48 protein-coding genes (1 of these 48 running past the window's edge) are annotated in these 57671 nt (G+C 61.4%); 27 read left to right on the top strand and 21 right to left on the bottom strand.

Features of this window, described 5'->3' with window-relative positions:
* The 5 genes from FHK92_RS08095 to FHK92_RS08075 form a co-directional block, all read left to right on the top strand.
* Nucleotides 1–1008 carry the 3' portion of an RNA polymerase factor sigma-54 gene (locus FHK92_RS08095; RefSeq protein ID WP_181287595.1) on the top strand. 486 nt of this gene lie to the left of the window's left edge, so only the last 1008 of its 1494 coding nucleotides appear in the window; its start codon lies beyond the left edge, outside the window; it ends in the stop codon at nucleotides 1006–1008.
* A gap of 76 nt (nucleotides 1009–1084) precedes the next feature.
* On the top strand, nucleotides 1085–1393 hold the full coding sequence (gene hpf, locus FHK92_RS08090; RefSeq protein ID WP_039592236.1) for a ribosome hibernation-promoting factor, HPF/YfiA family: 309 nt from the start codon (nucleotides 1085–1087) through the stop codon (nucleotides 1391–1393).
* 12 nt (nucleotides 1394–1405) lie between these two features.
* The gene (gene ptsN / locus FHK92_RS08085; protein ID WP_030139851.1) at nucleotides 1406–1870 is read left to right on the top strand and encodes a PTS IIA-like nitrogen regulatory protein PtsN; all 465 of its coding nucleotides are present in this window, start codon (nucleotides 1406–1408) and stop codon (nucleotides 1868–1870) included.
* 2 nt (nucleotides 1871–1872) lie between these two features.
* Entirely contained in the window at nucleotides 1873–2730 is an 858-nt protein-coding gene (rapZ, locus tag FHK92_RS08080) for an RNase adapter RapZ (RefSeq protein WP_181287594.1), read from the top strand.
* A 15-nt stretch (nucleotides 2731–2745) separates the two neighbouring features.
* Complete coding sequence (locus tag FHK92_RS08075; RefSeq protein WP_181287593.1) at nucleotides 2746–3021, top strand: HPr family phosphocarrier protein; 276 nt, start codon at nucleotides 2746–2748, stop codon at nucleotides 3019–3021.
* 200 nt (nucleotides 3022–3221) lie between these two features.
* On the opposite strand, the gene pmbA is transcribed toward FHK92_RS08075, so the two are convergent.
* The gene (gene pmbA, locus FHK92_RS08070) at nucleotides 3222–4568 is read right to left on the bottom strand and encodes a metalloprotease PmbA (protein ID WP_181287592.1); all 1347 of its coding nucleotides are present in this window, start codon (nucleotides 4566–4568) and stop codon (nucleotides 3222–3224) included.
* Nucleotides 4569–4721: 153 nt separating this feature from the next.
* Between pmbA and yjgA the strand changes: the two genes are divergently transcribed.
* Nucleotides 4722–5246 carry a ribosome biogenesis factor YjgA gene (gene yjgA / locus FHK92_RS08065; protein ID WP_014336624.1) on the top strand — a complete coding sequence of 175 codons (525 nt, stop codon included), beginning with the start codon at nucleotides 4722–4724 and terminating at the stop codon, nucleotides 5244–5246.
* 156 nt (nucleotides 5247–5402) lie between these two features.
* On the opposite strand, the gene tldD is transcribed toward yjgA, so the two are convergent.
* The 8 genes from tldD to mreB form a co-directional block, all read right to left on the bottom strand.
* The gene (tldD, locus tag FHK92_RS08060; RefSeq protein WP_003197828.1) at nucleotides 5403–6845 is read right to left on the bottom strand and encodes a metalloprotease TldD; all 1443 of its coding nucleotides are present in this window, start codon (nucleotides 6843–6845) and stop codon (nucleotides 5403–5405) included.
* Between the two features lie 5 nt (nucleotides 6846–6850).
* A complete protein-coding gene (locus FHK92_RS08055; protein WP_181287591.1) occupies nucleotides 6851–7714 on the bottom strand; it encodes a carbon-nitrogen hydrolase family protein in 864 nt (287 codons plus the stop codon).
* A 138-nt stretch (nucleotides 7715–7852) separates the two neighbouring features.
* Nucleotides 7853–11656, bottom strand: coding sequence for a YhdP family protein (locus tag FHK92_RS08050; RefSeq protein WP_181287590.1), 3804 nt, complete (start codon nucleotides 11654–11656; stop codon nucleotides 7853–7855).
* A 61-nt stretch (nucleotides 11657–11717) separates the two neighbouring features.
* Nucleotides 11718–13175 (bottom strand): ribonuclease G, encoded by a 1458-nt coding sequence (gene rng / locus FHK92_RS08045; RefSeq protein WP_030139844.1) that lies wholly within the window; start codon nucleotides 13173–13175, stop codon nucleotides 11718–11720.
* A gap of 56 nt (nucleotides 13176–13231) precedes the next feature.
* Nucleotides 13232–13828 carry a Maf family protein gene (locus FHK92_RS08040; RefSeq protein WP_181287589.1) on the bottom strand — a complete coding sequence of 199 codons (597 nt, stop codon included), beginning with the start codon at nucleotides 13826–13828 and terminating at the stop codon, nucleotides 13232–13234.
* A 43-nt stretch (nucleotides 13829–13871) separates the two neighbouring features.
* Nucleotides 13872–14360, bottom strand: a complete 489-nt coding sequence (gene mreD, locus FHK92_RS08035; RefSeq protein ID WP_030139842.1) for a rod shape-determining protein MreD — start codon at nucleotides 14358–14360, stop codon at nucleotides 13872–13874.
* A complete protein-coding gene (gene mreC / locus FHK92_RS08030; RefSeq protein ID WP_181287705.1) occupies nucleotides 14357–15487 on the bottom strand; it encodes a rod shape-determining protein MreC in 1131 nt (376 codons plus the stop codon). The genes mreD and mreC overlap by 4 nt, the downstream gene beginning before the upstream one ends.
* Nucleotides 15488–15628: 141 nt before the next feature.
* On the bottom strand, nucleotides 15629–16666 hold the full coding sequence (gene mreB, locus FHK92_RS08025; protein ID WP_002555108.1) for a rod shape-determining protein MreB: 1038 nt from the start codon (nucleotides 16664–16666) through the stop codon (nucleotides 15629–15631).
* Nucleotides 16667–16880: 214 nt separating this feature from the next.
* Between mreB and gatC the strand changes: the two genes are divergently transcribed.
* The 6 genes from gatC (at nucleotide 16881) to FHK92_RS07995 (ending at nucleotide 22140) form a co-directional block, all read left to right on the top strand.
* Nucleotides 16881–17168 carry an Asp-tRNA(Asn)/Glu-tRNA(Gln) amidotransferase subunit GatC gene (gatC, locus tag FHK92_RS08020; RefSeq protein ID WP_003197816.1) on the top strand — a complete coding sequence of 96 codons (288 nt, stop codon included), beginning with the start codon at nucleotides 16881–16883 and terminating at the stop codon, nucleotides 17166–17168.
* A 16-nt stretch (nucleotides 17169–17184) separates the two neighbouring features.
* Nucleotides 17185–18636 carry an Asp-tRNA(Asn)/Glu-tRNA(Gln) amidotransferase subunit GatA gene (gatA, locus tag FHK92_RS08015; RefSeq protein WP_181287588.1) on the top strand — a complete coding sequence of 484 codons (1452 nt, stop codon included), beginning with the start codon at nucleotides 17185–17187 and terminating at the stop codon, nucleotides 18634–18636.
* Nucleotides 18637–18646: 10 nt separating this feature from the next.
* Nucleotides 18647–20092 carry an Asp-tRNA(Asn)/Glu-tRNA(Gln) amidotransferase subunit GatB gene (gene gatB, locus FHK92_RS08010; RefSeq protein WP_181287587.1) on the top strand — a complete coding sequence of 482 codons (1446 nt, stop codon included), beginning with the start codon at nucleotides 18647–18649 and terminating at the stop codon, nucleotides 20090–20092.
* Nucleotides 20093–20277: 185 nt separating this feature from the next.
* Nucleotides 20278–20655, top strand: a complete 378-nt coding sequence (locus tag FHK92_RS08005; RefSeq protein WP_181287586.1) for a septal ring lytic transglycosylase RlpA family protein — start codon at nucleotides 20278–20280, stop codon at nucleotides 20653–20655.
* Between the two features lie 49 nt (nucleotides 20656–20704).
* Nucleotides 20705–21766 carry a calcium/sodium antiporter gene (locus FHK92_RS08000; RefSeq protein ID WP_181287704.1) on the top strand — a complete coding sequence of 354 codons (1062 nt, stop codon included), beginning with the start codon at nucleotides 20705–20707 and terminating at the stop codon, nucleotides 21764–21766.
* Nucleotides 21763–22140, top strand: a complete 378-nt coding sequence (locus tag FHK92_RS07995) for a carboxymuconolactone decarboxylase family protein (RefSeq protein ID WP_181287585.1) — start codon at nucleotides 21763–21765, stop codon at nucleotides 22138–22140. Before FHK92_RS08000 ends, FHK92_RS07995 begins: the two co-directional genes overlap by 4 nt.
* Nucleotides 22141–22258: 118 nt before the next feature.
* Here FHK92_RS07995 and FHK92_RS07990 read toward each other — a convergent pair whose 3' ends face one another.
* From FHK92_RS07990 to FHK92_RS07950, 9 genes are all read right to left on the bottom strand, one after another.
* The gene (locus tag FHK92_RS07990) at nucleotides 22259–23200 is read right to left on the bottom strand and encodes an AEC family transporter (RefSeq protein WP_181287584.1); all 942 of its coding nucleotides are present in this window, start codon (nucleotides 23198–23200) and stop codon (nucleotides 22259–22261) included.
* Between the two features lie 262 nt (nucleotides 23201–23462).
* The gene (garD, locus tag FHK92_RS07985) at nucleotides 23463–25016 is read right to left on the bottom strand and encodes a galactarate dehydratase (protein ID WP_030139835.1); all 1554 of its coding nucleotides are present in this window, start codon (nucleotides 25014–25016) and stop codon (nucleotides 23463–23465) included.
* A gap of 12 nt (nucleotides 25017–25028) precedes the next feature.
* Complete coding sequence (locus FHK92_RS07980; protein WP_181287583.1) at nucleotides 25029–26393, bottom strand: MFS transporter; 1365 nt, start codon at nucleotides 26391–26393, stop codon at nucleotides 25029–25031.
* Between the two features lie 85 nt (nucleotides 26394–26478).
* Entirely contained in the window at nucleotides 26479–27924 is a 1446-nt protein-coding gene (locus FHK92_RS07975; protein ID WP_181287582.1) for an aldehyde dehydrogenase family protein, read from the bottom strand.
* A 124-nt stretch (nucleotides 27925–28048) separates the two neighbouring features.
* Nucleotides 28049–28960 carry a 5-dehydro-4-deoxyglucarate dehydratase gene (kdgD, locus tag FHK92_RS07970; protein WP_030139832.1) on the bottom strand — a complete coding sequence of 304 codons (912 nt, stop codon included), beginning with the start codon at nucleotides 28958–28960 and terminating at the stop codon, nucleotides 28049–28051.
* A 475-nt stretch (nucleotides 28961–29435) separates the two neighbouring features.
* Nucleotides 29436–30182, bottom strand: a complete 747-nt coding sequence (locus FHK92_RS07965; protein WP_181287581.1) for a FadR/GntR family transcriptional regulator — start codon at nucleotides 30180–30182, stop codon at nucleotides 29436–29438.
* A 278-nt stretch (nucleotides 30183–30460) separates the two neighbouring features.
* A complete protein-coding gene (locus FHK92_RS07960) occupies nucleotides 30461–32188 on the bottom strand; it encodes an ABC transporter ATP-binding protein/permease (protein WP_181287580.1) in 1728 nt (575 codons plus the stop codon).
* A gap of 115 nt (nucleotides 32189–32303) precedes the next feature.
* Nucleotides 32304–32864 (bottom strand): response regulator transcription factor, encoded by a 561-nt coding sequence (locus FHK92_RS07955; RefSeq protein ID WP_003177957.1) that lies wholly within the window; start codon nucleotides 32862–32864, stop codon nucleotides 32304–32306.
* Nucleotides 32857–34119 carry an ATP-binding protein gene (locus FHK92_RS07950; protein WP_030139829.1) on the bottom strand — a complete coding sequence of 421 codons (1263 nt, stop codon included), beginning with the start codon at nucleotides 34117–34119 and terminating at the stop codon, nucleotides 32857–32859. The genes FHK92_RS07955 and FHK92_RS07950 overlap by 8 nt, the downstream gene beginning before the upstream one ends.
* Before the next feature lie 346 nt (nucleotides 34120–34465).
* Here FHK92_RS07950 and FHK92_RS07945 point away from each other — a divergent pair, with 346 nt between their 5' ends.
* Nucleotides 34466–35182 carry an SIMPL domain-containing protein gene (locus tag FHK92_RS07945; protein WP_181287579.1) on the top strand — a complete coding sequence of 239 codons (717 nt, stop codon included), beginning with the start codon at nucleotides 34466–34468 and terminating at the stop codon, nucleotides 35180–35182.
* Between the two features lie 198 nt (nucleotides 35183–35380).
* On the opposite strand, the gene FHK92_RS07940 is transcribed toward FHK92_RS07945, so the two are convergent.
* Nucleotides 35381–35773, bottom strand: a complete 393-nt coding sequence (locus FHK92_RS07940) for a DUF6124 family protein (RefSeq protein WP_219915982.1) — start codon at nucleotides 35771–35773, stop codon at nucleotides 35381–35383.
* Between the two features lie 1525 nt (nucleotides 35774–37298).
* On the opposite strand from FHK92_RS07940, the gene FHK92_RS07935 reads away from it, so the two are divergent.
* From FHK92_RS07935 to FHK92_RS07895, 9 genes are all read left to right on the top strand, one after another.
* A complete protein-coding gene (locus tag FHK92_RS07935; protein ID WP_181287578.1) occupies nucleotides 37299–38900 on the top strand; it encodes an ABC transporter substrate-binding protein in 1602 nt (533 codons plus the stop codon).
* 255 nt (nucleotides 38901–39155) lie between these two features.
* The gene (locus FHK92_RS07930) at nucleotides 39156–40781 is read left to right on the top strand and encodes an ABC transporter substrate-binding protein (protein WP_181287577.1); all 1626 of its coding nucleotides are present in this window, start codon (nucleotides 39156–39158) and stop codon (nucleotides 40779–40781) included.
* 393 nt (nucleotides 40782–41174) lie between these two features.
* Nucleotides 41175–42776: an ABC transporter substrate-binding protein gene (locus FHK92_RS07925; protein ID WP_181287576.1), complete on the top strand. Its 1602-nt coding sequence runs from the start codon at nucleotides 41175–41177 to the stop codon at nucleotides 42774–42776.
* A gap of 169 nt (nucleotides 42777–42945) precedes the next feature.
* A complete protein-coding gene (locus FHK92_RS07920) occupies nucleotides 42946–44319 on the top strand; it encodes an OprD family porin (protein WP_181287575.1) in 1374 nt (457 codons plus the stop codon).
* 75 nt (nucleotides 44320–44394) lie between these two features.
* Complete coding sequence (locus FHK92_RS07915) at nucleotides 44395–45990, top strand: ABC transporter substrate-binding protein (RefSeq protein ID WP_181287574.1); 1596 nt, start codon at nucleotides 44395–44397, stop codon at nucleotides 45988–45990.
* A gap of 74 nt (nucleotides 45991–46064) precedes the next feature.
* Complete coding sequence (locus tag FHK92_RS07910; protein ID WP_053145585.1) at nucleotides 46065–47075, top strand: ABC transporter permease subunit; 1011 nt, start codon at nucleotides 46065–46067, stop codon at nucleotides 47073–47075.
* A gap of 10 nt (nucleotides 47076–47085) precedes the next feature.
* Nucleotides 47086–47997, top strand: coding sequence for an ABC transporter permease subunit (locus FHK92_RS07905; RefSeq protein ID WP_030139821.1), 912 nt, complete (start codon nucleotides 47086–47088; stop codon nucleotides 47995–47997).
* Between the two features lie 10 nt (nucleotides 47998–48007).
* Nucleotides 48008–48976: an ABC transporter ATP-binding protein gene (locus tag FHK92_RS07900; protein WP_053118412.1), complete on the top strand. Its 969-nt coding sequence runs from the start codon at nucleotides 48008–48010 to the stop codon at nucleotides 48974–48976.
* On the top strand, nucleotides 48976–49956 hold the full coding sequence (locus FHK92_RS07895; RefSeq protein WP_072341153.1) for a peptide ABC transporter ATP-binding protein: 981 nt from the start codon (nucleotides 48976–48978) through the stop codon (nucleotides 49954–49956). The genes FHK92_RS07900 and FHK92_RS07895 overlap by 1 nt, the downstream gene beginning before the upstream one ends.
* Nucleotides 49957–50218: 262 nt before the next feature.
* Here FHK92_RS07895 and FHK92_RS07890 read toward each other — a convergent pair whose 3' ends face one another.
* Nucleotides 50219–50470 carry a hypothetical protein gene (locus tag FHK92_RS07890; RefSeq protein WP_181287573.1) on the bottom strand — a complete coding sequence of 84 codons (252 nt, stop codon included), beginning with the start codon at nucleotides 50468–50470 and terminating at the stop codon, nucleotides 50219–50221.
* Nucleotides 50471–51262: 792 nt separating this feature from the next.
* On the opposite strand from FHK92_RS07890, the gene FHK92_RS07885 reads away from it, so the two are divergent.
* Entirely contained in the window at nucleotides 51263–51622 is a 360-nt protein-coding gene (locus tag FHK92_RS07885) for a DUF6124 family protein (RefSeq protein WP_181287572.1), read from the top strand.
* A 385-nt stretch (nucleotides 51623–52007) separates the two neighbouring features.
* Here the strand turns inward: FHK92_RS07885 and FHK92_RS07880 are convergent, their stop codons facing one another.
* Nucleotides 52008–53591, bottom strand: coding sequence for a peptide chain release factor 3 (locus FHK92_RS07880; RefSeq protein WP_181287571.1), 1584 nt, complete (start codon nucleotides 53589–53591; stop codon nucleotides 52008–52010).
* Between the two features lie 358 nt (nucleotides 53592–53949).
* On the opposite strand from FHK92_RS07880, the gene FHK92_RS07875 reads away from it, so the two are divergent.
* Genes FHK92_RS07875 through FHK92_RS07860 form a run of 4 tightly spaced genes read left to right on the top strand, consistent with a single transcriptional unit; the run spans nucleotide 53950 to nucleotide 57389 of the window.
* Nucleotides 53950–54639, top strand: a complete 690-nt coding sequence (locus FHK92_RS07875; protein WP_181287702.1) for an ABC transporter permease — start codon at nucleotides 53950–53952, stop codon at nucleotides 54637–54639.
* Between the two features lie 24 nt (nucleotides 54640–54663).
* On the top strand, nucleotides 54664–55566 hold the full coding sequence (locus tag FHK92_RS07870; RefSeq protein ID WP_181287570.1) for a glycine betaine ABC transporter substrate-binding protein: 903 nt from the start codon (nucleotides 54664–54666) through the stop codon (nucleotides 55564–55566).
* Between the two features lie 15 nt (nucleotides 55567–55581).
* On the top strand, nucleotides 55582–56235 hold the full coding sequence (locus tag FHK92_RS07865) for an ABC transporter permease (protein ID WP_053181972.1): 654 nt from the start codon (nucleotides 55582–55584) through the stop codon (nucleotides 56233–56235).
* A complete protein-coding gene (locus FHK92_RS07860) occupies nucleotides 56232–57389 on the top strand; it encodes an osmoprotectant ABC transporter ATP-binding protein OsmV (RefSeq protein ID WP_181287569.1) in 1158 nt (385 codons plus the stop codon). Before FHK92_RS07865 ends, FHK92_RS07860 begins: the two co-directional genes overlap by 4 nt.
* The last annotated feature ends 282 nt before the right edge of the window (nucleotides 57390–57671 follow it).

Below are 57671 nucleotides of genomic sequence, written 5' to 3'. Positions count from 1 at the left end.
CTGATCGATTGCATCAACAATCAGGGCTACCTGGACGAGACACTCGAAGAAATTCTCGAAGCGTTCGACCCCGAGCTCGACATCGAGCTGGATGAGGTCGAGGCAGTCCTGCATCGCATCCAGCAGTTTGAACCCGCAGGCATCGGCGCCCGCAGCCTGGGTGAATGCCTCTTGCTGCAATTGCGCCAATTGCCCGCCAAGACACCGTGGCTGGCCGAAGCCAAGCGACTGGTCACTGACTACATCGACTTGCTGGGCGGTCGCGACTACAGCCAACTGATGCGGCGCATGAAGCTCAAGGAAGACGAGCTGCGCCAGGTCATCGAACTGGTACAAAGCCTCAATCCGCGGCCCGGCTCGCAGATTGAATCCACGGAACCCGAATACGTGGTCCCGGATGTGATCGTGCGCAAGCACAACGATCGCTGGCTGGTAGAGCTCAACCAGGAATCGGTGCCCAAACTGCGGGTCAACGCCCAGTACGCAGGATTCGTGAAACGCGCCGACACCAGCGCCGACAACACCTTCATGCGCAACCAGTTGCAGGAAGCACGCTGGTTCATCAAGAGCCTGCAGAGCCGCAACGAAACCCTGATGAAAGTGGCCACCCAGATCGTCGAGCATCAGCGCGGCTTCCTGGAATATGGCGATGAAGCAATGAAGCCGTTGGTCCTGCATGACATTGCAGAGGCAGTGGGCATGCACGAATCGACGATTTCCCGGGTGACCACCCAGAAATTCATGCATACCCCGCGGGGAATCTATGAATTGAAATATTTTTTCTCCAGCCATGTCAGCACCTCCGAAGGCGGCGAATGCTCGTCCACGGCCATCCGCGCGATCATCAAGAAACTGGTCGCCGCGGAAAATCAGAAAAAGCCGTTGAGTGACAGCAAGATCGCTGGTTTACTGGAGGCACAAGGCATTCAGGTGGCCCGCCGTACCGTCGCCAAATACCGCGAATCCCTCGGGATCGCACCTTCGAGCGAACGCAAGCGGTTGATGTAACAGGCCACGCCACAGCGTTCCAGTGGCAGGCAACCCAGCCTGCCGCTTTATGCACTGGCAACGAAGGAGAAGCTGTATGCAAGTCAACATCAGTGGACACCAACTGGAAGTGACCGAACCCCTGCGCACCTACATCGGCGAAAAACTCGACCGATTGGAAAGGCATTTCGACAAGATCACCAATGTGCAAGTCACGATGAACGTCGAGAAGCTGTTGCAGAAAATCGAAGCCACGCTGCATATCCCCGGCGGAGAAGTGGTTGCCAACGCAGAGCATTCAGACATGTATGCCGCGATTGACCTGCTGACCGACAAGCTGGATCGCCAACTCAAAAAGCATAAGGAAAAGACCCAGAGCCTCCTCCAGGGCGCAACCGGTCGTTAACCCCCCCAATCCATGATCCGACTAGAAACCATCCTGACCCCCGGCCGTTCCCAAGTGAACGCGCCGGGCGGCAGTAAAAAGAAAGCCCTCGAACAAATCGCCAACCTGATCCACCGCGAGGTACCGGATCTGGAAATGCAGGATGTCTTCGAGGCACTGGTTGCCCGTGAAAAACTCGGTTCCACCGGTTTTGGCAACGGCATTGCCATCCCCCATTGCCGCCTCAAGGGCTGCGCCTCGCCCATCAGCGCGCTGCTGCACCTTGAAGCCCCCATAGATTTCGACGCCATCGATGGCGCCCCGGTCGACCTGCTGTTCGTCTTGCTGGTCCCGGAGGCCGCGACCGATGCGCACCTGGAGCTGCTTCGCCAGATCGCCAGCATGCTGGATCGCAAGGAAGTACGCGAAAAACTGCGCAGCGCCCCGAGCAACGAAGCCTTGTATCAGGTAGTCCTGGACGAGCAGAACGGCCATTAAACATGCGCATGATCATCGTCAGCGGCCGCTCCGGCTCAGGTAAAAGCACGGCCCTCAATGTACTTGAGGACAGCGGTTACTATTGCATCGACAACCTGCCGGCAGGCCTGCTTCCGGAATTGGCCGAGCGCGCCCTGATCCACACCGAACTTGCGCAACCGCTGGTCGCCGTGTCCATCGACGCCCGCAACCTGCCCAGCCACCTGTCGCGATTTCCGGAACTGCTTGAAGAAGTTCGCAACCGGCATATCCAATGCGATGTGCTGTACCTGGATGCCGATGAAGAGACACTGCTCAAGCGTTTTTCGGAAACCCGTCGACGCCACCCGCTGAGCAACGCCAGCCGCTCCCTGGCTGAAGCGATCCATGACGAGAGCCAACTGCTCGGACCCATTGCCGATTTGGCCGACCTCAAGGTCAACACCACGAACCTCAATCTCTATCAGTTGCGCGACACCATCAAGTTGCGCCTGCTGAACCAGCCTGAACCGGGAACGGCATTTCTCGTCGAGTCGTTCGGTTTCAAGCGCGGCATGCCGGTCGATGCCGACCTGGTGTTTGATGTTCGCTGCCTGCCCAACCCTTATTGGAAACCGGAGCTGCGCGAGCAGTCCGGGCTGGACCAGCCAGTAATCGACTACCTCGCCGCCCAACCGGACGTCGAGGAAATGTTCCAGGACATTTCCAGTTACCTGCTCAAATGGCTGCCCCGCTTCGCAGCGAGCAACCGAGCCTATGTCACGATCGCCATTGGCTGTACCGGTGGTCATCACCGTTCCGTCTACCTGACCGAGCGCCTGGGTCAACTCCTGCAACAATCCCTGAAGAACGTCCAGGTTCGCCACCGCGACCTCAGCTAAAGGATTCACACCGCGATGCCTGCTCGGGAAATTGAAATCATCAACAAGCTGGGTTTGCATGCCCGGGCATCGGCGAAATTCGTGGGTGTGGCGGGTCAGTTTCCTGATACCACCATCCGTGTCGGGCGCACGCCCGAGAGCACCGTCGACGGTAAAAGCATCATGGCAATGATGATGCTCGCCGCGGGCAAGGGCACCAAGATCCACCTGAGCACCGAAGGCGAACAGGCGCAGGAAGCGATGGATGCCTTGGTGGCGCTGATCAACAATTATTTCGACGAGGGGGAATAACTCCTCTGGGCCCAAGGTCATTCTGTGGCGAGGGAGCTTGCTCCCGCTCGGCTGCGCAGCGGCCGCAAGATGTTGGGGTCGCTTCGCGGCCCAGCGGGAGCAAGCTCCCTCGCCACAGAAACGGTCTTGCCATGGTTCTAATCGACACAAAAAAGGCGCGTCACCCAAATGGGTGACACGCCTTTTTTGTGTCCTGAATATCAGCTACCCGCGACCGTCATACGCTCGATCAACACCGAGCCGGTGCGGATGTTGCTGCGCAGTTCCAAGTCGTTCCCCACCGCCACGATCTGCTTGAACATGTCACGCATGTTCCCCGCGATAGTGACTTCCTGGACCGGGAATTGGATTTCGCCATTCTCAACCCAGAAACCCGCCGCGCCACGGGAATAATCCCCGGTGACCATGTTCAGGCCATGGCCCATCAATTCGGTGACCAGCAGGCCACGCCCCATGCGCCGCAACAATGCCGCCTGGTCTTCTTCACCGTGAGTGACGAACAGGTTGTGCACGCCGCCCGCATTGGCGGTGCTCGGCATGCCGAGTTTGCGGCCCGAATACGTACCCAGGATGTATGAAACCAGTTCGCCGTTTTCCACGAACGGCTTGGCGTAGGTCGCCAGCCCATCACCGTCGAACGCCGAACTGCCCATGGCTTGCATCAGGTGTGGGCGCTCGTCGATGGTCATCCATTCAGGGAAAAGTTTCTGGCCCAACGCGCCTTCGAGGAACGACGACTTGCGATACAGATTGCCGCCGGACACCGCCGACAGGAAGCTGCCAAACAGGCCTCCGGCTAACTCCGCGGAAAACAGCACTGGCACCTCGCAGGTCGGTACCGGTCGAGCGCCCAGTCGACTAGCTGCCCGTTGCGCGGCTTTCTGGCCGATGCTGACCGGGTCCGCCAGCAACGAACCCTGGCGGTTCACGTCATACCAGTAATCGCGCTGCATCTGGCCGTCGGCCTCGGCGATCATCACGCAACTCAGGCTGTGGCGGGTCGATGCGTAACCGCCAATAAACCCATGGCTGTTGCCATAGACTCGGCAGCCCTGGTGGGTGTTAAGCGTCGTGCCGTCGGCATTCTTGATCCGGCTATCGGCGTCGAATGCCGCGGCTTCGCAGCGCAGCGCTTGCTCAATGGCTTGCTCGGGCGTGATATCCCAAGCATGGAATAGATCGAAGTCCTTCAGATCCTTGCACATCAGCGCAGCATCGGCCAAACCCGAGGCCTCGTCTTCGGAAGTGTGCTTGGCTATCGCCAGTGCCGCGGCGACGGTTTCACGAATCGCGTCAGGACCGCTGGCCGAGGTGCTGGCCGAGCCCTTGCGCTGGCCTACATACAAGGTAATGCCGAAACCCTGGTCACGGTTGAATTCGACGGTTTCCACCTCGCGCTGGCGCACCGAAGTCGACAGTCCCTGCTCCAGCGATACCGCCACTTCACAGGCGCTGGCGCCTTGTCGCTTGGCCTCGGCGAGAATCTGCTCGACTTGTTCCTGCAGTGCCGGCAATGCCTGCGGGCCGACGCTTTGAACTGCACTCATGGTGTTCTCCACTCAAATTCTGCTTTCGGTAACGGTTTTGTACGCAAAGCGCCTGGACGTTTTTTCATACAATCCCTTGGCCTTCGAGCGACCGGGCCGGACAACCGGCCCCCGACTGGTTATCATGGCGGCGTTTCTTTGCGGACTGCCACCATGGTTGATTCTTACGACGACTCCCTCTACGAGGGTGAAAAAAGCAAATCCCAGGTCAAACGCGAGCTGCATGCTCTGGTTGACCTCGGCGAGCGCCTGACAACACTCAAGCCTGACTTGCTGGCCAAGCTGCCCCTGACCGACGCCTTGCGCCGGGCTTTGGCCGATGCGCCCAAGCACACCGCGAATATCGCGCGTAAACGGCACCTGCAATTCATCGGCAAACTGATGCGCGACCAAGACACTGACGCCATCCTCGTTCTGCTCGACCAGCTCGATGCCTCCACCCGGCAGTACAACGAACGTTTCCACAACCTGGAACGCTGGCGCGATCGCTTGATCGCAGGCGACGACGGCACCTTGGAAAAATTCGTCATTGACTACCCGGAGGCCGATCGCCAGCAGTTGCGCTCCCTGATTCGTCAGGCCCAGCACGAACTGGCACAGAACAAGCCACCGGCGTCGAGCCGTAAAATCTTCAAATACATCCGTGAGCTGGACGAGACTCAGCGCGGTCTGCGCTGATCGCCATCCGCTTCACTTCCCCTCATGGGGTGATTGTCATCGTGGCGAGGGAGCCTGCTCCCGCTCGGTTGCGTAGCAACCGCATCGGGGCTACTGCGTAGCCCAGCGGGAGCAAGCTCCCTCGCCACGATGATTCATCCAAGTCCTTGGATATTTTCATGCACCCGTGCCACCCACGGTAATCGCATCGATCTTCAGGGTCGGCTGGCCGACGCCCACCGGCACCGATTGCCCGTCCTTTCCGCACGTGCCCACGCCGCTGTCCAGCGCCAGGTCGTTACCGACCATCGACACCTTGCTCATCGCCTCCGGCCCGTTGCCGATCAGGGTTGCACCCTTGACTGGCGCAGTGATCTTGCCATCTTCGATCAGGTAGGCCTCGCTGGTGGAAAACACAAACTTGCCGCTGGTGATGTCCACCTGGCCGCCGCCGAGGTTGGCGCAATAGATGCCCTTCTTCACCGACGCGATGATTTCCGCCGGATCGCTCTGGCCGCCCAGCATGTAGGTATTGGTCATGCGCGGCATCGGCAAGTGTGCGTAGGACTCGCGACGACCGTTGCCGGTGCGGGCCACGCCCATGAGGCGGGCGTTGAGCTTGTCTTGCATGTAGCCTTTGAGCACGCCGTTCTCGATCAATGTTGTGCACTCGGTCGGCGTGCCCTCGTCATCGACGCTCAGGGAGCCACGACGGCCGGCCAGCGTACCGTCATCGACAATGGTGCAGAGTTTCGAGGCCACCATCTCGCCCATGCGTCCGCTGTAGGCCGAGCTACCCTTGCGATTGAAGTCACCTTCCAGGCCGTGGCCGACGGCTTCGTGCAGCAACACGCCGGACCAGCCGGACCCGAGTACGACTGGCAAGGTGCCGGCCGGGGCCGGGATCGCTTCCAGGTTGACCAGCGCCTGGCGCAGCGCTTCGCGGGCGTAGCCCATGGCGCGGTCTTCGCTGAGGAAATAACGGTAGTCGGTACGCCCGCCGCCGCCATGACCGCCGCGCTCGCGCCGGCCGTTCTGCTCGACGATCACGCTGACGTTGAAGCGCACCAGCGGCCGCACATCCGCCGCCAGGCCGCCGTCGGTGGAAGCCACCAGGATCCGCTCCCAGACCCCGGCCATGCTCACCGAAACCTGCTGGATACGCGGGTCGAGGGCGCGGGTGGCGACGTCGATGCGCTTGAGCAACTCGACTTTCTCGGCACGGCTCATGACTTCCAACGGATTGTCCGGTGCGTACAACTGGGCCACGTCCTGGCTGCTGAACGCCTGGACCGTGCCGTTCTGCCCGGCCCGGGAGATCGAGCGAGCCGCACGGGCCGCTGCGCCGAGGGCTTCGAGGGTGATGGCATTGCTGTAGGCGAAACCGGTTTTTTCCCCGGACTGGGCCCGCACGCCCACGCCTTGGTCGAGGTTGAAACTGCCTTCCTTGACGATGCCGTCTTCCAGCGACCATGACTCGGAGATCTGGCCCTGGAAATACAGGTCGGCGGCATCGATGCCCGGACCGGCCAGGTCGCCCAGCACGCCTTGCAGGCTTTCCAGGGTTACGCCGCCGGGGGCTAAAAGGTGTTCACTGACAGAGGACAACAACCCGCTCATATGTTTTACGCCTTGAATTCGTCGTCTTGGACAGGTCGCTGTCGCGCGCCCTGCGAGAAAAAGCGCCGGTGGTTCGCCACCGGCATGCGCGCCCGGATGGACGCCTGTTCATTGCTGTCGCGTTCAGCCAATAGCACGGCCTCGCCTTGATCCTGTTGCGCCAGCATCCGCCCCCATGGATCGACAATCGCAGCATGGCCAAAGGTTTCCCTTGGCCCCGGATGCACCCCGCCCTGGGCGGCCGCCAGCAGGTAACACTGGGTTTCGATGGCCCGGGCGCGGATCAGCACGTCCCAGTGGGCAGCGCCGGTCACCGCGGTGAACGCCGAAGGCGCGGTGATCAATTCGGCTCCGGCGGCCCGCAACTCGCTATAGAGTTCAGGGAAACGCAGGTCGTAACACACCGTCAGGCCCACCCGGCCCACGGGGGTATCGGCAACGACCACGTTGCCGCCATAAGCATAGTCATCGGATTCGCGGTAGCGCCCGCGATTGTCCGCCACGTCCACGTCGAACAGGTGCAACTTGTCATAGCGCGCCACGATCTGGCCCTGGTCGTCCACCAGCAACGAACAGGCATGGGCCTTGGCCTCGGGCTGGTCTACGGGCGGCAACGGCAATGTACCGGCGACAATCCATAACCTGAGGTCGCGGGCGACCTGTTTCAACCAGGGCAGGATCGGCCCCTGACCAAAGGCTTCGTCGCGACCGATCTGCGCCACGTCCCGCCGGCCCATGGCGGCGAAGTTTTCAGGCAGCACCGCCAGCCTTGCGCCACCCGCCGCAGCCTGCTCCAGCAGCACACGGGCACGAGCCAGGTTGGCGAGCACATCGCTTTGGCTGACCATTTGAATCACGGCGACTGGCATGGTGCTTCCCTCACTTTTTACATCACTGCCCCTGTGGGAGCGAGCTTGCTCGCGATAGCGGTGTTTCAGTCACATTTCCTTTGCTGACCCACCGCTATCGCGAGCAAGCTCGCTCCCACAGGGACTCGCGTTAACCTGTCAGAACGGCTTGTCGAAGCTGATCTTCGGTTCTTTCCACGGTCCCTTGACGTCATATCTTACGCTGGCAAAACGCGCTACGCGGTCACCGATCAGCTTGTCGATCAAAAACAACGCCCCGCCCACCGCCGGAGCGCCGACGATCAGCGCGGCGATCGGCAGGTTGTTCGTCACCGGCAAGGTCACCAGAAGCTTGGCGTCAACCCGGTCGGTGACCATGTCCAGCGTACCGTTGAGCTCAAGGTTGCTCGACGGTCCCGTGAGGGTGATGGGCTCACGCGTGACGTATACGCCGTCGCTCGCCACCAGCAACCCCTTGACCCGGTCATAGCTCAGCCCTTTACCGAACAGGTCGGAAAAATCCAGGCGCAAGCGCCGGCCGATGGAGTTGAAGTTCAACAGGCCAAATACCCGCAGTGCCTGGGCACTGCCTTCGACCTCGACGAACTGGCCCTTGCTCAATGACGCATCGAGACTGCCGGAGAAACGCTTGGTGGCAACCCAGGCCGGCGAACCGGGCCAGCGACCGTCCACATCCAGGCGAAATTCCTGGCTGGTCACACTCGGCGCGAACCCCCACCCTTTCAGGACATCAGCCAGATTCTTGCCCTTGATACGGCCCTTGTACCAACTGCTGGTGGAACCGGGTACGCCTTCCCAGGCGCCGTTGCCGTTCAACACCATGCCCTTGAGGCCCATGTCCAGGTCGTTCAACGCAATACCCTTGCCGGTGGGGCGCACCTTCAATGACCAGGCGCCGATCAGATCAGGACCTTGGAACAACTGGTCGATGGCGATGTCCATCGCTGGAATCTTGCCGGGATCGACCGTGGCCAGAGGATCCGGGGCGTTTTCGTCGGCCTGCACCGTTGGGTCCACAGCCGGCAGGCGCACATAATCCAGCTTGATGCCGATCGGGGCGGCTTTCGCATCCGGCAGGCTGACGCTGCCCTTGGCCTGCTGGCTGTCAAGCCGCAGGGCCCAGGCGTCCGGCTTGCGGTCCAACTGCACCGAAGCCTCGTCCAGCGTCGTACCCATGGCCGTGAGCTTGCCCACTTTCAGGTCGGCGCTGCTGAGCACTTGCCGGGCACTGCCGCCCGGGTCCTGGCCGGCGTATTTGCTCAACAGATCCTGCCAGGGGCTCACGTCCAGTTCCGACAGCGTGCCTCGCAGTCGCAGTCCCTTGCCGCCAGGCAATACTGCCTCACCGGAACCCAGCAGCAGTTCACCGCGACCGTCGGCGACCTTCCCGCTCGGCGCGGCATAAGTGAAGCTGGCCAGGTCGCCGTAATTCACCCAATACCGCCGCTCCGGCCCCTGCAGCGTCATACGGAACACTGTGTCGCGCCCGACATCGGCGGCCATCCCGAAGGGTGCCGGCAAGTCCACCGCCACACCCTTGAGGTTGGAGCTGACCGACAACTGGCTGTCGGCGCCGTCGAGGATCACCTGAAGCTGATACGGAACCACCCCGGAGACGGGCAATGGCTGAGTCACGCTCAACCAATCGGTGAGTTTCTTCACCTCGACCCGTCCCGATGCGGTCACCCGCGTATTGAGCGCACCGGCGCGGCCCTCGGCGAAAATCTGCGCAGTCACAGGTCGGTCGAACGCCCTGGCCGCGATGGTCTTGCCGCTCAATCCCTTGCTGCTGTCGAAGCGGAAATCACCCTTGAGTTCGGTCAGCTCAAGCGCCGGCTCGCTCAGCTTGAGCCGAGCCTTGTCAGTGGCGAAATCCACCAGGATTTTCGGTTGCTCGCCTTTGACCAGCGGAATATCGAGCTTCACGCTGCCCTGCAGCGCACCCTCGCCTTCCCAGCCGGCGAACGTCTCGGCCGTACCGATAGGCGCGGTCTGGAGGATCTTCAGCCCATCGCCCAATCCTCCGGCAAACCCGCCATCCAGCAGCAGATGAGAGCTCTGTCCACTGGGAACATGGGGGATATTCACCGAAACGTCTTTCACCTGGGTATCGAGCAGTTGCCCCTGGCTGGCGAAAATGCGCACGCCACTGTCTTCGACAAACACATCGCCGCTGACCTTGCTGACCGAAGGCCAGCCCGGCTGGAAGGCCAACTCGGCATCATGCACCTTGAAAAACAGGCTGATGCTGCGGGCTGCGTCCTCGGCACCTTTGTTCAGCGAACCCTGGTACTGGAAAAAACCTTCGTCCACCGCGCCCTTGACGATTGCCGTGCGCAGCCACTCGTCCAGCGCCGGGCTGAGGACGGCCGGCAGGTACTTGCCGGTATAGCGTCCGTTGCCATCCACCAGGCCGACCCGCAGGTCCATGTAGTCTTCCTGGCTGTGGTCGAAATGCAGACGAATCAGGAAATCGCCGGCAATCCGGCCTTCCTCCCCCAGCACCTTCAGGTAGGGCGCGATCAGGGTGAAGCCCTGCTTGTCGAGCTTCCAGGTCAACCGGGCGTTGGCTTGCAGGTATTGCCAGGGCTTGGCGAAGATCGGCGCCAGGTGCAGGGAGAAATCCTTGCTGTCCATGCGCAGTTCGCCGCCGCCCAGGTCACCGCTGAGGCTGCCGGAAACGTTGCGCGCCGCCGGAGCACCGTGATAGGCGTCAAAGCCCACCGTGTCCAGGTTGGTGGCAAAGCTGACTTTCTGGTCGCCGGTGTTCTGTGGACGAAAGTCCACCAGCACATTACGCAGGCCACCGGTTACCTTGAGCCGATCGATCGCCGTGGCGACGCCCTCCGGCAACGGCGCCAAGGCATTGAGCAACGGCGTCAGCGGGGTCAGGTCGAGACGATCGGCCTCCAGGTGCCAACGTTCCTCGGCTTTATCGGTGGCGTCGCTTTGCTGTAGTTGCAGGCGCGATTCCCAACGGGCGTCCCCCAGGCTCATCGCCAAGGTGTCGAGCGTCGCATTGAATCCTTGGCTACCGCGCTGGAAGTATCCGTTGAGGGCCAGGTTCTGGATCTGTACCGGTTTGCGGTCAGCGTAGGCGCCCTGCAGCTGCGGCGCGTTCAGTCGCACGGCCGCGCTTTGCACCGTGCCCGCCCCCCAACTGAGCCAGAACTCACCACCGGCCTTGATCTCGGAAAAATTCCATTGTTGGGTCAGGCGCTTCGGCAGCCATTTGGACCAATCACTTTGCGGCAGGCTCAGGTAGGCATCAGCCTCGCCATTTTTCCAGTCGCTGGCTCGGATCCGCGTGCGCACGTTCACCGCCACGGGCTGGCCGTCAGGCAGCGTCAGGCGGGCATCCAATCGCTGGCGCGTGGGGCCGGTGCGCAAGCTCAGGCCGACGTAGGTCAGGCTCAGCGGCGGCTGATCCAATGGTTGCAAGGTGACCTGGCTGTCGAGTACCGACAGCTTCGAGACGATCTGCATCCGGTCCAGCAACTGTTGAGGATCGAGGGGCTGATCATCCCGCACGGGCAGACCTTCCAGGGCCCACTTGCCGTCTTCGCCTTCCTTGAGGCTGATCTTCAGCCCACTGATTTCCAAATGAGCGATGCGCACCTGGCGCGTCAGCAGGCTGTCCCATAGATCGGGCACGACGCGTACTTGATCCAGGTGCAAGGCATTGGCGCCGTCGCCGACCACCACGTCACGCGCCGCCAGTATCGGCGCCAGGGCGCTCCAGCTCCCGTCGAGGTTGCCGACGTGCACGGGCATGCCCAAGGCTTCGCTGGCGCGAGTTTCCAGGTCGCCACGGTATTCGGCCACCAGCGGGACGAGTTCCCGACCGAGGCTGACGTACAACGCCAGCAATACCAGCAACAGAGCACACAGGCCCAAGCCCCAGCGCGTCAGGGTAGCCAGAAGGCGTGTCAGGCGCTCCATGTCAGCAGCCTCCCCAGGCAAAGGCATTCAGATTGGCGGCCTCGCCACTCCACACGCCGCTTCAGAGCAACACCACGTCGTATTGTTCCTGGGAGTACATGGTTTCCACCTGGAAACGAATCGTGCGTCCGATAAAAGCCTCCAGTTCCGCCACGTTGCCTGACTCCTCATCGAGCAGGCGGTCCACCACTTTCTGGTTCGCCAACACTCTATAGCCAGTGGCCTGGTAGGCGCGCGCCTCCCGAAGAATTTCCCGGAAGATTTCGTAACACACGGTTTCCGGGGTCTTGAGCTTGCCCCGCCCCTGGCAACTGCTGCACGGTTCGCACAGCACCTGCTCCAGGCTTTCGCGGGTGCGCTTGCGGGTCATCTGCACCAGGCCCAGCTCGGTGATGCCAATGATGTTGGTCTTGGCGTGATCGCGCTCCAACTGTTTTTCCAACGTGCGCAGCACCTGGCGCTGGTGCTCTTCATCTTCCATGTCGATGAAATCGATGATGATGATCCCGCCAAGGTTACGCAGGCGCAGTTGCCGGGCAATGGCGGTCGCCGCTTCAAGATTGGTCTTGAAGATGGTCTCCTCGAGATTGCGATGACCGACAAAGGCACCGGTGTTGACGTCGATGGTGCTCATCGCCTCGGCCGGATCGACCACCAGGTAACCGCCAGACTTGAGCGGCACCTTGCGCTCCAGTGCACGCTGGATTTCATCTTCGACACCGTAGAGGTCGAAAATCGGCCGTTCGCCTGGGTAGTGCTCCAGGCGATCGGCAATTTCCGGCATCAGTTCGGCGACGAATTGGGTGGTTCGCTGGAAGGTTTCCCGGGAATCGATGCGAATTTTCTCGATCTTCGGGCTGACCAGGTCGCGCAGGGTCCGCAGCGCCAGGCCGAGGTCTTCGTAGATCACGCTGGGGGTGGCGATGGTCTTGATCTGCGCGGCGATCTGGTCCCAGAGCCTGCGCAGGTAGCGGATATCCATGAGGATCTCATCCGCACCGGCGCCTTCGGCTGCGGTGCGCAGGATGAAGCCGCCCGCCTCCTTGATCCCTTCTTTCTCCACGCAATCGCTGACGACTTTCTTGAGACGCTCGCGCTCGGCTTCGTCCTCGATCTTCAGGGAAATGCCGACATGGGCCGTGCGCGGCATATACACGAGGTAGCGCGATGGAATCGACAGCTGGGTGGTCAGGCGCGCGCCCTTGGAGCCGATGGGGTCCTTGGTGACTTGCACGACGAGGCTCTGCCCCTCATGGACCAGCGCACTGATGCTCTCCACGGCCGGCCCTTCGCGCATGGAAATTTCCGACGCATGAATGAATGCCGCTCGATCCAGCCCGATGTCGACGAAGGCCGCCTGCATGCCCGGCAGCACACGCACCACCTTGCCCTTGTAGATATTCCCGACAATGCCACGTTTCTGCGTACGCTCGACATGGACCTCTTGCAGGACACCGTTTTCAACCACCGCCACGCGCGATTCCATCGGCGTGATGTTGATCAGGATCTCTTCACTCATGGCAGGGTCTCGTTCAGGCATATTCACGATTATGGCCGCATCAAGTCAGTCAGCGCTCAGCGCGCGCTCAAGTTTTGCCAACAGGGTATGCCGAAATGGCCCAGCAGTTCCGCGGTTTCGCACAATGGCAGGCCGACCACCGCCGAATAACTGCCTTCGAGCCCGGCGACGAACACCGCACCCAACCCCTGGATACCATAGCCGCCGGCCTTGTCCCGGGGTTCGCCGCTGGCCCAGTAGGCCAGCGCTTCCTGTTCGGTGATCGGGCGGAAACTCACCCGACTGCGAACCACACGGGATTCGCAACGCTGTCCGTCCAGCACGGCAATGGCCGTCAATACTTCATGATCGCGACCGGAAAGGCCCTGGAGCATCGACACGGCGTCGGCCTGATCCTGAGGCTTGCCAAGAATTCGCCCGTCCAGCACAACAGCGGTATCGGCGCCCAACACGCAGCCATCGATGTCGGTTGCCAGGGCACGTCGTCCAGCCCCGGCCTTGCCGCGCGCCAAGCGTTCGACATAGGCCGATGGGGTTTCATGATCGAAGGGAGTTTCGTCGATGTCCGCACTGATGGCGGTAAACGGGACGCCAATCTGCGTAAGCAGTTCACGTCGACGCGGCGAGCCTGAGGCGAGGTAAAGCGGTTTCATCAAGACATCTCCCTTCCAAGGTACGGGCCAATGCCTGACCGAATCAGTTGATTTTGAAACGCAGGCGCAAGCCGCGTAAACCGAAGCTTATCCATGGCCAGAGCAAGGCACTGACCAGGGCCGGCAGGACCAGCGCCAGGGTAGGCTGGCGGTTGCCGGTCAGCGCGCTGAGCCATAGCTGCACCAGTTGCGCCAGGCCAAAGATCACCAGGATCACCAAGCTCTGCTGCCACATCGGGAACATCCGCAGGCGTTGTTGCAACGAGAGCACCAGGAACGTGATCAAGGTCAGGATCAGCGCGTTCTGGCCCAACAACGTGCCATAAAGCACGTCTTCGGCCAGCCCCAGGCACCAGGCCGTGACCATGCCGACCTTGTGCGGCAAGGCCAGGGCCCAGAAGGCCAGCAGCAAGGCCAGCCACAGCGGGCGCAGGATTTCCATGAACTGCGGCAGCGGTGAAACGCTGAGCAACAGGCCGATGGCGAAGGTCAGCCAGACCATCCAGCCGTTACCGGATCGAGTACTGCTCATTCTTCTCGTGCTCCCCTGGTGGCAGGCGTAGCGGCGGGCGTCGAGGCCGGTGGCTTGGCCGCGGGCTTCGCAGGTTGGCTCGCCGGCTGGCGCGCAACCGGCTGGTGAGCGGTCGGCTTGGCAGGTGTCGCAGCGGGTGCGGCCGGGGGCGTGGTGGCCGGCGTCGTTGCAGCGGGCGTTGTCACCTGGGGCTTGGGCACGGTGGCCGGGACCGGCGCAGGCGCGGGCGGCGTGGCCGAATCGCCACCCTGCCGGTCCTGGGCTTCCTGGGCCACGGCCGCATCGTTCGCCCGTTCTTCAGGCGTGCGGTTGTCGCTGAACACCAGCAGCAGGTAACGGCTGCGGTTCAGCGCGGCGGTCGGAACCGCGCGAACGATGGCAAACGGCTGGCCGGAATCGTGGATGACTTCCTTGACCGTCGCCACCGGATAACCGGCAGGGAATCGCTGGCCGAGGCCGGAGCTGACCAGCAGGTCGCCTTCCTTGATGTCGGCTGTGTCGGCCACGTGCCGCAATTCCAGGCGTTCCGGGTTGCCGGTCCCACTGGCAATCGCCCGCAAGCCGTTGCGATTGACTTGCACGGGAATGCTGTGGGTGGTGTCGGTCAACAGCAGGACACGGGAGGTATAGGGCATCAACTCCACCACCTGCCCCATCAGGCCACGGGCATCGAGCACCGGCTGGCCGAGGACGACGCCGTCGCGCTCGCCCTTGTTGATGATGATGCGGTGGGTGAACGGGTTGGGGTCCATGCCGATCAACTCGGCCACTTCGACCTTCTCGTTGACCAGCGCGGAAGAGTTGAGCAACTCGCGCAGCCGAACGTTCTGCTCGGTGAGGGCCGCCAATTTCTGCATGCGGCCCTGCAACAGCAGGTTTTCGGTCTTGAGTTTTTCGTTTTCGGCGACCAGTTCGGTCCGGCTGCCAAACTGACTGGCCACACCCTGCCACAACCGTTGCGGCAGGTCGGTGATCCAGTAGGACTCCATCAACACCAGCGACATCTGGCTGCGCACTGGCTTGAGCAGCGTGAAACGGGCATCCACCACCATCAGCGCAACCGATAGCACGGCCAACACCAACAGGCGCACACCCAATGAGGGGCCTTTGGCAAAAAGCGGTTTAATAGGCCGCTCCTCCCAGGCAAATGTTTTCTTTATTCATACGGCATCAAACCGGCCTGGATACGAATGACAGAAGATAAACGCCAACAGGCAGCACTGCAAAGTGCTGCCCGGGAGCGAACAACATAGACCATCCCGCCAGGCTTATTCGCTGGAGAGCAAGTCCATGGTGTGCTTGTCCATCATTTCCAATGCACGGCCACCGCCGCGGGCAACGCAGGTCAGCGGGTCTTCGGCGACAATCACCGGCAGGCCGGTTTCCTGGGCCAGCAGCTTGTCGAGGTCACGCAGCAGCGCGCCACCACCGGTCAGCACCAGGCCGCGCTCGGCGATGTCCGACGCCAGCTCCGGCGGGGACTGCTCGAGGGCGCTCTTGACCGCCTGGACGATGGTCGCCAGCGACTCTTGCAGCGCTTCGAGCACTTCGTTGGAGTTGAGGGTGAACGCGCGTGGAACGCCTTCAGCCAGGTTGCGACCGCGAACGTCGACTTCGCGTACTTCGCCGCCCGGGTAGGCCGTGCCGATTTCCTGCTTGATGCGCTCGGCGGTGGATTCGCCGATCAGGCTGCCGTAGTTGCGACGCACGTAAGTGATGATCGCTTCGTCGAAACGGTCGCCGCCCACACGTACGGATTCGGCGTAGACCACACCATTGAGGGAGATCAGCGCGATTTCAGTGGTACCGCCACCGATGTCGACAACCATCGAACCGCGGGCTTCTTCCACCGGCAGGCCGGCACCGATGGCCGCAGCCATTGGCTCTTCGATCAGGAACACTTCACGGGCACCGGCACCAAGGGCCGATTCACGGATGGCGCGACGCTCCACCTGGGTGGACTTGCAGGGCACGCAGATCAGCACACGAGGGCTGGGCTGCAGGAAACTGTTTTCGTGAACCTTGTTGATGAAGTACTGCAGCATCTTTTCGCAGACGCTGAAGTCGGCGATCACGCCGTCTTTCATTGGGCGAATGGCTGCAATGTTGCCCGGTGTACGGCCCAGCATGCGCTTGGCTTCCGTACCGACAGCCACGACACTTTTCTGGTTACCGTGGGTGCGGATGGCCACGACCGAGGGTTCATTCAGGACGATACCGCGCTCGCGCACGTAAATAAGGGTGTTGGCAGTGCCCAGGTCGATGGAAAGATCGCTGGAAAACATGCCACGCAGTTTCTTGAACATGGGAAAGGGACCCTAGGCAACGCGTGGGTAAAAAAGTGCGGCAAACTCTAACAACGACAGGGATTTTGGGCAAGGCGCCAATATGTTAAATTGGCCGCTTTTCTGTGCACCAAACCTCGAAATCGCGGCGGTAGCGCCGTAGAAATGCGGTAGTGTTCCGACAATCTAACACACGGACCGACTGCGTCCGTTTTGTTTTCCACTGGAGAATCCCATGGCGCTTGAACGCTCCGACGTGGAAAAAATCGCTCATCTGGCCTGTCTGGGCCTCAATGAAGCCGATCTTCCACACATCACTTCTGCCCTGAACAGCATTCTCGGGCTGGTCGACGAAATGCAAGCGGTCAATACCGACGGTATCGAACCGCTGGCCCACCCACTGGAAGCCAGCCAGCGCCTGCGCGCCGACGTCGTGACCGAGTCCAATCACCGCGAGGCCTACCAGTCCATCGCGCCAGCGGTCGAAAACGGCCTGTACCTGGTTCCGAAAGTCATCGACTAAAGGGAAAGAGCCTCTCATGCATCACATGACCCTGGCCGAGATCGCCCGCGGACTCGCCGACAAAAAGTTTTCCTCCGAAGAGCTGACCAAGGCCCTGCTGGCGCGCATCGCCCAGCTCGATCCGCAGCTCAACAGCTTCATCAGCCTCACCGAAGAATTGGCCCTGAGCCAGGCCAAGGCCGCCGACGCCCGTCGCGCCAATGGTGAGAGCGGCGCCCTGCTCGGCGCGCCGATTGCCCACAAGGACCTGTTCTGCACGCAGGGCATCCGCACCAGTTGCGGCTCGAAGATGCTCGACAACTTCAAGGCCCCGTACGATGCCACCGTGGTCGCCAAGCTGGCCGCTGCCGGCACCGTGACCCTGGGCAAGACCAACATGGACGAATTCGCCATGGGTTCGGCCAACGAGTCGAGCCACTACGGCGCAGTGAAAAACCCGTGGAACCTGGAACACGTGCCGGGTGGTTCGTCCGGCGGTTCCGCCGCCGCCGTGGCCGCGCGCCTGCTGCCGGCCGCCACCGCCACCGACACTGGTGGCTCGATCCGCCAGCCAGCAGCGTTCACCAACCTCACCGGCCTGAAACCGACCTACGGTCGCGTTTCGCGCTGGGGCATGATCGCCTACGCCTCCAGCCTCGACCAGGGTGGCCCGCTGGCCCGCACCGCCGAAGACTGCGCGATCCTGCTGCAAGGCATGGCCGGCTTCGACCCGAACGACTCCACCAGCATCGATGAACCGGTTCCGGACTACAGCGCCAGCCTCAACGGCTCGCTGCAAGGCCTGCGCATCGGCGTGCCGAAGGAATACTTCAGCGCCGGCCTCGACCCGCGCATCGCCGAGCTGGTCCATAACAGCGTCAAAGAGCTGGAAAAGCTCGGCGCGGTGATCAAGGAAATCAGCCTGCCGAACATGCAGCACGCCATTCCGGCGTACTACGTGATCGCCCCGGCGGAAGCCTCCTCGAACCTGTCGCGCTTCGACGGCGTGCGCTTCGGCTATCGCTGCGAGAACCCGGAAAACCTGGTCGACCTGTACAAGCGCTCCCGTGGCGAAGGCTTTGGCGCCGAAGTGCAGCGCCGGATCATGGTCGGCGCCTACGCGTTGTCCGCCGGCTACTACGATGCTTATTACCTCAAGGCGCAGAAAATCCGTCGCCTGGTGAAGAACGATTTCATGGCCGCGTTCAACGAGGTCGACATCATCCTCGGCCCAACCACGCCGAACCCGGCCTGGAAGCTCGGCGCCAAGAACAGCGACCCGGTTGCCGAGTACCTGGAAGACGTCTACACCATCACCGCCAACCTCGCCGGCTTGCCGGGCCTGTCCATGCCGGCCGGTTTCGTCGATGGCCTGCCGGTGGGCGTGCAACTGCTCGCGCCGTATTTCCAGGAAGGCCGCCTGTTGAATGTTGCCCACCAGTATCAATTGAATACTGGCTGGCACACCCGCACCCCAACCGGCTTCTGAGGAGAAACACATGCAATGGGAAGTCGTGATCGGGCTGGAGATTCATACCCAGCTCACCACCCGATCGAAAATCTTTTCCGGTAGCTCGACCACTTTCGGTTCCGAGCCCAACACCCAGGCCAGCCTGGTGGACCTGGGCATGCCCGGCGTGCTGCCGGTGCTCAACGCCGAAGCGGTGCGCATGGCAGTAATGTTCGGCCTGGCGATCGATGCCGAGATCGGCCAGCACAACGTGTTCGCCCGCAAGAACTACTTCTACCCGGACCTGCCCAAGGGCTACCAGATCAGCCAGATGGAACTGCCGATCGTCGGCAAGGGCCACCTGGACATCGCCCTGGAAGACGGCACCGTCAAGCGCGTCGGCATCACCCGCGCGCACCTGGAAGAAGACGCCGGCAAGAGCCTGCATGAAGAGTTCAACGGTGCCACTGGCATCGACCTGAACCGTGCTGGCACGCCGCTGCTGGAAATCGTCTCCGAGCCGGACATGCGCAGCGCCAAGGAAGCCGTGGCCTACGTCAAGGCGATCCATGCGCTGGTGCGCTACCTGGGCATCTGCGACGGCAACATGGCCGAAGGCTCGCTGCGTTGCGACTGCAACGTGTCGATCCGTCCGAAGGGCCAGGCCGAGTTCGGCACCCGCTGCGAGATCAAGAACGTCAACTCGTTCCGCTTCATCGAGAAGGCGATCAACAGCGAGATCCAGCGCCAGATCGAACTGATCGAGGACGGCGGCAAGGTCATCCAGCAGACCCGCCTGTACGACCCGAACAAGGACGAGACCCGTCCGATGCGCAGCAAGGAAGAAGCCAACGACTACCGTTACTTCCCCGACCCGGACTTGCTGCCGGTGGTCATCGAGAATTCGTTCCTCGATGAAGTACGCGCCACCCTGCCGGAGTTGCCGCCGCAAAAACGCGAGCGTTTCCAGGCGCAGTTCGGGCTGTCGAGCTACGACGCCAACGTCTTGGCCACCAGCCGGGAACAGGCCGATTACTTCGAGAAAGTCGTGAGCATCGGCGGCGACGCCAAGCTGGCGGCCAACTGGGTGATGGTCGAGTTGGGCAGCCTGTTGAACAAGCAGGGCCTGGAGATCGACGAGTCGCCGGTCTCGGCCGAGCAACTGGGCGGCATGCTGTTGCGGATCAAGGACAACACCATTTCCGGCAAGATTGCCAAGATGGTGTTCGAGGCCATGGCTAACGGTGAAGGCAGCGCTGACGAGATCATCGAGAAGCGCGGCTTGAAGCAGGTCACCGACACCGGTGCGATCAGCGCCGTGCTTGATGAAATGCTCGCGGCCAACGCCGAGCAGGTCGAACAGTACCGCGCGGCAGACGAAGCCAAGCGCGGCAAGATGTTCGGCTTCTTCGTCGGCCAGGCCATGAAAGCCTCCAAGGGCAAGGCCAACCCGCAACAGGTCAACGAATTGCTCAAAAGCAAGCTCGAAGGCTGATGGCCATGGAGCCAGTCTTCCGGCCTGGCTCGGTCTCCTGTGGCGAGGGAGCTTGCTCCCGCTGGGCTGCGCAGCAGCCCCCTATGTCTAGCAACAGATTGTTGGGGGCCGCTTCGCGGCACAGCGGGAGCAAGCTCCCTCGCCACAATTATTTTCACAACCACACTGATGTGGGAAATCTCTTGATGAAGCGTCTCCTCGGCGCCTGCGCCCTGCTGTCCCTGCTGGCCGGCTGTGCCAGCCAGAGCGGGACGGTTGATCCACACGGCTACGACCAGACCGGCGTCGCCTCCTATTACGGCTCCAGGCATCATGGCAAGCGCACCGCCAGCGGCGAGCGTTTCGACCAGCACGGCCTGACCGCCGCGCATCGCCAGTTGCCATTCGGCACCCGGGTGAAAATCACTAACCTTGGCAACGACGAGAGCGTCGTGGTCCGCATCAACGATCGCGGCCCGTACACACGCGGTCGCCTGATCGATGTGTCGCGCGCCGCCGCCGAGCAATTGGGCATGTTGCGCACCGGCACTGCGCGGGTGCGCGTGCAAGCCCTCGACGATTGATAGACGGAGCCCAGCCATTTCCCTGATCAACGCCCTACCGCTGCTCAGCCTGCTCGAACTGTTCGGCGCCCTGCTGTTGCTGATCGCCGGCGCCGAACTGCTGGTGCGCGCCGCCGTCGGTCTCGCGGCACGCTTGCTGGTGCGACCACTGATCATCGGCCTTACCGTCGTTGCCTTCGGCAGCAGCGCGCCACAAATGGCCGTCAGCCTGCAGGCGACCCTGGCGCAGAACGCCGATATCGCCGTGGGCAGCGTGATCGGCAGCAGTATCTTCAACATCCTCGTCACTCTGGGGCTTTCGGCGCTGATCATTCCGTTACGCGTCTCGCGCCAACTGGTGCGCCTGGACATCCCGTTGATGATCGGCGCCAGCTTGCTGGTGTCCATTCTGGCCTGGAACGAGGAGTTGACCCGACTCGACGGCGTCCTGCTGTTGATAGCCCTGGCGGTGTACCTGGGCCTGTTGTTGCGCCAGTCACGACACTCCGCACGGCCGCATCCGCTGGGTGGCGAAGTGGCCCATGTGTCCTGGCCCAGAAGCCTGGTGATGATCGCGTCGGGCCTGGCGATGCTGGTATTCGCCGGGCACCTGTTGCTGGGCGCTGCGGTGGAAGTGGCCACGGACCTGGGCTTGTCGGAGCGCATCATCGGCTTGACCATCGTGGCCGTCAGCACATCGCTGCCGGAGCTCGCCACTTCGTTGATCGCCGCCCTGCGGGGCCAACGGGACATCGCGGTGGGCAACGTGATCGGCAGCAACCTGTTCAACTTGCTGGGCGTGCTGGGTGTGACCGCCCTCGCCGCGCCTTCACCGCTCTCGGTCTCGCCCAACGCCCTGGATTTCGACCTGCCGGTGATGCTCGGCGTCGCGGTGCTGTGCCTGCCGGTGTTTTATTCCGGCTACCGCGTCACCCGCGCCGAAGGTTTGCTGTTCCTGGGCTTGTATGCGGTCTATGGGCTGCACGTGGTGTCGTTCACCACCGGTATGCCACTCGCCGGCCAATTGGAGCGGCTGATGCTGTTCTATGTGCTGCCGGCCCTGCTCGCGTTTTTGCTGTTCACCTCGGTGCGCGCCTGGCGCCGCCAACACCACAAGAGGGATTTGCCATGACCGACACTCCGAAGACCGGCCTGGACATGCGTCGCCAGGTGATGGGCGATGCGTTCGTCGACCGCGCCCTGGGCAACGCCACCGAGTTCACCCAGCCGCTGCAGGACTTCGTCAACGAGCACGCCTGGGGCAGCGTCTGGAGTCGCGAAGGCCTGCCGCTGAAGACCCGCAGCCTGATCACCCTCGCCGCCCTCACCGCCCTCAAGTGTCCGCAGGAACTGAAGGGCCACGTGCGCGGCGCGTTGAACAATGGTTGCACCGTGGAAGAGATCCGCGAGGCGTTGCTGCATTGCGCGGTGTACGCGGGCGTGCCGGCGGCGATAGATGCGTTTCGGGCGGCGCAGGAAGTGATCGATAGCTACCAAGCCGAGTGACGGTTAGATCGCTATCGCGAGCAAGCTCGCTCCCACAGGAGATCGCGGTATAACCACAAGCCACTGTGGGAGCGAGCTTGCTCGCGATTGGTCCTCAAGAACGGTGCAAAATCCAGGGCTAGATCCACCCACCCCACTGCAACACAAAGATCCCCAGGTTGGTGGTAATCGCCGCCATCAACGTGGTGATGACGATGATCGCCGCCGCCAGTTCATGGTTGCCATCGGCCGCCCGGGCCATGACGAAGCTGGCGGCGGCGGTGGGGCTGCCGAAGTACAGGAACAGAATCCCCAGCTCCGCCCCGCGAAAGCCCCACAACCACGCGCCCAGCGTGGTCACCAGCGGCAAACCGACCATCTTCACCAGGCTCGAACTCAGGGCCATCTTGCCGCTTTTGCGCAAGGCCGCAAGCGACAGCGTACCGCCGATGCAGATCAGCGCCAGGGGCAAGGTCATTTGCGAGAGGTACTTGGCTGAAGTCTCGAACCAGTTCGGCAGACCGATCTGCCAATAGGCGAACGGCGCGGCGACGATCACGCTGATGATCAGCGGGTTGCTGATCACACTTTTGCAGATGCTCCACGGATCGGACTTGATCACCGGGCTGTAGACCGCCAGCACGATGGTCGACAAGGTGTTGTAGAACAGGATCACCAGCGCCGCGAGAATCGCCCCCAGGGAAATCCCGTAGTCACCGTACATGCTGGCCGCCAACGCCAGGCCGATCACGCCGTTATTGCCGCGAAACGCGCCCTGGGTGTAGATGCCGCGATCCTCCCGCGGGCATCGCCAGATCGCCCAGCCCCAGGCCATCGCGAAACTCACCAGGGTGGCAATCGAGAAATAGATCAGCAGATCGGGTTGCAACGCCGCGTGCAGATCGGCGTGCAGGATGCCAAGAAACAACAGCGCCGGCATGGTGACGTTGAACACCAGGGACGAGGCGATGTGAATGAAGTTGTCGTTGATCCAGTAGATACGCTTGAGCAACGTACCCAGAAACAGCATGGCAAACACCGGCGCGGTGATGTTCAGGGTTTCGAGGAAAATTGCCAGCATGCCGGGGACCTTGAAGAGGGTGTCGTTAGGTGGCTAATGATAAGCCACTCACGGCGTTGGCGTCTGGTCGAGCCTCTTCGCGAGCAGGCTCGCTCCCACATTCATCCTGCGCTGAACACAAAATCCATATTCACCCCACATCCCCCTGTGGGAGCGAGCTTGCTCGCGATAGCGTTGGGTCAGCTGGCATCAATGCTGAATGTACCGCCCCCATCGCGAGCAAGCTCGCTCCCACACTGGATCTCCATCGATCACGCAATCATCAGGTAATCGGCGCCGGGTTGAACAAGGTGATGTCGTTGAACAGCTTGTGCCGTTCGGCCCAGGTCTGTTTCTTGCCGCTGGCCACGTCCAGGTAGTAGTGGAACAGTTCCCAGCCCAACTCTTCGATGGTCGCGCGCCCGGTGGCGATGCGGCCAGCGTCGATGTCGATCAGGTCCGGCCAGCGCTGGGCCAGTTCGGTGCGGGTCGAGACCTTCACCACCGGCGCCATCGCCAGGCCGTACGGCGTGCCCCGGCCCGTGGTGAACACGTGCAGGTTCATCCCCGCCGCCAATTGCAGCGTGCCGCAGACAAAATCGCTGGCCGGCGTGGCACAGAAGATCAGGCCCTTTTGCTTGAACCGCTCGCCCGGGCCAAGCACGCCGTTGATGGCGCTGCTGCCGGACTTGACGATCGAGCCCAGGGACTTCTCGACGATGTTCGACAACCCACCCTTCTTGTTGCCCGGCGTGGTGTTGGCGCTGCGATCGGCTTCGCCCTTGGCCAGGTAACGGTCGTACCAGTCCATTTCACGCACCAGTTCCTGCGCGACTTCCTGGGTTTGCGCCCGGGAAGTCAGCAGGTAGATCGCATCGCGTACTTCGGTGACTTCGGAAAACATCACCGTCGCGCCGGCCCGCAGCAACAAGTCCGAGGCGTAGCCCAGGGCCGGGTTGGCGGTGATGCCGGAAAACGCATCGCTGCCGCCGCACTGCATGCCCAGGATCAGTTCCGAGGCCGGCACGGTTTCGCGGCGACGCTGGTCGAGTTTCTTGAGCCGCGTCTCGGCCAATTCCATGATCTGCTCGATCATTTCCGTGAAACCGTGACTGGAGTCCTGCAGGCGATACAACCATGGCTCGCTGAGGTCCACCGAGCTGTCGCCTTCATGCATCACCTGCCCGGCCTGCAATTTCTCGCAGCCCAGGCTGATCACCAGCGCCTCGCCACCCAGGTTCGGGTTGCGCGCCAGGTTGCGCACGGTGCGGATCGGGATGTAGGCGTCGGTGGCGGTGATCGCCACGCCGCAGCCATAGCTGTGGGTCAGGGCCACCACGTCATCGACGTTCGGGTACTTGGGCAGCAGCTCGTCCTTGATGCGCTTGACCGCATGGTCCAGCACCCCGGTCACGCACTGCACCGTGGTGGTGATGCCCAGGATGTTGCGTGTGCCGACGGTACCGTCGGCGTTGCGATAACCCTCGAAGGTGTAGCCCTCCAGCGGCGCATCGGCCGCCGGCACATCGGTGGACAGCGGCAAGCTGTCCAACGGTGGTGCGGTAGGCATGCGCAACTGGTCTTCCTTGACCCAACTGCCACGGGGGATCGGTTGCAGCGCGTAGCCAATGACCTGGCCGTAGCGAATGACCTCGCCACCCTCGGGAATGTCCACCAGGGTGACTTTGTGGCTCTGCGGGACGAAGTCCACGGTGACCAGGCCGTCCGGGAATTCGGTCCCGGCCGGTACACCCTGGTCGTTGACGACAATCACCACGTTGTCCCGCTCGTGCAGGCGGATGTAACGGGGCGAATCGGCATGTTCAATCAGTTGCATCGATGCCGCTCCTCAGGATTTGGCTTCAGACAGGCTGGAAATATCGGCATCCTTGGCCGTTGGCTCCTTGAGCACGACACGCTTGATCGGGCCCACGATGACCAGGTAGCTGAACACCGCCACCAACGCATTGCAACCGACGAACACCAGGGCCCATTTGAACGAACCGGTGGCGCTGATGATGTAGCCGATGACGATTGGCGTGGTGATCGATGCCAGGTTGCCGAAGGTATTGAACAGGCCGCCGCTCAAGCCGGCGATCTGTTTTGGCGAGGTGTCGGATACCACGGCCCAACCCAATGCGCCCACGCCTTTGCCGAAGAAGGCCAAGGCCATGAAGCCCACCACCATCCATTCGATGTCGACGTAGTTGCACGCCACGATGCTGCTGGACACCAGCAGACCGGCAATAATCGGCGCCTTGCGGGCGAAGGTCAGCGAGTGGCCCTTGCGCAGCAGGTAGTCGGAAATCACTCCGCCAAGCACACCACCAATGAAGCCGCAGATGGCCGGCAAGGACGCGATGAAACCGGCCTTGAGGATGGTCATGCCGCGTTCCTGCACCAAGTACACCGGGAACCAGGTCAGGAAGAAGTAAGTGATGCCGTTGATGCAGTATTGGCCCAGGTACACGCCGAGCATCATGCGGTTGGTCAGCAGTTGGCGAATGTAGTCCCACTTCGGACCATCGGTTTTCTTGCCTTTGCCTTTGTCCTGGTCCATGTCGACCATCGCGCCGTTCGAAGCGATGTGATTGAACTCGGCCTCGTTGATCATTGGGTGCTGGCGCGGGCTGTGAATGATCTTCAGCCAGATCAGCGAGAAGATGATGCCGATCACGCCCATCACGATGAACACGTGCTGCCAGCCAAAGCGGTAGACGATCCAACCCATCAGCGGTGCGAACAACACGGTGGCGAAATATTGCGCCGAGTTGAAGATCGCCGAGGCGGTGCCGCGTTCCGCGGTGGGGAACCAGGCGGCGACGATGCGGGCGTTGCCAGGGAAAGAAGGCGCTTCGGCCAACCCTACCAAAAAGCGCAGCATGAACAACGCGACCACGGCGGTCGACAGGCCAAATTCACCGACATAGCCTTGCAGCACGGTGAACAACGACCAGGTGAAGATGCTCAAGGCATAGATTTTTTTCGAGCCAAAACGGTCGAGCAGCCAGCCGCCGGGAATCTGCCCGGCCACGTAGGCCCAACCGAAAGCGGAGAAGATATAACCGAGGGTAACGGCGTCAATGCCGAGGTCTTTCTGCAGGCTGGAGCCGGCGATGGCGATAGTTGCGCGGTCGGCATAGTTGATCGTCGTCACCAAAAACAGCATGAGCAGGATCAAATAGCGGACGCGGGTCGGCTTGGTTTCTTGCATGTCATCTACTTCCACTATTTATTTTTATACGGGAATTCAATTTGTACGGTCGGCGCCGATGCGCGGCGCCGACCGGTGTTGCGTGTTACGAGCCGATATAGGAGGTTTTCACCACGGTGTAGAACTCTTGCGCGTAGCGACCCTGCTCACGCGAACCGTAGGACGAACCTTTGCGCCCGCCGAACGGCACGTGGTAATCCACGCCGGCGGTTGGCAGGTTGACCATCACCATGCCCGCTTGGGAATGGCGCTTGAAGTGGTTGGCGTACTTCAACGACGTGGTGGCGATACCGGCCGACAGACCGAATTCGGTGTCGTTGGCCATCGCCAGCGCCGCCTCGTAGTCAGCCACGCGCACAACGTTGGCCACCGGGCCGAAGATCTCTTCGCGACTGATGCGCATCGAGGCTTCGCTGTCGGCGAACAGCGTCGGCGCCAGGAAGTAACCTTCAGTATCGCAAGTCACCACGCCGCCACCGCTGACCAGCCGCGCACCTTCGCTCTGGCCGATGTCGATGTACTTCAAGTCCTGGTTGAGCTGGGCTTCGGACACGACCGGGCCAATGTCAGTACCGGCCTTCAACGCATGACCGACCTTGATCGACTGCATACGCTCGGCCATGGCCGCGACGAATTTGTCATGGATGCCGGCGGTGACGATCAGGCGACTGGAAGCCGTGCAACGCTGGCCGGTCGAGTAGAACGCGCTCTGCACCGCCAGTTCGACGGCCTGCTTGAGGTCGGCGTCGTCGAGGATGATCTGCGGGTTCTTGCCGCCCATTTCCAACTGGACCTTGGCCTGGCGCGACACACAGTTGACTGCGATCTGCCGACCCACGCCCACGGAACCCGTGAAGCTGATGCCGTCGACTTTCGGGCTGTTGACCAGGACTTCGCCAACCACGCGGCCGCTGCCCATCACCAGGTTGAACGCACCGGCCGGGAAACCGGCTCGGGAAATGATCTCGGCCAGGGCCCAGGCGCAGCCCGGCACCAGCTCGGCGGGCTTGATCACCACGCAGTTGCCGTAGGCCAGGGCCGGGGCGATTTTCCACGCGGGAATGGCGATCGGGAAGTTCCACGGAGTGATCAGGCCAACCACACCGAGGGCTTCGCGGGTCACTTCGACGTTGACGCCCGGACGCACCGACGGCACGTAGTCGCCCGACAGACGCAGGCATTCACCGGCGAAGAATTTGAAAATGTTGCCGGCGCGGGTCACTTCGCCGATGGCTTCGGGCAGGGTCTTGCCCTCTTCCCGAGCCAGCAGTTGGCCGAGTTCTTCGCGGCGGGCGAGAATCTCGGTGCCGACTTTGTCCAGCGCATCGTGACGCGCCTGGATGCCCGAGGTCGACCAGGCCGGGAACGCGGCGCGGGCGGCTTCGATGGCGGCGTTGACTTGCGCTGCGTCAGCCTTGGCGTATTCACCGATGACATCGGACAAGTCAGACGGGTTGATGTTGGTGCAATAGTCGGCACCGGCCACCCACTGACCGTTGATGTAGTTATCGAAACGCTTTGCATCTGCCACGGAGCTTCTCCTCTCACAAAAGCTGTCTAGGAACGCAGGGCGTCCCTGGCTGCGTCCCCACGCGCGGGAACGATCGAGCCTTACGCAAAAAGCCGCTGATTGCTCAGCGGCCTTGTCGGGTCTGTTACTGCTTGCCTTGCTTGTCGATCAGCGCGGCCAGGGCTTCGTATTCTTCTGGCAGCAGATCGGTCAGCGGCGTGCGCACAGGACCTGCGTCATAGCCAACGATCTTCGCGCCGGCCTTGACAATGCTCACTGCGTAACCGGCCTTGCGGTTGCGGATGTCCAGGTATGGCAGGAAGAAGTCGTCGATGATCTTGCCAACGGTCTCGTGATCGTCGCGGGCAATGGCGTGGTAGAAGTCCATCGCGGTTTTCGGGATGAAGTTGAACACCGCCGAGGAGTAGACCGGCACGCCCAGGGCCTTGTAGGCCGCGGCGTAGACTTCAGCGGTCGGCAGGCCGCCCAGGTAGCTGAAACGATCGCCGAGGCGACGACGGATCGACACCATCAGTTCGATATCGCCCAGGCCGTCCTTGTAGCCGATCAGGTTCGGGCAGCGCTCGGCCAGTTGCTCCAGCTGAGTGGCGTTCAGGCGGCAGACGTTGCGGTTGTACACCACCACGCCGATTTTCACCGATTTGCACACGGCTTCAACGTGGGCGGCAACGCCGTCCTGGCTGGCTTCGGTCAGGTAGTGCGGCAGCAGCAACAGGCCCTTGGCGCCCAGGCGCTCGGCTTCCTGAGCGTATTCGATGGCTTGGCGGGTCGCACCACCGACACCGGCGAGGATTGGCACGCTGGTGGCGCAGGTATCGACGGCAGTCTTGATGACTTGGGAATACTCGCTGGCGGCCAGGGAGAAGAATTCACCGGTGCCGCCCGCTGCGAACAATGCAGAGGCGCCATACGGGGCCAGCCACTCGAGACGCTTGATGTAGCTGTCGCGATTGAAATCGCCATTGGCAGTGAAATCGGTGACCGGGAACGACAGCAGGCCAGACGAGAGGATGGACTTCAGTTCTTGTGGATTCATTATTCGAACACCCTGGACGCAAATGTTGTGTTGTAGGAAACGGTTCAGCTTCATGTGAAGTTGTAGGTCATCGTACAACTTAAAATGTGAACGTCAACTGCATTTCGTCTTTTGTCGCGTACAGGATCTAGGGGGTTTAACGGCAAGCCTTGTAAATCGGGCTTTTTGGACGGGTTGGGTGACGAATGAAACTTGCCGAGAGAGCTTCGGGAAGAAGTTATAAGCGCTGCCCGTAGGCATCGTCAGGACAAGAAGAGCATAACCTTGGCATGGCCGCGCACTGCCAAGCCGTAGAAACAGACGTTTAGATAGAACCGAACTCCGCGCTTTCGTGGCGAGGGAGCTTGCTCCCGCTCGGTTGCGCAGCAACCGCAAAAAACTCGGGCCGCTTCGCCCGAGGCGCCGGATCGGGCCAGCGGGAGCAGGCTCCCTGGCCACAAAAGAACGCCTTCACCCCAAACTCAGCGAAACGCTTTCAACCTTGCGCCTGCGCCTCTTCATGCGCCTGGCGCAGCCGCTCACGACTGTTGGTCAAGTGCAACCGCATGGCCGCCCGAGCCGCATCCGAATCCTGGCGGGCGATGGCTTCGTAGATTTCCTCGTGCTCGCGGCTCAGGCGATCCATGTAGTGCTGATGGTCGTCATGGGCCAGGCGCGCCGAGTTCAGCCGGGTGCGCGGGATGATGCTGGTGCCCAAGTGGGTCATGATGTCGGTGAAATAGCGGTTGCCGGTGGACAGGGCGATTTCCAGGTGGAAGGCGAAGTCCGAGGCCACCGCGTCGCTGGCGTGGGCCGCGCTTTCATTCAACGCATCGAGCGCAGCGCGCATGGTTGCCAACTGTTCGTCCGTACGGCGCTGCGCGGCAAGGCCAGCTGACTCGACTTCCAGACTGATGCGCAATTCCAGGATCGCCAGCACATCGCGCAAGGTGACCACTGTCGCCGGGTCGATGCGAAAGCCGCTCGGGCTGGGCGTGTCCAGCACGAAAGTGCCGATGCCGTGGCGGGTTTCCACTTGACCTGCGGCCTGCAAACGGGAAATCGCCTCGCGCACCACGGTGCGGCTGACGCCATGGGCTTCCATGATCGCCGACTCGGTGGGCAATTTATCGCCACGCTTGAGCAGGCCGTCGCGAATTTGCTCGGTCAGCACCGTCACCAGCTCCTGCGCGAGGCTGCGGCGCTTGCGGGGAAGGCGTGGGACGTTGATCGGGTTTTCCATGGTGTTTCTCTATTTTGGCAAGCGGCTAAGTGTGCATCATAGCGCAAGGTGGTTGTACGATCACTCTTGGTGCATTGGGTGGGTCTGACGCGAAAATTGAGTCGCCGTCTTCGCGAGCAGGCTCGCTCCTACATTGGATCGGCTTTCCCCACCGGCATCCGGTTCACCCCAGGCCCTTGTGGGAGCGAGCTTGCTCGCGATGGCGGCGGGTCAGACACTTCCCTATCAACTGACACACCGCCATCGCGAGCAAGCTCGCTCCCACAGGTTTTGAGCGTTTATGCGGTCACCGCCTGCTCCACCAGTTGGCCATTTTCGATACGCACATGTCGCGGATGGAAACGTTTCAAGCTGCTTCGGTGGCCGACGCTGACAATACTCAGGCCCGGCAACTGGTCGATCAAGGCCTGGTACAGCGTCGCCTCGTCTTCTTCATCCATCGCCGAGGTGGCTTCGTCCATGTACAACCATTGCGGCGCGTAAAGCAATGCGCGGGCAAAGGCCAGGCGTTGCTGCTCGCCGGGCGAGAGCATGCGCTGCCAGTGGTTGCTTTCGTCCAACCGCGAAACCAGGTGCGGCAGGCGACAGGTTTCAAGCACCTGTGCATAACGTTCGTTGGGGTAGACGTCGCCGGCTTGTGGATAACTCAATACCTCGCGCAGGCTGCCAATCGGCAAGTAGGGCTTTTGCGGCAGGAACAGATAACGCGCCGACGGCAGGCGAATGCTGCCATGCCCAGCAGGCCACAGATGCCCCATCGCCCGCAGCAACGTGGACTTGCCGCTGCCGGAACGACCGCTGAGCATCACCCGCTCGCCGGGTTCGACATCCAGTTCGGCGTGGGTCAGCAAATGGCGACCGTCGCTCAGGTCCAACCCGAGGTTGCTGACTTTCAGCCCGCTACCCTGGTTCTGCACATCGATAGCCGGCACGCGGTCCTCGTTGTCGCTCATGGCCTGGCGGAAACTCAACAAGCGGTCACAGGTGGCGCGCCACGCGGCGAGGTCGGCATAGGCGCTGATGAACCAACTGAAGTTCTCCTGCACATTGCCGAACGCCGAGTTGATCTGCATGAGCTCGCCCAGTTGGATCTTGCCGGCGAAATAACGCGGGGCGGCGACGATGAACGGGAAGATAATCGCGATCTGGCCGTAGCCGGAAGTGAAGAACGTCAGGCGCTTGGACACCCGCATGATGTCCCAGAAATTGTGCCAGACCAGGCCGAAACGACCGCTCAAGCGACGATTCTCATTGGGCTCGCCGCCATACAACGCAATGCTCTCGGCGTTCTCGCGCACACGCACCATGGAGAAACGCAGGTCGGCTTCGAAGCGCTGCTGGTTGTTGTTCAGGCCGATCAGGCGACGGCCGATCAGGTGCGTCAGCCAGCTGCCCACTGCTGCATACACCAGCGCACACCAGAACATGTAGCCGGGAATGGTGTAGCCGAACACCTCGATGCTGCCCGACACGCCCCACAAGATAATCGAGAACGACACCAGGCTGACCACGGTGCGCAGCAACCCCAAGCCGAGGCTCAAGGTGTTGGTGGTGAAACTGTTGAGGTCTTCGGAAATCCGCTGGTCCGGGTTATCGGTGTAGCCGCCCTGCTCCAGCCGGTAGTAATTCTTGTCACCAAGCCAACGGGCAAAATGCTGCTCGGTAAGCCAGGCCCGCCAGCGAATGGTGAGCATCTGCGTGAGGTACAAACGATAGACGGCGCCGAGGATCGCCACCGCGGCGATGCCGCAGAAGTACAGGATCAAATGCCAGAACGCCTCGCTGTTCTTCTCTTGCAGGGCGTTGTAGAAATCCTTGTACCAACTGTTGATCCACACCGAAATCGCCACGCTGAACAACGACAGCGCGATGACAGCGATCAACAGCGTCCAGGCCTTGCCCTTCTCCTCACTGCGCCAGTATGGCGTGGTCATTTGCCAGACACGGCGGAAAAACTGGCCGCGCACTGCGTCATTGACCGCGGAATATTCAGCGTTCTGATTCATGGTTAAGGCTCGATAAAGGAAAGAACGAGTGTCATGTTTCGCAACACATTAGGGCCGATCATAAAGCAACGGCCCGATGTGTCGCGAGGGTGGACAGCATTCGTTCAGCGCAGGTTCAGCGACGCACCGGACGCTTCTGCAATTTGCGCTGCAAGGTCCGCCGGTGCATGCCCAAGGCGCGGGCCGTGGCGGAGATGTTGCCTTCGTGCTCGGTCAACACGCGCTGGATGTGCTCCCACTGCAAACGGTCCACCGACATCGGGTTTTCCGGCACAAGGGTGTCGAGGTCGGCGTGCTCGGACAACAGCGCCGCGAGTACATCATCGGCATCCGCCGGTTTGCACAGGTAGTTGCAGGCACCGCGCTTGATGGCTTCGACCGCCGTGGCGATGCTGGAATAACCGGTGAGGATCACCACGCGCATCTCCGGGTCCAGCTCCAGCAGCTTGGGCAGCAGCACCAGGCCGGAGTCGCCGTCCATCTTCAGATCGAGGGCGGCGTAGTCCGGCAGGTCGGCCTGGGCGATGGTCAGGCCTTCTTCGGCAGAACCGGCGGTGCTGACGCGAAAACCGCGACGGGACATGGCGCGCGCCATGACGCGGGTGAAGGTGGCGTCGTCATCCACCAGCAGCAGGTGCGGCAGTTCTTCGCCGTCGACTTGGATCTCGTCACTCATATTCGTCTCCTCGGTCGGCATGGGGCAGGCGCAGCTCGGTGAGCGTGCCGCCTTCCTCATGGGGGTAGAGTTTCACCGAGCCGCCAGCGCGTGTCACGCTGGCCTTGCTCAAAAACAGGCCCAGGCCGAAGCCCTTGCCCTTGGTGGTGAAAAACGGTTTGCCGATCTGCTCGGCAATCGCCAGCGGCACACCGGCGCCGTGGTCGCGAATGCAGATCGTCAGTTCATAGGCGTCCCAATCCAGCACCACTTCCAAACCTTCAGGGCAGGCGTCTGCGGCATTGTTCAGCAGGTTCAGCAACGCCTGGGTCAGGTCCGGCGGCGGGGCCATGCGCGGCACCGTGCCCTTGCCCAGGCACTGGAAACGATAACTGGCCTCCGGGCGCATCAGGTGCCAGCGGTTCAAGGCATCGTCGAGCCAGAACGTGACCGCCTGCATGTCGATGTCCAGTCGGCGGTTGGCCTCCGCGGCGCGCACCAGGTATTGCAGGGTTTCCTTGCAGAGCTTGACCTGGTCCTGCAGCACGCTGAGGTCTTCCTGCAACGCCGGGTCTTTATGATCCTGGCGCATTTCCTTGAGCAACACACTCATGGTCGCCAACGGCGTGCCCAGTTCATGGGCGGCGCCGGCGGCCTGGGTTGCCACGGCCAGCAGTTGCTCGTCCCGCAGACCTTCTTCGCGGCGAATCGCCCGCAGCTCTTCCTGGCGACGCAACTCCTCGGCCATGCGCGCGGCAAAAAACGTAATGACTGCCGCGGCCAGGGCGAAGCTCAGCCACATGCCATAGATCTGCAGGTTTTCCCGGGCGATGGGAAAGGTCTCCAGCGGATAGAAGCGCGCCAGCAACAAGGTGTACAGCGCCAGGGCGATGCCGGACAGGATCAGCGAAAACCGCCACGGCAACGTCACGGCAGCGATGGTCAGCGGCACCAGGTAATAAGAGACGAAGGGGTTGGTGGAGCCGCCAGAGAAATACAGCAGCGCGCTGTGGATAAACAGGTCGCAGGCCAGTTGCACGGCGTATTCGAGCTCGGTCACCGGCCAGGATGTACGCAGGCGAATCGCCGTCAACGCGCAGAGCACGCTGGAGAAAACCAGGGTGATTGCCAATTGCAGCCAGGGCAGCGGCAGCAGGTCGAACCAATAGGCGAGCCCCACCGAGCCGGCCTGGGCCGCGAGGACCAGAATGCGGATAAACGTCAGGCGCCAGAGGTTCTGGCGAGAAGCGGAAGTCATTTGCAAAGGGGCGAGCATGAGCTCTCCTGATGAGCGCTCCAGGCGGATCGCACGGAGTATAACCAACGCACGGCGGGCAGAGGCAGATATGCGGCAAAGCGCCACAGCCCTGAAATGGCACACCAACCATTGTGGCGAGGGGATTTATCCCCGCTGGGGCGCGAAGCGGCCCCCAAATTTCACCGGTGAACATCTTAGGGCCTGCTGCGCAGTCCAGCGGGGATAAATCCCCTCGCCACAAAAGCGCCACTGGGTCGCAATCTGTATAGAAGTTGTAACTGTGCGAACCGCACCATAAACGCTAGAGTCTTATCGTTCACGCAGGCCCGGAACCTACCCCTGCGCATCATCCCAAGGAGCTTTCATGCACACGTTCAGTCGCCCCGCCGCCCTGCTCGCCCTCAGCCTCGGCACCGTCGCCAGCCTGCCGGCCCTGGCCGCCGACGAGCTTCATTACAACCAGATCTCCCTGCGCGCCGAAGCCAGCCAGGAAGTGGCCCGCGACCTGATGATCGTCACCCTCTACACCGAGGAACAGAACGCCGACCCGGCCAAACTCGCCGCGGCCGTCAGCACCACGCTGAACAAAGCCATCGGCCAGGCCAAACAGGTCAAGGGCATCAACCTGAGCCAGGGCAGCCGCAACAGCTACCCGATCTACGACAACAAAGGCGGGAAAATCACCGGCTGGCGCGAACGCGCCGAACTGCGCCTGGAAAGCGCCGACTTCGCCGCCCTGTCCAAACTCACTGGCGAGTTGCTCACCGACATGAAAATGGCCGGCATGGACTTCGCCATCGCCACCGCCACTCGCCAGACCAGCGAAGACGCCCTGCTCAAGGACGCCGTCAACGCCTTCAAGGCCCGCGCCCAACTCGCCACCGAGGCCTTGGGCGGCAAGGGTTACAAAATCGTCAATCTGAATTTCAATACCAACGGCTACCCACAACCGTACATGCGCCCGCAGATGATGATGAAGGCGGCGTCGATGGATGCGGAGTCGGTAACGCCGGAAGTTGAAGCGGGCACCAGCAAAGTGACGATGACCGCGGATGGGGTTGTTGAGGTGTTGATGCAATGATGATCAGCGGTGGCTCAGCCAGTCTCACTGACTGAACCACCGCCGCCGAGCGACAAACTCCCGTGGCGAGGGAGCTTGCTCCCGCTGGGCTGCGCAGCAGACCCAAACTAGACACCTCGGTGTATCAGATGGATGCAGTCGCTGCTATTGGGGCCGCTTCGCGCCCCAGCGGGAGCAAGCTCCCTCGCCACAGGGGGATCACGGTGCCGGGCTGACCGGCGCTTCGAGCTGATCCAACGCCTTGTCCACCAGCAACTGGCACAACTCCACCAACTGATGAATCCCCAGCGCCACGCTGCGCCGCGTGCCCTCCACGTCGAACGCCAGGTCCTCGGCCATGGTTTTGATCGAGGCCAGGGTTTCGGAGGTGCTGGTCAGCAGCGTATCGGTGTCTGCTTTGGCGGTGACGGAGAACAGGCTGTCGATGCGTGGATCGGTACTGGTTTTTTGGGGCTTCGGGGGCTTTGGGTTGAGGTAATGATCGAGGGCTCGATCGGCGGCGGCTCGGTCTTTTAGCAGGTCTTCGATGGCGTCGAGTTCTGCTAGAGGGTTTGTTCTGTTGAAGGGCGGGTCGGGGACAGACTTATCCATATGTAATGCTCCTGCTTAAAAAGTTGGAGCCATCCCTGTGTCGTTTCCACGCGACAATAGGTGGCAGCGGTACGCGGGGTGGAAATACCGGTTAGCAGGACCCGGCCAGACCGAAGTCCGCCCACGCACAGCCGCCAGGACGCAGTTTGCAGACGAAACGAGACGTCGGCAACACGATGTTCAGCTATGCCCTACTAAATTCAGGTTTCCACACCCGATCGCTGATTTGGCAGCGATGTTCAGAGGTTAGAGAGCCCACTTCCGAGCGGCAACCCTAAAAAGCTGTGGGATGTTTCGTTTCGGGGCCGGTGATCCTTCCGACGCTAATGAACGACTCATTCCCTCTTCCTGCTGATGCAAATCCCGTGGCGAGGGAGCTTGCTCCCGCTGGGCTGCGCAGCAGTCCTTTTCAGAATTGTGTGTATATCCGTTTTTTTGGTGATGGCTGCTAATGGTTCCGCTCTTACAGCGGGTCACTTTTGGAAAGAGCGCCAAAAGTAACCAAAAACGCTCTGCCCCACCACTCGGTGCCTCGCCTAGGCTCGGCATGCCTGAACGCAGGCCTTGCTCCGTGGGCCCGCCGCGATGGGCCATCCATGGCCCTGCGCGGCTATCCCGGCATCCATGCCGGGATGCCCACTGCGCAAGACCTGCGTTCAGCCATCGTGGTTAACGGGGCGCCCGAGATCAACGCCCTCACCGAGGCGGCCTTATAGCCGACCTGGCTCTTGGTCAGACCGCGTTTCTGCTGTGGGAGCGGGCTTGCTCGCGAAGGCGGTGGTTCAGTCACATGGATGTTGAGCTTACTGGCCTCATCGCGAGCAAGCTCGCTCCCACAATGAGATTGGAGTATGACCGCAAGAGACAGGTCGGCTGTTAGGCCGCCTTCGCGAGCAGGCTCGCTCCCACAATGGGATTGGAGTACGACCGCAAGAGGCAGGTCGGCTGTCAGGCCGCCTTCGCGAGCAGGCTCGCTCCCACAATGGGATTGGAATACGACCGCAAGAGGCAGGTCGGCTGTTAGGCCGCCTCGCGGTGGACGTTGATCTCGGGCGCCCCGTTAACCACGATGGCCGAACGCAGGCATTGTGGAGTGGGCATTCCGGCATGGATGCCGGGATAGCCGCGCAGGGCCATGGATGGCCCATCGCGGCGGGCCCACGGAGCAATGCCGGAGTGAGGGCATGCCGAGCCTAAGCGAGGCACCGAGTGGTGGGGCAAAAGCGCTTTGGTTACTTTCGCGCTTTTCGAAAGTGACTCGCTGTAAGAGCGAAACCCTAAGTGGCCGTTACCGCAGGAATGGATATGTACTCGATTAACAAGACCAGCTGTCAGGCCTCCTTCGCGAGCAAGCTCGCTCCCACAAGGGGATTGGAGTAGGACCGGAAGAGACAGGCCGGCTCTCAGGCCGCCTCGTCCAAAAGGCTATACCCAAACCCAACAGTCCCCCTCACATTTCGATATTTCCAACACCCCCACCCGCAACGCTACTCTCCTGAAAACCTCACCACCCCCAAGGGATTTCATGGACAGAACCACCTTCAAACCCCTCCTGCTCGCTCTCGCCCTGGTCAGCGCAGCGCCAATGGCCCAAGCCGCCACCACCCTGGTCTACTGCTCCGAAGCCAGCCCCGCCGGCTTCGACCCCAGCCAATACACCAGCGGTACCGACTTCGACGCCTCGGCCGAAACCATCTTCAACCGCCTCACCCAATTCAAGCGCGGCGGCACCGAAGTCGAACCCGGATTAGCCACAAGCTGGGACGTATCCCCTGATGGCTTGGCCTACACCTTCCACCTGCGCGACGGCGTGAAATTCCACACCACCGATTACTTCACCCCGACTCGCGACTTCAACGCCGACGACGTGCTGTTCACCTTTCAACGCCTGCTCGACCCGCAACATCCGTTCCGCCAGGCCTACCCCACCGAATCGCCGTACTTCACCGACATGGGCCTGAACACCACGATCAAGAGCGTAGAGAAGGTCGACGAGCACACCGTGCGCTTCAGCCTGAACAACGTCGATGCAGCCTTCGTGCAGAATCTGGCGATGAGTTTTGCCTCGGTGCAATCCGCCGAATACGCCGCGCAGCTGTTGAAGGAAGGCAAGGCCGGCGACCTCAACCAGAAGCCCGTCGGCACCGGGCCGTTCGTGTTCAAGCGCTATCAGAAGGATTCGCAGATCCGCTACGCCGCCAACACCGCGTATTGGAAACCCGAGGACGTGAAGCTCGATAACCTGATCTTTTCCATCACCCCGGACGCCGCCGTGCGCCTGCAAAAGCTCAAGCGCGGCGAATGCCAGGTCAGCGGTTATCCGCGCCCGGCCGACATCGAAGTGATGGAACAAGACCCGAACCTGCGGGTGCTCAAGCAGCCCGGTTTCAATCTGGGCTTTCTCGCCTACAACGTGACGCACCCACCGCTGGACCAGCTCAAGGTCCGCCAGGCGCTGGACATGGCCATCGATAAACCAGCGATCATCAAGGCCGTGTACCAAGGCGCTGGCCAACTGGCGCAAAACGCCTTGCCACCGGCCCAGTGGTCGTTCGACCCGGCGATCCAGGACGCGCCCCATGACGTGACCAAGGCCAAGGCGCTCCTCAAGGAAGCCGGGGTTGCGCCCGGTACAACCATCGATTTGTGGGCGATGACGGTGCAGCGCGCCTCCAACCCCAACGCGCGGATGTCGGCGCAAATGATCCAGCAGGATTGGGCCAAGATCGGCATCAAGGCCAACATCGTCAGCTACGAATGGGGCGAGTACATCAAGCGCGCCAAGAACGGCGAGCATGACGCAATGATCTACGGCTGGACCGGCGACAACGGTGATCCGGACAACTGGCTCGGCGTGCTCTATAGCTGCGCGGCGGTCAAGGGCAGCAACTACGCCAAGTGGTGCGACCCGGCCTACGACCGGTTGGTCCAGCAAGCCAAGGTCGCGACCGACCGGCAAAAACGGATCGACCTGTACCAGCAGGCGCAGAAAATCCTCAAGCAGCAAGTGCCCATCACGCCCATTGCCAACTCAACGGTGTTCCAGCCGATACGCAAGGAAGTGGTGGATTTCAAACTCAGCCCATTTGGCCTTACACCCTTCTACGGCGTGGGTTTGAACAAGTAAAACCCGCCCCATGGCGGTGCGTCGCGGCCTCGCGCCGCACCGCCAGGGAGCGCGTTTCGCCCCAAAAAAGCCTGCGCAAACGGTCAAATGCGTCAGAAGTTACAGAGATGCGACATTAAGGTACGTTCGTGCCACTGTTTCAGACTTGTAACCGCTCTGGATCTTGCATTGGGTATGGGGCCTGCATAAGTATCCGCAGGACGACTCACGAGGTCGCCCTCAAATCCAAAAATGACAACAAATCATGAGGCCAACATGCTTAAACACGCGGTCATTCCGTTTTTAGTCGGCGCAGGCTTGTTAGCCAGCGCTCCTTTCGCTTCCGCCGCGACTAACCTGGTGTTCTGCTCCGAAGGCAGCCCGGCCGGTTTCGACCCTGGTCAGTACACCACCGGAACCGACTTCGACGCCTCTGCAGAAACCATGTTCAACCGCCTGACCCAGTTTGAGCGCGGCGGCACCGCCGTGATTCCTGGCCTGGCCACCAAGTGGGACATTTCCGAAGACGGCCTCACCTATACCTTCCATCTGCGTGAAGGCGTCAAGTTCCACACCACCCCGTATTTCAAGCCGACTCGTGAATTCAATGCCGACGACGTGCTGTTCACGTTCAACCGCATGATCAACAAGGACGACCCTTTCCGTAAGGCGTACCCGACCGAATTCCCGTACTTCACCGACATGGGGATGGACACCAACATCACCAAGATCGATAAAGTCGACGACCACACCGTCAAGTTCACCCTCAAGGATGTAGACGCCGCGTTCATCCAGAACATGGCCATGAGCTTCGCCTCGATCCAGTCCGCCGAATACGGCGCCCAACTGCTCAAGGAAGGCAAGGCCCCGGACATCAACCAGAAGCCGGTCGGCACTGGCCCGTTCGTGTTCAAGAGCTACCAGAAAGACTCGAACATCCGCTACACCGGGAACAAGGACTACTGGAAGCCTGACGATGTGAAGATCGACAACCTGATCTTCGCCATCACCACCGACCCGTCGGTGCGCATGCAGAAGCTCAAGAAAAACGAGTGCCAGATCACCCTCTTCCCACGCCCGGCCGACCTCAAGGCCCTGAAGGAAGATAAAACCCTGAAGATGCCTGACCAGGCGGGTTTCAACCTGGGCTACATCGCCTACAACGTGATGGACAAGATCAAGGGCAGCAACGAGCCTAACGTGCTGGCCAACCTGAAGGTCCGCCAGGCGCTGGACATGGCGGTCAACAAGCCGCAGATCATCGACTCGGTCTACCAGGGCGCCGGCCAGTTGGCGGTCAACGCCATGCCGCCGACCCAGTGGTCCTACGACACCACCATCAAGGACGCCAAGTACGATCCTGAGAAAGCCAAGGAGCTGCTCAAGGAAGCCGGCGTCAAGGAAGGCACCAACATCACCCTGTGGGCGATGCCGGTGCAACGTCCGTACAACCCGAACGCCAAGCTGATGGCCGAGATGCTGCAGTCCGATTGGAAGAAAATCGGCCTGAACGTCAACATCGTCAGCTACGAATGGGGCGAGTACATCAAGCGTTCCAAGGGCGGCGAGAACCAGGCCATGATCATTGGCTGGAGCGGTGACAACGGTGACCCGGACAACTGGCTCAACGTGCTGTTCGGCTGCGACTCGCTGGCCGGCAACAACTTCTCCAAATGGTGTGACAAGAAGTTCGACGGCCTCGTGAAAGAAGCCAAGCGCACCACCGACCAGGGCAAGCGCACCGAACTGTACAAACAGGCACAACACGTCCTCAAGGATGCTGTGCCAATGACACCTATCGCTCACTCGACGGTGTATCAACCCATGCGCGCCAACGTGCAGGACTTCAAGATCAGCCCCTTTGGCTTGAACTCCTTCTATGGCGTCAGCGTCAGCAAGTAAGGTGACCTGTGGCGTGGGAGCTTGCTCCCGCTGGGGTGCGTAGCACCCCCTTTTTGAGCGCGATGGCGGTCTACCCGCGACGCCATCGCGATCAGGACTCGCTCCCACACCACACCGTCAACCTGTCTGCCGAGACCAAGACCTAGGAAATTGCCTACATCCAAAAGCACTGCGTACCACAGCAGTTGGTTTAGGACGTGTCGACTTTTCCCACAAGTCTTTCAGGCGCTTACGCATTTACCGCCTGGCCCACGACCCATAACGTCGAGGCCGCCGGTTTGCTGGCCCTGTGGCATCGCTGTTTACGCAATGGAATGAGCCCAGTGCTCCGGACCTGTCCCCGGAAGGACGTCGGTTCACTGTTCAACACCCCGAAACGAGAGAGGGAGCGTCATGCGCCATACCTTGGTTTTATCCGCTTTGCTGGGCACCGGCCTGTTGGCCGCGACCTCCGCAGCCCAGGCCGCCGGCGGCAGCCTGGTGTTCTGTTCCGAAGGCAGCCCCGCCGGTTTTGACACCGCGCAATACACCACGGCCACCGACAACGATGCGGCCGAGCCGCTGTACAACCGCCTGGCCGAGTTTGAAAAAGGCGCGACCAACGTAGTCCCTGGCCTGGCGACGAGTTGGGACATTTCCGAAGATGGCCTGAAATACACCTTCCACCTGCGCGAAGGGGTGAAATTTCATACCACCGATTACTTCACGCCGACCCGGGACTTCAACGCCGACGACGTGGTCTTCACCTTCACCCGCATGCTTGATCCGCAGCACCCGTTCCGCAAGGCCTACCCCACCGAGTTCCCGTACTTCAACGGCATGAGCCTGAACAAGAACATCGCCAAGGTGGAGAAGACCGGGCCGCTGACCGTGGTGATGACGCTCAACAGCGTGGACGCCGCGTTCATCCAGAACATCGCCATGAGCTTCGCCTCGATCCTTTCGGCCGAGTACGCGGACCTGTTGCTCAAGGGCGGCAAGCCGAGCGACATCAACCAGAAGCCGATCGGCACCGGGCCGTTCGAGTTCAAGAGCTATCAGAAAGACTCCAACATCCGCTACGTCGCCAACGAGAAGTACTGGGCGCCGGAGCGGGTGAAGCTGAAAAACCTGATTTTCTCCATCAACACCGATGCGTCGGTACGGGTGCAGAAACTCAAGGCCAACGAATGCCAGGTCACCCTGCATCCGCGCCCGGCCGACGTGCCGGCGCTGAAGAACGACCCCAAGCTGCAACTGATCGAGAAGCCTGGCTTCAACCTCGGCTACATCGCCTATAACACTCGCCACAAGCCTTTCGACCAGGTCGAAGTGCGCCGGGCGCTGGACATGGCGGTGAACAAGCAAGGCATTCTCAACGCTGTCTACCAAGGCGCGGGGCAACTGGCGCAGAACGCCATGCCGCCGACGCAGTGGTCCTACGACGACACGATCAAGGACACGCCTTACAACCCGGAAAAAGCCAAGGAATTGCTCAAGGCCGCCGGGGTCAAGGAAGGCACCGAAATCACCCTCTGGGCCATGCCCGTGCAACGCCCGTACAACCCCAACGCCAAGCTGATGGCCGAGATGCTCCAGGCGGATTGGGCGAAGATCGGCCTGAAGGTGAAGATTGTCAGCTACGAATGGGGCGAGTACATCAAGCGCACCAAGAATGGCGAGCACGACATCAGCCTGATCGGTTGGACCGGTGACAACGGGGACCCGGACAACTGGCTGGGCACGCTGTACAGCTGCGACGCCATTGGCGGCAACAACTACTCCATGTGGTGTGACCAGGATTACGACAAGCTGATCAAGCAGGCCAAGGTCGTCACCGACCGCGACCAGCGCACCGTGCTCTACAAACAGGCCCAGCAGTTGCTCAAGCAGCAAGTGCCGATCACCCCTGTTGCCCACTCGACGGTCAACCAGCCGCTGAGCGCCAAAGTCGAAGGGTTCAAAGTCAGCCCCTTCGGTCGCAACGTCTTCTCGGGCGTCAGCCTGAACCCATAACCGCTTAGCCGCACAGCGAGGGCTTCCCTGGAAGCCCTTCGCAGACGTCTTGCCGTAATTCGCCGATCAGGCGACATGCAAACGTTTGCAAGCTGAAAATGAGTTCCAAACCGTTAGCCGTATCACCAAAAAAGAACGGCATGAAAAGAAAGAAAAAGGAGCGTTACCGATGAAATTGAGCAGCACCGCGATACTGGCCTTGGCCATCAGCAGCGTTACCGCAACGGCTTATGCTGAATCCCAGAGCCAGGACTTCGTTCCGACCGAGCTGGCAAGCACCAGCGCCCAATCCGAAGCCAAGGGTTTTCTCGACGGCCAAAGCCTGTCCGGCACCACGCGTAACTGGTACGCCAACGAGTTGCTGAAGCGGGGCAACTTCAGCTATCAGAAACACGGCGAGACACGTCCGACCGATCGTCGTATCAACTGGGTTCAAGGCACGATCCTCAACTACACCTCGGGCTTCACTCAGGGCACCGTAGGTTTCAGCACCGAAGTCGCTGCCTACAACGCAGTGGTGTTGGACCGCAGCCGCAAGGACATCGCCAACGGCGGCAACCGTACGCTGGCCGAGAACAACGGCGACGCCGTGGACCAATGGAGCAAGCTGGGCCTGGCCAACGTCAAGGCACGGGTTTCCAACACCACGCTGACCGCCGGCCGCCAGAACTTCAGCACCCCGATTGTCGATGTCATCGGCAACCGTGCGCTGCCGTCGAGCTTTGAAGGTGTCAGCCTGCACAGCGAAGAGTTCAGCAACCTCTCGTTCGATGCCGGCGTGTTCGACCGCGTATCGCCACGAACCGAACAGAGCCTTTCGAAGTTCCGCTCTGAATACAACAACAATGGCGCAGAAACCGACAAGGTCAGCGTCGCCGGCCTGAACTACCAGCCGCTCAAGAGCCTGAAGACCAGCGTGTACGCGTCCCAGGTCGAAGACTTCTGGAACCAGTACTATTTCGGCGCTACCCACGAATTGGGTGACGCATCGGTGTTGGCGCTGACCACTGGCCTGAACTACTACAAGACGGTAGATGAAGGCAAAAAAGAGATGGGTGAGATCGACAACGACACCTATTCCCTGTCGCTGGGCCTGACCCACCAGGCTCACACGCTGACGTTCTCCTACCAGGCCGTGAACGGTAACGAATACTTCGACTACCTGCACGAAACCAACGGCATCTACCTGGCCAACTCCCTGCTGTCGGACTTCAACGGCCCGAACGAGAAATCCTTCCAGATCGCTTACGGCATCAACATGGCCGAATACGGCGTGCCGGGACTCAAATTCAACGTCTACCGCGCCCGCGGCTGGGGTATCGACGGCACCCACTACACCGGCACCGCCTATGACGTACGCGGCCTGGATGATGAGAACCACTATGAAACCGGCGTCGGCGCTTCCTACGCGGTACAGAGCGGTCCTCTGAAGGCCACCGCAGTCCGCGCGACCTACACGGAACATCGCTCCAGCCGTAATCAAATCGACGGCAGCATCAACGAATTCCGTCTGGTCACCACCATCCCGTTCAACATTCTCTAAACTGCCACCGGGCGGTCGACTCACGAGGTCGCCCGTCCGGTCTTTTGCCAATTACCCGATTGCAGAGGATTGACGATGAACATGATTCCCCTACGCGCCGCCATCGCCGCCGCGCTGCTGAGTGTCGCCGTTGGCGCCACGGCCAAGCCGCTGGTGGTTTGCACAGAAGCCAGCCCGGAAGGCTTCGACATTGTCCAGTACACGACTGCAGTCACCGCCGACGCTGCGGCGGAAACCGTTTTCAATCGCCTGGCCGACTTCAAGCCCGGCACCACCGAAGTGATTCCGGCCCTGGCCGAATCCTGGGACATCAGTGACGATGGCCTGACGTACACCTTCCACCTGCGCAAGGGCGTCAAGTTCCACACCACAGACTATTTCAAGCCGACCCGCGACATGAACGCCGATGACGTGGTCTGGAGTTTCCAGCGTCAGCTGGACCCGAACCACCCGTGGCACAAACTGTCGAGCGTGGGCTTCCCGTACTTTGAAAGCATGGGCTTCAAGGAACTGCTGAAAAACGTCGAGAAAGTCGACGAGCACACGGTCAAGTTCACCCTGACCCGCCGCGAAGCGCCGTTCCTGGCCGACATCGCCATGGCCTTCTCTTCGATCTACCCGGCCGAATACGCCGACCAGTTGCTCAAGGCAGGCAAGGCCGGCGACCTCAACAGCAAGCCAATCGGCACCGGCCCGTTCGTGTTCCAGCGCTACAACAAGGACGCCCAGGTTCGCTTCAAGGCCAACCCGGACTACTTCCGTGGCAAGCCGCCGGCCGATGCGCTGGTATTGGCCATCGCCACCGACAACAACGTGCGCATGCAGAAGCTCAAGACCAACGAGTGCCAGATCGCGCTGTACCCTAAACCCGATGACATCCCCAGCATCAAGAAAGACCCGAACCTGAAGGTCACCGAGCTGGACGCGATGACCGTTTCCTACACCGCCCTGAACACCAGCCACAAATACATGAGCGACGTGCGGGTGCGCAAAGCCATCGACCTGGCCTTCGACAAGGAAGCCTACGTCAACGCGCTGTTCGGCAAGGGCAACGCCACCGTGGCGGTCAACCCGTACCCGCCGACCCTGCTGGGCTATAACCACGACCTGAAGAACCCGGCCCGCGATCTCGACAAGGCCCGCCAGTTGCTCAAGGAAGCCGGCGTGCCGGAAGGCACCGTGTTCACCCTGTTCACCCGCAACGGCGGCGGCCCGACCAACCCCAACCCGATGCTCGGCGCGCAAATGATGCAGTCCGACCTGGCGAAAGTCGGGATCAAGGTCGACATACGCGTGATGGAATGGGGCGAAATGCTCAAGCGCGCGAAAAACGGCGAGCACGACATGGTGTCCGCCGGATGGGCGGGCGACAACGGCGATCCGGATAACTTCCTGACGCCTATGCTCAGTTGCGAGGCCGCCAAGAACGGCGAAAACTACGCGCGCTGGTGCAACGAGAAATTCCAGGCGCTGCTCGACCAGGCACGCGCCACAGTGAACCCCGAGGAGCGCGCCAAGCTCTATGAGCAGGCCCAGGTGATTTTTAACCAGGACCAGCCATGGATCAGCATGGCCCACACCCGGATGTTCACGGCAATGCGCAAGAACGTAGAGGGCTACGTGATTAGCCCGCTCACCACCAATAACTTCGCCACCACCCAGGTGAAGTAGATAAGAAAACGCCCGGCAACCTTCACCAAAGGATTGCCGGGCACGCCTAACCGGCTGATGAGGTACACCTGAAGATGTTTAGTTTTATTGCCCGCCGATTGGGATTATTGATCCCCACGTTCTTCGGCATCACCTTGCTGACCTTCGCGTTGATTCGCATGATCCCCGGCGACCCCGTGGAAGTGATGATGGGCGAACGTCGGGTCGATCCCGAAATGCATGCACAGGCAATGGAACGCCTTGGCCTCAACAAACCGCTGTATGCCCAGTACCTGGACTACATCGGCAAATTGGCCCACGGCGACCTCGGCGAATCGCTGCGTACCCGTGAAAGCGTATGGACCGAGTTCAGCTCACTGTTTCCCGCGACCCTGGAACTGTCCATGGCCGCGCTGTTGTTCGCCGGCATCCTGGGCCTGCTGGCCGGGGTGATCGCGGCACTCAAGCGAGGATCGCTGTTCGACCATGGGGTGATGGGGGTCTCCCTCGCGGGATACTCGATGCCGATCTTCTGGTGGGGCCTGATTCTAATCATGTTCTTCTCGGTGTCCCTGGGCTGGACGCCGGTGTCGGGACGCATCGACCTGCTCTACGACATCGAGCCGAAAACCGGCTTCATGCTGATCGACACGCTACTGGCCGACGAGCCGGGCGCGTTCCTCGATGCCCTGCATCACCTGATCCTGCCGGCCATCGTGCTGGGCACCATTCCGCTGGCGGTGATCGCCCGCATGACCCGCTCTTCGATGCTCGAAGTGCTGCGCGAGGATTACATCCGCACCGCCAAGGCCAAGGGCCTGTCGCCGTCGCGCGTGGTATTCGTGCATGGCCTGCGCAATGCGTTGATCCCGGTACTGACCGTGGTCGGCCTGCAAGTCGGCACGCTGCTGGCCGGTGCGGTCCTGACCGAAACGATCTTCTCCTGGCCGGGTATCGGCAAGTGGCTGATCGAGGCCATCGGCGCCCGGGATTATCCCGTGGTGCAGAACGGCATCCTGTTAATCGCCTGCCTGGTGATTCTGGTCAACTTCGTCGTGGACATCCTCTACGGCTTTGCCAACCCACGCATCCGTCACCAGCGCTGAGATCAAGACCATGAGTACTCCAACTACCGCGGTAGCAGTCGATCAAAGCCTGCTGTACCCATCCCCGTACAAAGAATTCTGGCACGCGTTTTCCCGCAACAAGGGCGCTGTGGCCGGGCTGCTGTTCATGATCCTGATCGTGTTCTGCGCGATCTTCGCTCCGTGGGTCGCGCCCCATGACCCGAGCGAGCAATACCGCGACTTCCTGCTGACGCCGCCAGCCTGGCTCGAAGGCGGGCAGATGCAATTCCTCCTGGGCACCGACGAACTGGGCCGCGATCTGCTGTCGCGGCTGATCCAGGGTTCGCGACTGTCGTTGCTGATCGGCTTGTCATCGGTGGTGATGTCGCTGATCCCGGGCATCCTGCTGGGGCTGTTCGCCGGGTTCTTCCCGCGCATCCTCGGCCCGACCATCATGCGTTTGATGGACATCATGCTCGCCCTGCCATCGCTGCTGCTGGCCGTGGCGATCGTCGCCATCCTCGGCCCTGGCCTGATCAACACCGTGATCGCCATCGCCATCGTCTCGCTGCCGTCCTACGTGCGCCTGACCCGCGCCGCCGTGATGGGCGAACTGAACCGCGACTACGTGACCGCCGCCCGCCTCGCCGGTGCCGGCCTGCCGCGCCTGATGTTCATCACCGTGCTACCCAACTGCATGGCACCGCTGATCGTCCAGGCGACCTTGAGCTTTTCCTCGGCGATCCTTGACGCCGCCGCCCTGGGCTTCCTCGGCCTCGGCGTCCAGCCGCCAACTCCCGAGTGGGGCACCATGCTGGCTTCGGCCCGCGACTACATCGAACGCGCCTGGTGGGTCGTGAGCCTGCCTGGCTTGACCATTTTGCTCAGCGTGCTGGCAATCAACCTGATGGGCGACGGGCTGCGCGATGCGCTGGACCCGAAACTCAAGAATGCCGCCTGAGGAGATTCCCATGTCACTGCTAGAAATCAAGAATCTCAACGTCCGCTTCGGCGACGCCACCGCCGTGCCGGTGGTCGACGGCCTCGACTTGAGTGTGGAAAAAGGTGAAGTCCTGGCGATCGTCGGCGAATCGGGCTCGGGCAAATCCGTGACCATGATGGCGCTGATGGGCCTGATCGAGCACCCCGGCATCGTCACCGCCGATGCGCTGAACTTCGACGGCAAGAACATGCTCAAGCTGAGCAACCGCCAGCGTCGGCAGATCGTCGGCAAGGACTTGGCGATGGTGTTCCAGGACCCGATGACCGCGCTCAACCCGAGCTATACCGTGGGTTTCCAGATCGAAGAAGTGCTGCGCCTGCACCTGAAGATGTCCGGCAAGGCCGCCCGCAAGCGCGCCATCGAACTGCTGGAAAAAGTCGAAATCCCCGGCGCTGCGAGCCGCATGGATGCCTACCCGCATCAGCTGTCCGGTGGCATGAGCCAGCGCGTGGCGATTGCCATGGCGATTGCCGGCGAGCCGAAGCTGCTGATTGCCGACGAACCGACCACTGCCCTCGACGTGACCATCCAGGCCCAGATCATGGACCTGCTGCTGGCCCTGCAAAAAGAGCAGGACATGGGCCTGGTGCTGATCACCCACGACTTGGCTGTAGTCGCCGAAACCGCCCAGCGCGTGTGCGTGATGTACGCCGGCCAGGCCGTGGAAGTGGGCCAGGTGCCGGAGCTGTTCGACATTCCGGCCCACCCCTACAGCGAAGCGCTGCTGGCGGCGATCCCGGAACACAGCATGGGCGCCGAGCGCTTGGCAACCTTGCCCGGCATCGTCCCCGGTCGCTACGACCGTCCGCAAGGCTGCCTGCTGTCGCCGCGCTGCCCGTACGTGCAGGACAACTGCCGTCAACAACGCCCGGCCCTCGATCCGAAATCCAACAGCCTCGCCCGCTGCTTCTACCCGTTGAACCAGGAGGTGGCGTGATGGCCGTCGTACTTACCGCCCGTGACCTGACCCGTCATTACGAAGTGTCCCGTGGCATGTTCAAGGGCCATGCGACCGTGCGGGCCCTCAACGGTGTCTCGTTCGAACTCGAAGCCGGCAAGACCCTGGCCGTGGTCGGTGAGTCCGGTTGCGGCAAATCCACCCTCGCCCGCGCCCTGACGCTGATCGAAGAGCCGTCCTCCGGCTCGTTGAAAATCGCCGGGCAGGAAGTGGCCGGCGCCAACAAGGCCGAACGCAAGCAACTGCGCAAAGACGTGCAGATGGTGTTCCAGAGCCCTTACGCGTCCCTCAACCCGCGGCAGAAAATCGGCGATCAGCTGGCCGAGCCGTTGCTCATCAACACCAACCTGTCGGCCACCGAACGTCGCGAGAAAGTCCAGGCGATGATGAAGCAGGTGGGGTTGCGCCCCGAGCATTACCAGCGCTACCCGCACATGTTCTCCGGCGGCCAGCGCCAGCGCATCGCCCTGGCCCGAGCCATGATGCTGCAACCGAAGGTGCTGGTGGCGGACGAACCGACCTCGGCGCTGGACGTGTCGATCCAGGCCCAGGTGCTGAACCTGTTCATGGACCTGCAGCAGGAATTCAACACCGCCTACGTGTTCATTTCCCACAACCTGGCGGTGGTGCAGCACGTCGCCGACGACGTGATGGTGATGTACCTCGGCCGCCCGGTGGAAATGGGCCCCAACGAGTCGATCTACAGCCGCCCTTTGCACCCGTACACCCAGGCGCTGCTGTCGGCCACCCCGACCATTCACCCGGACCCGAACAAGCCGAAGATCAAGATCGTCGGCGAACTGCCCAACCCGCTCAACCCGCCGTCTGGCTGCGCCTTTCACAAGCGCTGCCCGTACGCGACCGAGCGTTGCAAGACCGAAGAACCGGCGTTGCGCCCGCTCGATAACCGGTTGGTGGCGTGTCACTATGCCGAGCGGTTCCTCGACGGCGCGGCGTAAGGTGTAAGACAAAGGCAGATAGAGCACTTGTGGCGAGGGGATTTATCCCCGCTGGGCTGCGCAGCAGCCCCCAAACCAGGCAACTCGGTATGCCAGGAAGATTGAGTTCACTGCTTTAGGGCTGCTTCGCAGCCCAGCGGGGATAAATCCCCTCGCCACAGAGGTAAAATTTTGCCTTGGGTCATGCACCCGACATAAAAAACCCCTCCAGCCCCGACTGAGTATCAGTTAGGGCTGGAGGGGTTTTCTGTAGGCCACAAACCTACGTCTGGCTATCGCCCTCTTCATCCTCATCGCCATCCGGCGGATCGACCGGCGAACCATCATCATCCTCGCCATCGTCCGGATCGCCCGCATCCGCATCGGTCGCGGCAAGCATCAACTCGCCCTGCACGACCTGTCCACTCGATGCGTGCTGATCATGCTGATCGCATTCCGCCCACGCGATTGTGGAGCCCAAGGACAACATCACCAAAACCTTCAATAGCAACATCATGCGTAGAAGCTTATTCATAGCCAATTCCTTCTTTCCGGATAAAGCCGGGGCCCGACGGCGCTTAAGAGAATCTAGTTCTGAACAGCCCGGTTCACCAGATAAGACGCCTCCGTACAGCCAGAAATGCCGTCGCTGTACAGAATGGTTTCGAATAAGCGTTATCTCAAAACCAACTAAGCATGCAAACCCTGTGGGAGCGAGCTTGCTCGCGATGACGGCGGCACATCCGAAATAGATGTTGACTGACCCTCCGCTATCGCGAGCAAGCTCGCTCCCACAGGGGATCTGTGCAGAACACAAGTTTCTTGCCCACTGAAGATCCAGTGTGGGAGCGGGCTTGCCCGCGATGACGGCGGCACAGCCAACATCCAGGTCAGCTGACCCACCGCTTTCGCGAGCAAGCTCGCTCCCACAGGTTGGGTCCGCATGATATTGGTGCTAACACCCGCCCTTCTTAAAGCCTTACAGACGTATACCCAATAACAGGGTGCACTAGCCCCGAGGCTACGTTGCCTTGCGCCTTTGCCTACAACTAAGCCAGAATCCGCCCGCTTGTGCGCTTTGGGGTGGGTCTTTATGGTTACCGGGTCGCTGAAAATCAGCGGTCGGGTTTAGCAGCCTGAATCCCTAGACGCATAGAGTTCCGCATTGTTGGGCAGGTGTAGATGCCTGCCATGTAATGGCGGTTGTGCGTGGGAGACCCTCGGGTCTGCCGGCTCTAGGGGTCCGGTCTGCTAACCCGCGTACAGTCGCCACCCTCTTCGTTTAGCAGCGATGTCTGGCGGCTCCATTACCCCTAGGAGCATCACCATGTTCAAAGCCACACCGAACCCACCCGAATCAGACCCCACATCTGCCTATTCCAGCCTAGACCCGGAAAAATTCCACGAAGCCACTGAGCGGGCGCTCGATTATTACTTGAAGCCGGAACAGGCCAAGGCCAAGAAAGAACCGCCAGCGCGGCAGCTCTTCACTGTGGTGGAAGGGGTCGATAGCGAAAGCCTGCTCGCCAACCTCAGCGAAAGCCTCGCCTCAGCCAACGCCATGATCAGCGACCTGGCATTCGACCTTGAAGGCTCTCGCCGACAGGTTGCGATGGGTATTCTTCAGATGATCGAGATGAGTGAATTGCTGGCGAATCGGGCGCTGGATATCGTCGATCCACGCTAGCAACCCACACCAATGAAAGGGCTGGCGCTTAGCCCGCCAGCTCGCTTTTATGCAAGCTGACCCACCGCCATCGCGAGCAAGCTCGCTCCCACAGTTTGAAATGGGGATTGGACACAAATGCCGCGCCCAACACAAATCCCCTGTGGGAGCGAGCTTGCTCGCGATGACGGCGGCACGCTCAACATGAATGCCGGCTGACCCACCGCCATCGCGAGCAAGCCCGCTCCCGCACTTTGAATGGCGACTGGACACAAATGCCGCGTCCAACAAAATCCCCTGTGGGAGCGAGCTTGCTCGCGAAGACGGCGGCACATTCAACATAAATGCTGACTGACCCACCGCTTTCGCGAGCAGGCTCGCTCCCACAATGGGTCACACCCGGTGCTTAGTGATGCTCCCGCGTCGCGCGGAATTTCACGTCTGGCCAGCGCTCTTCCATCAACGCCAGGTTCACCCGGGTCGGGGCCAGGTAGGTCAGGTGACCGCCGCCGTCCAGCGCGAGGTTTTCCACAGCCTTGTTGGAGAATTCCTCAAGCTTCTTCTTGTCGCCGCATTCGATCCAACGGGCGGAGTACACGGTGATCGGCTCGTAGGAGCACTCGACCTTGTATTCCTCTTTCAGGCGACTGGCGACGACGTCGAACTGCAGCACACCGACGGCGCCGAGGATGATGTCGTTGCTGCGCTCCGGGAAGAACACCTGGGTGGCGCCCTCTTCGGCCAGTTGCTGCAGGCCCTGGCGCAGTTGCTTGGACTTGAGCGGGTCCTTCAGGCGCACGCGGCGGAACAGTTCCGGGGCGAAGTGCGGGATGCCGGTGAAGCCCAGGGCTTCGCCTTCGGTGAAGGTGTCGCCGATCTGGATGGTGCCGTGGTTGTGCAGGCCGATGATGTCACCGGCGAAGGCTTCTTCCAGTTGCTCGCGTTCCGAGGAGAAGAAGGTCAAGGCGTCGCCGATGCGCACGTCCTTGCCGGTGCGCACGTGACGCATCTTCATGCCTTTCTCGTATTTGCCGGAGCAGATACGCATGAAGGCAATGCGGTCGCGGTGCTTGGGGTCCATGTTCGCCTGGATCTTGAACACGAAGCCCGAGAACTTCTCTTCCACCGGCTCCACGGTGCGCTCGTTCGCGACGCGTGGCAGCGGGCGCGGGGCCCAGTCCACCACGGCGTCGAGTACATGGTCGACACCGAAGTTGCCCAGGGCGGTACCGAAGAACACCGGGGTCAGTTGGCCGTCGATGAATTCCTGCTGGTTGAATTCATGGCAGGCGCCCTGCACCAGCTCCAGTTGCTCGACAAAACGATCGTACTCGTCGCCCAGGTGCGCGCGGGCTTCGTCGGAGTCGAGCTTCTCGATGATCTTGACGTCGGTGCGCTCGTGCCCGTGACCGGCGGTGTAGACGATGATGTAGTCGTCGGCCAGGTGGTACACGCCCTTGAAGTCGCGGTAGCAGCCGATCGGCCAGGTGATCGGCGCAGCCTTGATCTTCAGGACCGCTTCGATCTCGTCGAGCAGTTCGATCGGGTCGCGGATATCACGGTCGAGTTTGTTGATGAAACTGACGATCGGCGTGTCCCTCAGGCGGCAGACGTCCATCAGCGCGATGGTCCGTGGCTCGACGCCTTTACCGCCATCGAGGACCATCAAGGCCGAGTCCACCGCGGTCAGGGTGCGGTAGGTGTCTTCGGAGAAGTCTTCGTGGCCCGGGGTGTCGAGCAGGTTGATCATGTGGTCGCGATACGGGAACTGCATGACCGACGTGGTAATGGAAATACCCCGTTGTTTTTCCATTTCCATCCAGTCGGAGGTGGCATGGCGGTCGGACTTGCGGGATTTCACCGTGCCGGCCACCGCAATCGCCTTGCCCATCAGCAAGAGCTTTTCGGTGATGGTGGTCTTACCGGCATCGGGGTGGGAAATAATGGCGAAAGTGCGGCGTTTCGCGACTTCGGCGGCCTGTTTGGTCATGGGAAATCGCCTGGCAGGTGATTCAAAAAAGGGCGGCGATTATAGCCCAAGTTGTGCCAGGAACCGAACCGTTGAGCGCATCAAGAGTGGCCAAATGCTGCCCTGCGTGGGAACCTTTTGCCCCGTGGAGGCGTCCACCTCCCTGATACGAGCATCCGTCAGGGCCTGAAAAATCAGCAAGTTAGCCTGACGAGGCTGCGCTCATGGCTCGCTTCGACGGTCGTTTTACCGACCTGGAAAAGAGCTGCTTCTCGCGAACGTTTTCCCGGCAACCAAGAAGGTCTGCCGCCCGGAAACGCGTGCGCCGACTGAAAGACAAAGGAGTCCGCCTGTGGCTATCCACTATGGCAAAGGGCTTATGGGGGGTGCGGTCGTCGTCGCCCTTCTTGCCCTGTTGGTCCACTGGATCGGCATCGATACGATCCAACATTACCGCGACGACCTGCTGTTCTACCTGCAAGCGCACCTGATGCTTGTCCTGGCCTCCATGTTGGCGGCCCTGATTGTCGGCATCCCCGCCGGCATCTTCCTCAGCCGCCCCGGCATGGTCGGGCGCGCCGAACGCTTCATGCAAGTGTTCAACATCGGCAACACCGTGCCGCCCCTGGCCGTGCTGGCCATCGCCCTCGGCATCCTGGGCATCGGCAGCGGCCCAGCCATCTTCGCCCTGTTCCTCGCCTCGCTGTTGCCCATCGTGCGCAACACCTATGAAGGCCTGAAAAACGTCCAGGGCTCCCTCAAGGAAGCCGCCGTCGGCATCGGCATGACCCCGCGCCAGGTGCTGTGGAAAGTCGAGTTGCCCAATGCCGTGCCGATCATCGTCGGCGGCGTGCGCGTGGCCCTGGCGATCAACGTCGGCACCGCCCCGCTGGCGTTCCTGATCGGCGCCAACAGCCTCGGCAGCCTGATCTTTCCTGGCATCGCCTTGAACAACCAACCGCAATTGCTGCTCGGCGCGGCCTGTACCGCCCTGCTGGCGCTGCTGCTCGACGGCCTGGTGACACTGGCCAGCCGCCTCTGGCTGGAACGCGGTCTGCGACCGTCCTGAGCCTGGCTGGATAAAGGAATCGTTATGAAGAAGTTGAGCTTGATCCTGGGCTGCCTGCTGCTGTTCGCAGGGTTTGCCCAAGCCGCAGAAAAACCGCTGATCCGCCTCGGCGCCCGGGTGTTCACCGAGCAGACCTTGCTGGCGGAAATCACCGCGCAATACCTGCGCGACAAAGGCTACGACGCGCAAGTCACTGGCGGACTGGGCAGCAACCTGGCCCGCAGCGCCCATGAAACCGGACAGTTGGACTTGCTCTGGGAATACACCGGCGTGTCATTGGTGGCCTACAACCATGTCACCGAGAAACTCGACAGCGCCCAGTCCTACGCCCGAGTGAAAGAACTCGACGCGAAAAAAGGCCTGGTCTGGCTCGCGCCGTCGAAATTCAGCAACACCTACGCCTTGGCCCTGCCGGAGAAAGTCGCGAAGAAATACCCGCAGATCAATTCCATCAGCCAGTTGAACACCGTGTTGCAGGCCGAGGCGGACGAGAACCACTTGGTGGCCCTGGACACTGAGTTCGCCAATCGCTCCGACGGTCTCGCCGGGATGGTCGAGCAGTACGGCATGAACCTGACCCGCAAGAACATCCGCCAGATGGATGCAGGCCTGGTCTACACCGCGCTGCGCAACAGCCAGGTGTTCGCCGGTTTGGTCTACACCACCGACGGGCGCTTGAACGCTTTTAAATTGAAGCTGCTGGAAGACGACAAGCATTACTTCCCCGATTACACCGCCGCGCCGGTGGTGCGCCAGGCGTTCCTCGACGCGCATCCGCAACTGGCCGCGCAGCTCAAGCCGCTGGCCGAGCTGTTCGACGACGAAACCATGCGCCAGCTCAATGCCCGCGTGGATGTCGATCACGAAAGTCCTTCCGCCGTTGCCGCCGATTTCCTGCGCCAGCATTCGCTGCTCTCAACCCAATGACCTGGAGGAAAAGCCATGGATTTTCTTGACGCCTTTTCCCATCTGGACTGGCCGCTGGTGCTGCACCTGACCTGGCAGCACATCACCCTGGTGGGCATCGCCGTGACCCTGGCGATTGTCATCGGTGTGCCGCTGGGCATTTTCATGACCCGCTTCCCGGCGCTCGCTGGCCCGTTGCAGGCCAGTGCCACGGTGCTGCTGACGATTCCGTCGATTGCGCTGTTCGGCCTGTTGTTGCCGTTCTACTCCAAGTTCGGCCAAGGCCTGGGCCCGATGCCGGCGATCACCGCGGTGTTTCTCTATTCACTGTTGCCGATCATGCGCAACACCTACCTGGCCTTGACCGGCGTCGAACCGGGCATCCGTGAAGCCGCCCGCGGCATCGGCATGACCTTCGGCCAGCGCCTGCGCATGGTCGAACTGCCCATCGCCGTGCCGGTGATCCTCGCCGGCGTACGCACCGCCGTGGTCATGAACATCGGCGTCATGACCATCGCCGCCACCATCGGCGCCGGTGGCCTGGGCGTGCTCATCCTCGCTTCCATCAGCCGCAGCGACATGTCGATGCTGATCGTCGGCGCCGTGCTGGTCAGCCTCCTGGCCATCTTCGCCGACCTGCTTCTGCAATGGCTGCAACGTACGCTGACCCCAAAAGGATTACTGAAATGATCGAACTTCAAAACCTCAGCAAAACCTTCAAGAGCAACGGCAAGGATGTCAAAGCCGTGGACTCGGTGAACCTGACCGTCAACGAAGGCGAGATCTGCGTGTTCCTGGGGCCGTCGGGCTGTGGCAAGAGCACCACGCTGAAGATGATCAACCGGCTGATCCCGCCGACTTCAGGCAAGGTTTTGATCAATGGCGAGGACACCACCGGTCTCGATGAAGTGACCCTGCGCCGCAACATCGGCTACGTGATCCAGCAGATTGGTCTGTTTCCCAACATGACCATCGAGGAAAACATCACTGTCGTCCCGCGCCTGCTCGGCTGGGACAAACAGAAGTGTCACGACCGCGCCCGCGAATTGATGAGCATGATCAAGCTCGAACCCAAGCAATACCTGCATCGCTACCCCCGGGAGTTGTCCGGCGGTCAGCAGCAACGGATCGGCGTGATCCGCGCCCTGGCGGCCGATGCGCCGCTGTTGCTGATGGACGAACCCTTTGGTGCGGTCGACCCGATCAACCGCGAGATGATCCAGAACGAGTTCTTCGAGATGCAACGGGCGCTGAACAAGACCGTGATCATGGTCAGCCACGACATCGACGAGGCCATCAAGCTGGGGGACAAGATCGCGATCTTCCGCGCCGGCAAGTTGGTCCAGTGCGATCACCCCGACACGCTGCTGGCGCATCCGGCCGATGAGTTCGTCAGTAACTTCGTCGGCCAGGACAGCACGCTCAAGCGCCTGTTGCTGGTCAAGGCCGAAGACGCGGCGGACAACGCCCCGTCGGTCAGCCCCGAAACGCCGGTGAACGAGGCGCTGGAATTGATGGACGAACATGACCGGCGCTACGTGGTGGTCACCTGTGCCGCGAACAAGGCGCTGGGCTACGTCCGCCGTCGCGACCTGCACCGCCAGACCGGCACTTGCGGACAATACCTGCGAGAGTTCAACGCCACCGCCGCCTACGACGAACACCTGCGGATCCTGCTGTCGCGCATGTACGAATTCAATCGCTCGTGGCTGCCGGTAATGGACGCCGAACGGGTTTTCCTTGGCGAAGTGACCCAGGAATCGATTGCCGAGTACCTGAGCTCCGGTAAGTCCCGTGGGGGCAAGACCAGTATTGTTTCGCCGGCTGAGGCTGCGTCTGCCTGACCATCGGTAAAGCACAATCCCTTTGTAGTGAGGGGGCAATTTGTGGCGAGGGGATTTATCCCCGCTGGGCTGCGAAGCATACCCAGACTCTGGCACCACGCTTATTCAGATAGGACGAATCAACCGGATGGGGCTGCTGCGCAGCCCAGCGGGGATAAATCCCCTCGCCACAAAAGCAAAGGCACATTCAACAGGCCCGAAAACCGATCGAAGGGAACATCAACCTGTCACACCGGTCGGTTACGACTGATCAGGCACCGCAGCCTTTGTGGCTGGCTTTGG

It is taken from the genome of Pseudomonas brassicacearum subsp. neoaurantiaca (assembly GCF_013608025.1).
Classification (GTDB): domain Bacteria; phylum Pseudomonadota; class Gammaproteobacteria; order Pseudomonadales; family Pseudomonadaceae; genus Aquipseudomonas.
The sequence above is the reverse complement of the archived record's forward strand: the minus strand, read 5'-3'. Positions and strand labels throughout refer to the sequence as shown.

Excerpts from the sequence above, each read along its gene's own strand:
- FHK92_RS07905 (WP_030139821.1), top strand. The coding sequence starts at position 47,086 with ATGAGTACTCCAACTACCGCGGTAGCAGTCGATCAAAGCCTGCTGTAC.
- FHK92_RS07920 (WP_181287575.1), top strand. The coding sequence starts at position 42,946 with ATGAAATTGAGCAGCACCGCGATACTGGCCTTGGCCATCAGCAGCGTT.
- FHK92_RS07865 (WP_053181972.1), top strand. The coding sequence starts at position 55,582 with ATGGATTTTCTTGACGCCTTTTCCCATCTGGACTGGCCGCTGGTGCTG.
- pmbA (WP_181287592.1), bottom strand. The coding sequence starts at position 4,568 with ATGAGTGCAGTTCAAAGCGTCGGCCCGCAGGCATTGCCGGCACTGCAG.
- FHK92_RS08050 (WP_181287590.1), bottom strand. The coding sequence starts at position 11,656 with ATGGAGCGCCTGACACGCCTTCTGGCTACCCTGACGCGCTGGGGCTTG.
- FHK92_RS08055 (WP_181287591.1), bottom strand. The coding sequence starts at position 7,714 with ATGCCAGTCGCCGTGATTCAAATGGTCAGCCAAAGCGATGTGCTCGCC.
- FHK92_RS07880 (WP_181287571.1), bottom strand. The coding sequence starts at position 53,591 with ATGACCAAACAGGCCGCCGAAGTCGCGAAACGCCGCACTTTCGCCATT.
- FHK92_RS07955 (WP_003177957.1), bottom strand. The coding sequence starts at position 32,864 with ATGAGTGACGAGATCCAAGTCGACGGCGAAGAACTGCCGCACCTGCTG.
- FHK92_RS07950 (WP_030139829.1), bottom strand. The coding sequence starts at position 34,119 with ATGCTCGCCCCTTTGCAAATGACTTCCGCTTCTCGCCAGAACCTCTGG.
- hpf (WP_039592236.1), top strand. The coding sequence starts at position 1,085 with ATGCAAGTCAACATCAGTGGACACCAACTGGAAGTGACCGAACCCCTG.
- FHK92_RS07995 (WP_181287585.1), top strand. The coding sequence starts at position 21,763 with ATGACCGACACTCCGAAGACCGGCCTGGACATGCGTCGCCAGGTGATG.
- FHK92_RS07990 (WP_181287584.1), bottom strand. The coding sequence starts at position 23,200 with ATGCTGGCAATTTTCCTCGAAACCCTGAACATCACCGCGCCGGTGTTT.
- FHK92_RS07935 (WP_181287578.1), top strand. The coding sequence starts at position 37,299 with ATGGACAGAACCACCTTCAAACCCCTCCTGCTCGCTCTCGCCCTGGTC.
- gatB (WP_181287587.1), top strand. The coding sequence starts at position 18,647 with ATGCAATGGGAAGTCGTGATCGGGCTGGAGATTCATACCCAGCTCACC.
- gatA (WP_181287588.1), top strand. The coding sequence starts at position 17,185 with ATGCATCACATGACCCTGGCCGAGATCGCCCGCGGACTCGCCGACAAA.
- FHK92_RS07980 (WP_181287583.1), bottom strand. The coding sequence starts at position 26,393 with ATGCAAGAAACCAAGCCGACCCGCGTCCGCTATTTGATCCTGCTCATG.
- ptsN (WP_030139851.1), top strand. The coding sequence starts at position 1,406 with ATGATCCGACTAGAAACCATCCTGACCCCCGGCCGTTCCCAAGTGAAC.
- FHK92_RS07885 (WP_181287572.1), top strand. The coding sequence starts at position 51,263 with ATGTTCAAAGCCACACCGAACCCACCCGAATCAGACCCCACATCTGCC.
- FHK92_RS07900 (WP_053118412.1), top strand. The coding sequence starts at position 48,008 with ATGTCACTGCTAGAAATCAAGAATCTCAACGTCCGCTTCGGCGACGCC.
- yjgA (WP_014336624.1), top strand. The coding sequence starts at position 4,722 with ATGGTTGATTCTTACGACGACTCCCTCTACGAGGGTGAAAAAAGCAAA.
- FHK92_RS07960 (WP_181287580.1), bottom strand. The coding sequence starts at position 32,188 with ATGAATCAGAACGCTGAATATTCCGCGGTCAATGACGCAGTGCGCGGC.
- garD (WP_030139835.1), bottom strand. The coding sequence starts at position 25,016 with ATGCAACTGATTGAACATGCCGATTCGCCCCGTTACATCCGCCTGCAC.
- mreD (WP_030139842.1), bottom strand. The coding sequence starts at position 14,360 with ATGAGCAGTACTCGATCCGGTAACGGCTGGATGGTCTGGCTGACCTTC.
- FHK92_RS08040 (WP_181287589.1), bottom strand. The coding sequence starts at position 13,828 with ATGAAACCGCTTTACCTCGCCTCAGGCTCGCCGCGTCGACGTGAACTG.
- FHK92_RS07875 (WP_181287702.1), top strand. The coding sequence starts at position 53,950 with ATGGGGGGTGCGGTCGTCGTCGCCCTTCTTGCCCTGTTGGTCCACTGG.
- mreB (WP_002555108.1), bottom strand. The coding sequence starts at position 16,666 with ATGTTCAAGAAACTGCGTGGCATGTTTTCCAGCGATCTTTCCATCGAC.
- rng (WP_030139844.1), bottom strand. The coding sequence starts at position 13,175 with ATGAGTGAAGAGATCCTGATCAACATCACGCCGATGGAATCGCGCGTG.
- rapZ (WP_181287594.1), top strand. The coding sequence starts at position 1,873 with ATGCGCATGATCATCGTCAGCGGCCGCTCCGGCTCAGGTAAAAGCACG.
- tldD (WP_003197828.1), bottom strand. The coding sequence starts at position 6,845 with ATGAGCGGGTTGTTGTCCTCTGTCAGTGAACACCTTTTAGCCCCCGGC.
- FHK92_RS07940 (WP_219915982.1), bottom strand. The coding sequence starts at position 35,773 with ATGGATAAGTCTGTCCCCGACCCGCCCTTCAACAGAACAAACCCTCTA.
- kdgD (WP_030139832.1), bottom strand. The coding sequence starts at position 28,960 with ATGAATCCACAAGAACTGAAGTCCATCCTCTCGTCTGGCCTGCTGTCG.
- FHK92_RS07860 (WP_181287569.1), top strand. The coding sequence starts at position 56,232 with ATGATCGAACTTCAAAACCTCAGCAAAACCTTCAAGAGCAACGGCAAG.
- FHK92_RS08005 (WP_181287586.1), top strand. The coding sequence starts at position 20,278 with ATGAAGCGTCTCCTCGGCGCCTGCGCCCTGCTGTCCCTGCTGGCCGGC.
- FHK92_RS07870 (WP_181287570.1), top strand. The coding sequence starts at position 54,664 with ATGAAGAAGTTGAGCTTGATCCTGGGCTGCCTGCTGCTGTTCGCAGGG.
- gatC (WP_003197816.1), top strand. The coding sequence starts at position 16,881 with ATGGCGCTTGAACGCTCCGACGTGGAAAAAATCGCTCATCTGGCCTGT.
- FHK92_RS07895 (WP_072341153.1), top strand. The coding sequence starts at position 48,976 with ATGGCCGTCGTACTTACCGCCCGTGACCTGACCCGTCATTACGAAGTG.
- FHK92_RS07945 (WP_181287579.1), top strand. The coding sequence starts at position 34,466 with ATGCACACGTTCAGTCGCCCCGCCGCCCTGCTCGCCCTCAGCCTCGGC.
- FHK92_RS07890 (WP_181287573.1), bottom strand. The coding sequence starts at position 50,470 with ATGAATAAGCTTCTACGCATGATGTTGCTATTGAAGGTTTTGGTGATG.
- FHK92_RS07915 (WP_181287574.1), top strand. The coding sequence starts at position 44,395 with ATGAACATGATTCCCCTACGCGCCGCCATCGCCGCCGCGCTGCTGAGT.
- FHK92_RS07930 (WP_181287577.1), top strand. The coding sequence starts at position 39,156 with ATGCTTAAACACGCGGTCATTCCGTTTTTAGTCGGCGCAGGCTTGTTA.
- FHK92_RS07965 (WP_181287581.1), bottom strand. The coding sequence starts at position 30,182 with ATGGAAAACCCGATCAACGTCCCACGCCTTCCCCGCAAGCGCCGCAGC.
- FHK92_RS07910 (WP_053145585.1), top strand. The coding sequence starts at position 46,065 with ATGTTTAGTTTTATTGCCCGCCGATTGGGATTATTGATCCCCACGTTC.
- FHK92_RS08075 (WP_181287593.1), top strand. The coding sequence starts at position 2,746 with ATGCCTGCTCGGGAAATTGAAATCATCAACAAGCTGGGTTTGCATGCC.
- FHK92_RS07925 (WP_181287576.1), top strand. The coding sequence starts at position 41,175 with ATGCGCCATACCTTGGTTTTATCCGCTTTGCTGGGCACCGGCCTGTTG.